This is a genomic window from Bacillus safensis FO-36b (assembly GCF_000691165.1).
In the GTDB taxonomy this organism is placed as follows: domain Bacteria; phylum Bacillota; class Bacilli; order Bacillales; family Bacillaceae; genus Bacillus; species Bacillus safensis.
Genome location: NZ_ASJD01000001.1, coordinates 1 through 57,460 on the forward strand (window position 1 = coordinate 1; position 57,460 = coordinate 57,460).

Sequence of the window (57,460 nt, forward strand, 5' to 3'; positions counted from 1 at the left end):
TAACACGGGTTCGAATCCCGTACGGGTCATTTTTAAAAGAGATCTTGTCAAAGATCTCTTTTTTATTTTCTCCAAAACGAAAGACCGCATCATGGCGGTCTTTTTTTACATATTCATGGAATAGATCGTATAAGACAAGTATGTGGCAAAAAAGCCCCATAAGACATAAGGAATCAGTAAAATTGGAACGACATTGCTTAGTTTACGTGAGACGATGACAAGTGCAAGTGCTGTCAGTGCGACGAGCAGGCAGTCGATTGTAGCTGCAAACAAATCCTTTTGTGTAAATTGAAAAAAGCTAAAGGCTTGATTGAAAACATAATTTAAAAGGAAAAGAATCCAAAATGGTAAAGTGATTTTTTGGAACCCATATTTTCCATAAATGATCGCTGCGGACAATGAGATGAGTGCAAATAAGACAGCCCACACAGCAGCAATGACACCGCCACCAGGCGTCCATTCTGGTTTATTCAATGCGTCATACCATTCTCTGTCGATGGGGAACAAGAATCCGGCAATAGAGAATAGTGCGTATGTAATAAAGAAGACGACAATCGCCCAAATGATACTTTTTCTAGCCATCAAGAATCTCCTCCAATCAAATTCACTCTTAAAATGATTTCCCAATAATTACATGATATAAACATAAAGCCCCCAATATGAGGGGACTAATGATTTTCTTCTGTATAAGGTTCTTCCTCGTACGGTTTCAAGTCACCAAATACCGTCATGACACCTTCTTCGTCTAGTGCTTCTTCATAGGCCTCGTGTGCTTTGGTCGGATACACCTTGCTGGCTTTTCCTTCAATATCAGCAGCTGCGAATCCTTCGTAGTCCTCCACATAATCTTCATCTTCTGATTGTGTATACACATCATCGTATGTTAGAGGAGGGAATTCCATATCAGATGGGGTCTCAGAGTTTCCGTAGCGTTCTACGTCTTGGTAGGCATCCTCTCCATCGTACGCAGCACTTTCTTCATTTTCAAATTGTCCCGCGGGAGGACTTAATAAATCCTCTTCAATCGGACGGTTTTGTGAAACGGTCTGTTCTTTTGAATGCTCTGTGCAAGTGACGGCAGTAGGCAGGGCTTCTAAGCGTTCCTTTGGAATAGGGGCTTTACAGACCTTGCACAGACCATAAGAGCCGTCAGCAATGGCTTGGAGTGCTTCATTGATGTCTAACATATGTTCATGTTCCAAGCTGTTTAAAGCAATATCTTTCCCCCGCTCGAACAGCTCTGTCCCTTGATCACCCGGGTGGTTATCATAGGCAGACAATTCACCGATCGAATCGTAAGGAAAGGATACTTTCTGTTCATCGTCATGGCTTTTGGCTTCAAGTTCTTTCTTTTCATCGAGAAGGCGCTGCTTCAAATGATGTAATTCGTCTTTAGACAACAAAGCGATCATCCTTTCATATCAAACATATTGTTAGTATGAGCAATTTTGTATGTAAGACTAGTTCCAATTTGAAGCAATTCCTTATTAAAAAAACGCCTGCGGCTGCAGGCGTTCTTTGTTACGCGATATAGTATTGTAAGATTAAAGCGATCGTCAGCAGAAAACCAAAAAATGTATTGGTTTGAGCTGTAGATTTCATGGCATTCATTAATTCAATCGGCTTTTCTTTTTGTTTAAACTCTTTAATGGCTGTATAGGCTTTTGGCACACTGAGTAAAACAAGAAGACTCCAAAGACCGACGATATCTGTGAAGATATAAACAAAAATGAGTACATATGATACCAAAAACATGGAAAGTAAAATGTTCACTGCAGCTTTGCGTCCAGCAAGAATGGCAAGTGTTCTTCGTCCATTTTCCTTGTCCCCGTCTAAATCACGGATATTGTTCGACAGTAAGATGGCACCAACTAAAATAGAAATTGGTAGTGAGACGAGAACAGCTTTAGACGTCAGTGTGCCTGTTTGGATATAGAAACTAATCAGGATGATTCCTAATCCCATAAAAGCACCTGAAACAAGTTCTCCAAACGGTGTATATGCAATTGGTACAGGGCCGCCAGTATAGAAATAGCCTGCTGCCATACAAATAAGACCTATTAGTGCAATCCACCAGCTAGACATCATGCAAATATATACCCCAAGTAATAAAGAAACCGCAAATAGTGCATAAGCAAGGGTGAGGACTGTCTTTGGCTTCACACCGTTTCTTACAATGGCTCCGCCGATGCCGACAGATTTCTCGTTGTCCAGCCCGCGAACATAATCAAAGTACTCATTAAACATGTTTGTTGCGATTTGGATAAACATAGATGCGAACAGCATGGCTAAAAATAGCCCACCATGTATTTGACCACTTGGAAGTGCTAAAACAGTTCCTAAAGTAACGGGAATAAATGCCGCTGTTAGTGTATGCGGTCGTAGTAAATTCCACCAAATCCGCCAGTTTTTATCAGGCTTTATTGGTGAAAGCTGATCTGATATCGATTGATGCTGCATAAAATATACTCCTTTAAATAAAAAAATACGTACACGTCCAAATTCCAGTTTAGCAAAGTTCAAAAAGGTGTCAATATATTGATGCGATGAATCGGGAAAAAGATGTTTGCTAATCGTTGCCATATCGAAGGAAAGCTTGATTTTAGAACAGGTCCTGCCATTTTACCTTTGATGCTCTCGTTTCAATAAGCAGGAGCGAAAAAATCTTGAAAGCGTGATATAATAAGGATTCGAGGTTTTAAAAGCTGTTTTCTTTACTAAGTTCATCTGTTAAGGTTTATAATAGAAAAGCAGGTCATTCGACATATTCGAATGTTCATGTATTTTTTCATTATGGGTTTTATTTTTTTATGTTATTTCATGGATTTTGGAGGAATGTATCATGGTGACAACAGTGCAAAGTACTTTCCGGCAGGAAGCGCTCGCGACATTAGAAGAAGCGAATAACGTCAACCATGCTGTTTTGATAAGCTACTCCAGAAGAGTTGACGATCTGGATCCTCTTGCCTTTTTCCAAAGCGGCGAAGCGGATTTTTTAGGCGAGCGGTTTTTTTGGTCTGATCCAGAAAGCCAAATGATATTTTCTGGACTTGGCAGAGCGGCCGTCATTAAATCATCTGAGCAAGGCAAGGAACGATTCGATATAGTCCATCAAGAATGGGAACAGCTAAAGCAGCACATGTTCCATTTTCATGATGAGAAGGAGTTAAAGCAAGCGGCTGTTGGTCCGCTTTTATTTGGAGGATTCTCGTTTGATCCGCACGAAGAGAAGGCGCGTCATTGGGAAGCATTTGGCGAGGCTCATTTTTTTGTGCCATCGATCATGCTGACTGTTTCAAAAGAAGGCAGCTTTCTTACGATCAATGAGTGGAAGCAGGTGGACGGGAATGTTCATCAGCTTATTCAAGAATTAGAACAAAAGGCCTCTCGTTTCGAGACATTACCAGTACGGACTGGTGGACAAGCTGAACTTGTTCATATGGAAGAGCTGGATGTGAACGAATGGATGAAGGCGATCCAAGAAGCGACAGACCACATTCGTGCAAACGAATATGAAAAGGTTGTTTTAGCAAGAGAAGTCTTGCTTCACTATAAAAATCAAATTGAACTTGCTCCACTATTAGCAGAATTATTAAAGCATCAAACAACAAGTTATGTATTTGCGGTTGAACAGGGAAGACAAGCATTTGTCGGAGCAACGCCGGAACGCTTAGTGAAAAAAAGCGGCGGAGAGGTCTTTTCATCCTGTTTAGCAGGTTCCATTGTTCGCGGAAAAGATGAAGCGGAGGATCACGCATTAGGCGAGAAACTGCTGCATGATGAGAAGAATTTAATTGAACATCAAATTGTCGTCAATATGATTGAGCAAGCATTTAAAGCGAATTGCCTTCATGTGCATAAACCAAATCAACCAAGTCTTTATAAAACAAAAAACATTCAGCATTTGTTTACACCGATTGTGGGAGAAATTAAAAGCAGCTGTTCCCTTTTTTCATTAATTGAGCAGCTTCATCCGACGCCGGCACTAGGCGGATATCCGAAGGAAAAGGCTATAGAAGTGATTCGTGAAATCGAACCGCTTAAGCGCGGCTGGTATGCAGCGCCGGTAGGCTGGATTGATTCTCAGGATAATGGAGAATTTGCTGTAGCCATTCGGTCAGGTCTTATTGAGGAAGATCATGTTCGTTTATTCGCTGGCTGCGGAATTGTAGAGGATTCCCTTGCAAAGCAGGAGTATGAGGAAACACAAGTGAAGTTAAGACCAATGCTGTCTGCTCTTGGAGGTCATCCTATTGAATAATCACATCATGACAACATATATAGGCAGATTGATGGATGAATTCGTCCAAGGTGGTGTGAAAGAGGCAGTTGTCTGTCCAGGTTCTCGTTCAACTCCGCTTGCGATGCTGGCTCTTGCTCATCAAGACATCCATGTCCATGTTTTAGTGGACGAACGGTCTGCTGCTTTTTATGCGCTTGGTCTTGCAAAAGCAAGTCAATCACCAGTGCTGCTTATTTGTACATCAGGTACAGCAGCTGCTAATTTTTATCCAGCCATTGTAGAGGCGCATTATTCTCGTGTACCTCTTATTGTTTTAACTGCTGATCGGCCGCACGAATTGAGGGAAGTTGGAGCACCTCAAGCGATTGATCAGCAATTCTTATTCGGTAAGTTTGTTAAATGGTTCACAGACTTAGCTCTGCCAGAGGAAAGTCAAACAATGCTGCGATATGTTCAGACAGCAGCTGCGAGAGCAAATCACATGTCGATGCAGGAGCCAAAGGGGCCTGTTCAGATTAATGTACCTCTGAGAGAACCATTGCTTCCTGATCTGTCTATTGATCCTTTCGCGAGAGAAGAATCAGACACGAAAAAGGTATTAGCATCAGGTCAGACATTCCCAAATGATCGAGTGATGTCTGAAATCGTAACCGTCATGAACCATTGCAAAAAGGGACTGATTGTGGCTGGTGAACTTCATACACAGGAAGAAAAAGAGGCAGTTTTACGCCTTTCGAAAGCTCTTCATTTACCTATTTTAGCTGACCCGCTGTCTCTTTTGCGCAACGGACATGTAAATGAAGATCTGATTATCGATGCGTATGATTCTTTATTAAAAGATGAAGCATTACAGCAGCACCTATTGCCGGATATGGTCATTCGTTTTGGACCGATGCCTGTATCTAAGCCCTTATTCAAGTGGCTGGAAAAACATGCGGAAGTGAAGCAGATTGTTGTAGATGCAGCCGGAGGTTTTCGTGATCCTGGGTTAAGTGCTTCATACGTCATTGAAAGTACTGTGTCTGCTTTTGTAGAAGCAGCATTAAATCAAGCAGTACAACGTAAAGAGACAAGCTTCTTAAACTGCTGGCAGAATGCTAATTCTTCATTCAGAACGCATGCAGCCCGCTATTCAGATGAGGATTTGTCCTTTGAAGGGAATGTGTACCGTCAGCTTCAGCACCTCTTGCCAAAGGAGAGTGTCCTTTTTATCGGAAATAGTATGCCGATTCGTGATGTAGATACATTTTTCGAAACTCAGTCCAAGCCTTTTCGAATGATGGCCAATCGCGGAGCAAATGGCATTGACGGCGTTGTGTCCACAGCACTTGGCACGTATGCAGCATTGAAGCAGCCAGTCACTTTAGTCATTGGAGATTTATCATTTTACCATGATATGAACGGTCTGCTTGCAGCTAAGCTGATGGACATTCCGCTGACAGTTGTTTTGATAAACAATGATGGGGGAGGTATCTTTTCTTTCCTTCCGCAGGCGTCTGATGAACCGTATTATGAAAAGCTCTTCGGTACGCCGACAGGACTGAATTTTGAGTATGCATCGAAGTTATATGGGGGAACCTATTCGAAACCGGCAACGAAACAAGAGTTACATGATGTGTACATGGCGCATATCGATGAACCTGGTCTTCATTTAATTGAAATTGAAACAAATCGTCATTCCCGTGTAGACAAGCATCGTCAAATGATGGATGACATATTGGAAGAAGTGAAAAAAGAATGCCTTCTCTCATCATAAGAATGCGTGATGGGGTAGCGTACGAAGTGGTGGACCAGAACCCTTCGGCAGCAAATGCTACACTATGCTTACACGGATTCACTGGAAGTGCAGCGTCTTGGACGTTCTTGAATGCTTATTTGGAGAATACAAGACTGATTCAGGTCAGCTTGCTCGGACATGGGCGTACGGACTCGCCAGAAAGTGTGAGAAGATATGCAATGTCTCAGCAGCTGGCAGATCTTGTAGAGATTTTAAACCAATTAAAGCTTCACAAAGTGAATATTCTCGGATATTCTATGGGAGGACGTATTGCTTTATCATTTGCCGCTCGTTATCCAGATCGTGTCAATAAATTGATCCTTGAGAGTACGTCTCCTGGGCTTCGCACTTTTAAAGAGCGGATGGCAAGACTAAAGCATGATCATCAACTTGCTCAAAAGATTAGACATGAAGGCTTAGTGAAGTTTGTGGATTTTTGGGAAAGCATTCCTTTGTTTGCGTCTCAGAAAACTTTATCAGCTGAAAGGCAGACTGAGCTGAGAGAGGGAAGACTCAAAGCCAATCCTCTTGGACTGGCTCGCAGCTTAGAAGGAATTGGAACAGGTTCACAGCCGTCTGTTTGGAAGGCGTTAAAGCATATTCATTTGCCTGCTTTGTTCATTTGCGGAACGCTTGATGAAAAGTTCTGCCATATCGGCAAACGTATGCAGCAGGAGCTGAAAGGAAGTCAATTCATTTTGGCTGAGCATGCCGGGCATACAGTTCATGTGGAACAACCACATTTTTTTGGTAAAATAGTAAGTGAGTTTATTTTAGAGCAAGATTAGAGGAGGAAATATTGATGGCTATTGAATGGCAAACAGAGCGTCAGTATGACGAAATTTTATATGAAACGTACAATGGGATCGCAAAGATTACGATTAATCGTCCACACGTACATAACGCGTTTACCCCAAAGACTGTTAGTGAATTAATTGATGCATTTTCACGGGCTCGTGATAATTCAGAAGTTGGTGTAATTGTTCTTGCAGGTGCTGGCGGAAAAGCATTCTGTTCTGGTGGAGACCAAAAAGTTCGCGGCCATGGCGGTTATGTAGGAGACGATCAAATTCCACGTCTAAATGTATTAGACTTGCAGCGTTTGATTCGTGTCATTCCAAAACCAGTTATCGCAATGGTAGCAGGTTACGCGATTGGCGGAGGACACGTTCTTCACGTTGTGTGTGACCTGACGATTGCAGCAGATAATGCGATTTTTGGACAAACAGGTCCAAAAGTAGGCAGCTTTGATGCTGGTTATGGTTCAGGCTACCTTGCACGTATTGTTGGTCATAAGAAAGCAAGAGAAATCTGGTACTTATGCCGTCAATACAATGCACAAGAAGCGCTTGATATGGGACTTGTTAACACAGTTGTCCCATTAGATCAGCTTGAAGAGGAAACGGTGAAGTGGTGTGAGGAGATGCTAGAAAAGAGCCCGACTGCTTTACGATTCTTGAAGGCTGCATTTAACGCAGATACGGATGGATTAGCTGGAATTCAACAATTTGCAGGAGATGCGACACTTCTTTATTACACAACAGATGAAGCAAAAGAAGGACGCGATTCCTTTAAGGAAAAACGCAAGCCGGACTTCGGCCAGTTCCCGCGTTTCCCTTGATTCAATGATATCAATGAACAACAGCTTAGTGCATCAGACTAAGCTGTTTTCTTTTACAAAAAGGAGGTGTCATGATGAAGCAACCTAATTGGCTGCTGCACCGTGCCTATTTAACGCCAGATCGAGTCGCACTCATTTATCAAGAGAAGGAGTGGACATTTCACGAATTAGCTCAAGAAGCGGAAGTGCTTTCAAATAGACTTGCTCAGGCATCATTGAAAAAAGGGGAAACGGTTGCGCTTTTGATGAACAATCATCCTCATATGGTGATGCTTGTACATGCCTGTTTTTTATTAGGGTTAAAAATTGTGCTATTGAATAATAAGCTGACAAAAGCTGAAAGGCGCTATCAGCTAGAAGATGCAAAAGCCGCGGCGTTATTAACAGAATCTAGTTATGCAAGCGATCATGAGGGTGATTTACCCGTTTATACAATGGAAACTTTACCTGAACCAGGGCAAGGCCATATCAACAAGATCGAGAGTGAATTTGATTTGAATGAAACAGCGACCATCATGTATACATCTGGGACAACAGGACGTCCAAAAGGGGTAGAGCAAACGTATGGCAATCATTTTCATAGTGCTGTTTCCTCTGCACTGAATCTGGGTCTCAGAGAGGATGACCGCTGGCTCATTGCCCTGCCTCTTTTTCATATTAGCGGCTTATCTGCTTTATTTAAGTCTGTGATATATGGAATGACAGTCGTGCTTCATCAGAAGTTTGACGTCGATGAAGTAAAGGATTCTATTGAACGGCATCGTGTGACGATGATTTCCGTTGTGCAGACGATGTTATCTCGTTTATTAAGCAGATTGGCAGAATGTCCATCTTCTTTGCGCTGTCTTTTATTAGGAGGAGGCCCTGCGCCTTATGCGATGCTCCAAGAAAGCAAAGAAAAGGGCTTTCCTGTCTTTCAATCGTACGGGATGACGGAAACCTGTTCACAAATTGTGACCCTTGCGCCCGAATTTAGTGTAGAGAAGCTTGGTTCAGCGGGAAAACCTCTTTTTGGGTGTGAGCTGAAAATTCAAGACGGTGATCGCATTTGCCGTCCTTTTGAGCATGGCGAAATTATGGTGAAAGGTGCAAATGTGATGAAAGGATACCTTTACCGTGAAGAAGCGACCGCGGCTGCCTTTGATGAGGGCTGGCTGAAAACGGGTGATATTGGCTATGTGGATGAGGAAGGGTTCTTATTTGTGCTTGACCGCCGTTCAGATTTAATTATTTCTGGCGGAGAAAATATTTATCCTGCGGAAATTGAAGCGGTTCTGCTAACACATCCGCATGTAAAGGAAGCCGGAGTAACGGGTATGTATGATGATAGATGGGGAGAGGTACCTGCTGCTTTCCTTGTAACAGATGTTAAGATACCGGAGAATGAGCTCTATGCTTTATGTGGGTCGCATTTAGCCAAATATAAATGGCCCGCCGCTTTTCACTTTGTGGACGAGCTGCCAAGAAATGCGTCGAATAAATTGCAAAGGCACAGACTCAGATCAAAGGGGTTTTCAAATGATTCAAATTGAACGAGTAATTTTATATCATGTCACGATGAAGCTTAAAAAGCCATTTACAACAAGTCTTGGAACCATTTCAGAGCGTGAGTTTATTATTGTTGAAGTCAAAGATCAGACAGGATTGACTGGATGGGGAGAAGTATCTGCTTTTTCTTCTCCGTGGTATACAGAAGAAACAATTGAGACTTGCTATCATATGCTGAGGGCTTTCTTTATCCCGAACGTGCTGACGCGCACCTTTACACATCCTTCAGAAATCCCTGACAGTCTGTATCATTTTAAAGGCAATAGGATGGCGAAAGCAGGCATTGAAGCGGCTGTTTGGGATATTTATGCGAAGCGTGAGAATAAGTCTTTACGCGATGTATTAGGCGGTACAAAAGATAGAATACCATCTGGTGTTGTGGCGGGGTTAGGCCCTATTGACGATATGCTTGAGCAAATTCAGCAATTTGTTGACCAAGGCTATCAGCGGGTGAAGGTGAAAATTAAACCGGGACAAGATATTGGACTTCTTCAAAAGATCAGAGAGTCTTTTCCTGATCTGCCATTAATGGCAGATGCAAACTCTGCTTATGAATTAAAAGATATTAGCAAGCTTAAGCAGCTCGATGATATTCGTTTATTAATGATTGAACAGCCTCTAGCTGCAGATGATATTGTGGACCACCGCCATTTGCAAAAGCATTTAAAAACGCCGATTTGTTTAGATGAAAGTATTTGTTCTTTAGATGATGCTAGAAAAGCTGTAGAGCTTGGCAGCTGTCAAATTATTAATGTGAAGCCTTCACGAGTTGGCGGACTGACAGAGGCTCTTAAAATTCATACGTTCAGTAAGGAGAATCAAATTCCGTTATGGTGCGGAGGGATGATTGAAACAGGTATTTCCCGAGCGCAGAACGTGGCACTTGCTTCGCTTCCTCAATTTACGATTCCCGGTGATATTTCAGCTTCGTCAAAATTTTGGGAACAGGATATCATTTTTCCTGAAATTAAGGTTGAAAATGGGTTTATTGAGGTGCCTCGCTCCCCAGGAATGGGCGTGGAAGTTGATTACCAAGCGCTCCGTTCGTTTTCAGATAAAATCGACGTGTTTACAAAACATGATTTTGTGAGATAAAAACGAAGGAATCACCTTTTGCATCCACAATAGAATCTAGGTATAGTGAGAGAAAGTTTTTCCTTCCTGTCTGAACAAAAAAGAAAGAGCGGTGATCCGCTCTTTCTTACTCTTCAACCAGCTCGCTGTCATAAGCAAGCTGTCCGATATACTGATGAATTTCATTTGGCATGTTTGATGCATGTCCATATTCATAATCCCAAAGATTTAAAAAGGAGTGAGCGGCTTGGTGGAATGCGTCTTCATCCGCGTCATGAATTTCGTCAAAAAACGTTTGAAGCAGCCGATCATGTTTCAAAATGAAGCGCCTCCTTTAATGAGACTTAAAGGTCTTGTGGTTTAAACGTTTTACAATCCGTTTCTTCGCTTTTCTCAGCCGTATTTCCTGTGTGGCTGACGACATAGATTGCATCTGCACCACAGCGGTTTCCAGCATTCCAATAGGAACAGTTATTGACTTCACAAAGGATTTTTTGACTCATACAGATGACCTCCTTTTGAGTATGTCTTTCATCTATAATGTAACCGAAATGAAGCTCGTCCATTCATGTTAATCTTCCTGACGAATATAGCGCTTATCCTTCATAAATAATTTCCAGAAGAAATAAAATCCGGGAAACAAGATGATAAAACCTACAATATAGGTGATAAATAATGCCCTAAATGTGACAGGATCTGTAAATCCAGACATGATTGTAATATCTGGATAAGCCATGTAAGGCAAATGGGCACGTCCATACACATAGCTTGCTAAGAAATATTGAATGGTAATCGCAATGACGGCAAGGCGTGGTCTTCCTTTCCGGTGCTTAAACCGGCTGTTTGGTAAAAATAGAGCCAGTCCTGCGAGCAGAAACATTAGGAGAGATACAAGAAGAATAGGGATGTTCTGCATCATTTTTGTGAACAGCCAATTGGCCTCGCTTCGTAATGTCAGCATGATAAAAAAGGCCATCATGAGTGAAAGTGGACCCGTAATGAGCGCTCCTCTTCTATAAATGCTGTAAGCTTCATCTTCATCAGCTACATTAGAGAAATCAGCTAAAAGCAAGGACGAAAGAAAAAGGGTGCTGAAAATGGCAAAGCCGACAAAAGAATAGACATTTGCACTTGTAAAGACCAGTCCAAGATCTAATGAGTAGACGTTGTTCTCCTGAAAGATAAAGCCACCATGGGTGATTGGGAGAACCATGATCAGGATGGACGGAATGATAAAGCCGCTGATCCCTGAAATATACGTCACCGCTTTTCGATATTTCTTAGGCAGTGAATGAGAAAACACGAGAAACCCGCTTCGCAGTGCAAGAAGTAATAATATGATGCTGCCGGGTATTAATAAAACGGTGCCAAGTACAAAGGTCGCACCTGGAAACAGGCTGAACAATGCGACAACGATGGCGACAATAAAGACGTTTGTCACTTCCCATGTTGGAGAAAGGTACTTATTTGCGATATTAGCGGCTTTTGTTTGTTCTTTATTCATATAAATCATCGACCAAAATCCTGCGCCGAAATCCATTGATGCCATCACTGCATAGATAAAAACGAATCCCCATAAGATGGTGATTGCAATGAGCGCATCAGTTGTAACATCCATTTGCATCAAGATCGCTCCTTTTTTAAGATTCTGTTAACCGTAGGTCTTCTTCAATCGTATTTTTTCTAAAGTAGTACGTCAGCACAATAACGGTTGCTATGCCTAAGATGAGATAGACAATGGCAAAAAGGATAAAAAGTGTTCCGATCGAGCCAGATGATGTGACAACCTCGGAGGTTTTGAGCATTCGATAAATGACCCATGGCTGGCGGCCTGTACAAGCAAAGATCCAGCCAAATTCAATAGCCAAAAGACTAAGAGGCCCGCCGAATAAGTAAAGAAAAAGAAGCCACTTCGGAAATTTGTCCCGTTTTAAAATTTTACGGTAAAGCAGGGCTAATACCGCAAATAGAATGAGCACCGATCCAATAATGACCATGCCGTTAAATAATGTGTGTATAAATAAAGGCGGCCACTCGTCACGAGGAAAATCATTTAAGCCTTTGACCACTGTATCAAAGCTATTTCCTGCCAGAAAACTGAGCGCCCAAGGAATTTCGATCGCACCTTTAATTTCCTGCGAATCAGCATCCGTAAAACCACCTATTGCAAGAGGCGCATGTGATTGCGTTTCAAATAAACCTTCAGCTCCAGCCAGCTTTTCAGGCTGATATTCATACAGAAGCTGAGCGGATTCGTGGCCATTTAAGGCTGTTAGAAAGGAGAAAAGTCCTCCTACAATGAGTCCAAGAAAAAGGGCTTTTCGATGAAATGTATAGAGCTTCTCATTTTTTCTCGTTTTGAGCATTTTAAAAGCTGCAATTGAAGCAATCACAAAAGCACCTGTTGTAAAAGCAGACAGCACAACATGTGTAGCAGTTACAGCAAAGCTTGGATTGAAAAAGGCCTTCCAAGGCTCGATATTTGTGATTTCTCCATTCACCATCTGAAAGCCAGCAGGTGTCCCTTCAAAAGCATGTACGTTTGTAATTAGAATCGCTGATGCAGCTGCACCAATAACGATAAAAATAACGGTAATGATGCGCATTGCATTTGATAGGCGATCCGCTGCGTACACATAAATAGACATAAATAATGCTTCTATAAAGAACGCATAAATTTCAATCTGGAATGGCAGTGACATGACCTTTCCGATGACCTCCATAAAACCTGGCCATAAAAGGGCAAGCTGCGTACCAGCAATTGTACCTGTTGGAATGGCGACCCCTAACAGAACAGCCTGTGCTTTTGTCCACCGCTTGGCCATGATGGCATAATGAGGGTCCTTCGTTTTTTGAAAGATGAGTTCAGCTAACAAAATCATTAGCGGGATGCCAACGCCAAGCGAGGCATAAATAATATGAAAGCCCATGGTTGTGCCGAACAGGCTTCTAGCTAAAACGAGATCAGTCAATTTTTTCTCCGCCTTTCTTATCGCTTCTCTTTTTCATGATGCTTATTATTCTCCACCATTTTTAGATTATTCTTCCTGACTAAGAAAGCTTGTTTTTTGACAAGTTGTAAAAGAGGGAGTAGAATATAAATATAAAACGTAACCATTACGTTTTATTAACGAAAGGAGTTTTGACATTGAAAAGAGATATTCATCCAACCTCACATGAAGTTGTATTTATGGACGTAAACAGCGGTTACCGTTTCTTGAGTAGATCAACAAAGACATCAAACGAGACAGTAGAGTGGGAAGATGGGAAAACGTATCCTGTCATTAAAGTAGAAACAAGCTCTGATACGCATCCTTTTTATACAGGGCGCCAAAAATTCGGAGAAAAAGGCGGAAGAGCCGAGCAGTTTAAGAAAAAATATCAAATGTAATCAAAAAAGCACGCCTGATAACGGTGTGCTTTTTTTGACAGTAAAAAACCCCGGGTGATCAGCCGGGGTTCAAAGCATTAATCATTTAAAGCGGTGTTTAAGGTCTTTAAGTTTTGTTTCATTAAGCTGACGTAGCTTTCGCCGTTTTTGGCATCATCTTCAGTAATGGATTCTAGATTTTTAAGGGTCAAGCTTTTTGCCCCAATTTCACTGCGGATTGTATCTGATACTTTGCTGCTGACGTTGTTTTCAAAAATAACGTATTGAATGTGATGCTTTTCCGCTTTTTGTACAATGTTTTCGAGCTGTTTTTGTGATGGCTCTTCAGAAGCGGATAACCCTAAAACACTGATTTGCTCAATGCCATAGCGCTTTTCCCAATAACCATAAGCTGCGTGAGAAACTAGGATTTCTTTATGTTTCGCTTTAATTAACGTTGTTTTGAATTCTTGATCTAATGATTGTAAATCTTTTTTTAGATGTTCATAGTTTTTTGTGTATTCATCTTTATGATCTGGATCTAATGAGACGAGTGTGTCTTTAATGTTTTTCGCCATTTGCTGCGCATAAACCGGGTCTAACCATGCATGAGGGTCCTTATCTCCGTGATCGTGCCCGTCATGATCATGGTCTTCACCTTCATGGTCATGATCTTCGCCTTCTTCATGTGCATGTTCTTCATTTGTCGATAACAATTTGATGCCTTCGGCTGCTTTGACTGTTTTCACACCTTGGTCTTTTAAAGTGGCAGCTGTTTTGGCTGCGAATGCTTCAGCCCCTGTGCCGCTGTAGATAAAGGCATCACCTTCAGCCATTTCAACCATTGTTTTTGAACTTGGTTCAAAGCTGTGTGCATCTGCATTTGCAGGATACACGCTTTGAGCATGAACGTGAGAGCCGCCAATTTTTTCAGTGAAATCTTGGATTGGGAAGATCGTGGTGTAAATGATTAGTTTACCGTCTGCCTTACCTTTTGAAGCATTCGTGCTCGCACTGCTTGAGCAAGCGGCAAGACCGATCGCGAATAAAGCAGCTGTTAAAATAAAAAAGATTTTTTTCATGTAGAAAATGTCTCCTCTCAATCTAATAGATAGAAATGATTACGATTTAATGTCCTGAGTTATTGTATCGTAATAATTACGATTTGAAAAGAGGAAAATAAAAAATTTTCGTCAGCAGATGTTTCCTCTAAAAAAATAAGCTGCAAAACGTGACGAAATTTCTTACATTGTGCTATATTTATTTTTAAAAAAAGATAAAGGAATGGACAAACGTATGAAACTTTTAGATGAAATCATCGAATATAATCAACAATTTATTGAAGAAAAGAAATACGAAGAATTTACAACAACAAAGTTTCCACAGAAAAAAGCTGTCATTCTATCGTGTATGGATACAAGACTTGTTGAACTGCTTCCGCGTGCCATGAACATGAAAAATGGTGATATTAAGATTGTCAAAAGTGCTGGGGCGCTTGTTTCTCATCCATTTGGAAGTATTATGCGAAGCATTTTAGTTGCTGTTTACGAATTAAATGCTGACGAGGTATATGTCATTGGGCATCATGATTGCGGGATGAGTAAAATAGACAGCCAGACACTTTTAAATAAAGCCGTTGAGCGCGGTATTCCAGAAAAACGTATTGAAGTACTGGAATACTCAGGAATTGATTTTAAACAGTGGCTCAAAAGCTTTAGTTCAGTCGAAGAGAGCGTGAAGGACAGTGTGTCCGTAGTGAAAAATCACCCGCTTCTTCCATCAGATGTACCTGTACACGGGCTTGTCATTGATCCTGGAACAGGGAAGCTTGACTTAGTTGTCAACGGATATGAAGAAAAGTAAGTTATTTTTCCTTTTTAGGCGGAACAGGATCGATGCCGCCAGGATGAAGCGGATGACATTTCAAAATCCGTTTTATGGTGAGCCAGCCGCCCTTGACCGCGCCATGCGTTTTGATCGCCTCTAGTCCATAGTTTGAGCATGTTGGATAAAACCGGCAGCTTGGCGGTGTAAGAGGGGAAATACATTTTTGATAAAAGCGTATCATGCCGATAAAAATTTGTTTCATAGAGGTTCCTCCTTGTCTGTCTTCCACAGTATAAGAAAAAAGGACAAGGAAGGAAAGTTTTATAAACTAAACTGGTCGGAGAAATATGTTATAATATAGGAAATTGCAATTATAGGAGTGGTGATTATGCCTTCAGTCGAAAGCTTTGAACTTGATCATAATGCTGTAAAAGCGCCATATGTTCGTCATTGCGGCGTTCATAAAGTGGGATCAGATGGGGAAGTAAATAAATTCGATATTCGTTTTTGTCAGCCCAACAAGCAGGCGATGAAACCTGATACGATTCATACATTAGAGCATTTGCTTGCGTTTAATATTAGAACACACTCAGAGAAATATGATCATTTTGATATCATTGATATTTCTCCAATGGGCTGCCAGACAGGCTACTATTTAGTTGTCAGTGGTGCACCAACTCCAAAAGAGATCGTTGAACTTCTTGATGCAACATTCAAGGATGCGGTTGAAGTAACAGAAATTCCTGCTGCAAACGAAGAGCAATGCGGACAAGCGAAGCTTCATGATCTTGAAGGGGCAAAACGTTTAATGCGTTTCTGGCTTTCTCAGGATCAAGAAGAGCTTTTAAAAGTATTTGGTTAATAGAAGGATGAACCGGACATTTAGATGTCCGGTTTTTTATTTGAATTTAAACAGAGATGTCAAAATAGGGGATATTTGTTAAAATGGACATGTCAGTAAAAGAAGGGGGAAACGCAGGATGCGAAAAATGTTGGGAATGATTCTGATGCTCACGTTATTGAGTGCATGTGGAAACTCTGCAGCAAATAGCGGCAAAGGGGAAGTGCCTGAGCTATTAGAAGTAAAGCTCACAGGACCTGAGCAAGTGGAGAAAAATGAAAGCGTTATAGTAAAAGCAGCTGTCACATATGGTGATACGCCTGTTGATGATGCAGATGATGTTCAATTTGAAGTGTGGAAAGATGGCGACAAGGATAACAGCAAGATGATTCAGCCAAAGAAAGAAAACAAGGGTGTATACGAATTGCACACAGCCTTCAAAAAAGATGGCCTTTATATCATACAAGTCCATGTGACAGCTAAACAGCAGCATAATATGCCGAAAACGAACATCCACGTAGGTGAGGTGAAAAAAGAGAGTTCATCTACTGAAGAAGAAGAAACCTCACATCATTAAAAGCGGATTTATTTTGGATTAGGACGTTGATTTGGTTCTGCATCCTGTGGTGAATCGACTTTATGCTTATATTCATAAGCCTTCGATGTCGTCCACAATGATAAAAAGACAACGATTGAGATAATGATAAAGCTGATAATCCCAAGTAACAGCATCTAACTCCCTCCTTATTTCCATATTAACATATATTTCATGCAGTCAAAATAGAAGAAATTGACGGCAGGTTTCAGTATAATAAGAAAAGGGTATTCTCATACTAAACGCAATTACATAAGGAGGAATAAATATGTCTGAACAATTATTAAACGTCGTCAATAAACAAGTAGCTGATTGGACTGTGCTTTACGTGAAATTACATAACTATCATTGGTATGTAAAGGGGAAAGATTTCTTTACACTCCATGAGAAATTTGAGGAACTATATACAGAAACAGCTACATATATTGATGATTTGGCTGAGCGTATGCTTGCTTTAAATGGACAGCCTGTTGCGACAATGAAAGAGTGCTTAGAAATTTCCAGCATTCAAGAAGCAGAGGGCAAAGAATCAGCGGAGCAAATGGTGAAAAATCTATATGATGATTTCTCCAATATCGCTGAGGAATTAAAGCAAGGAATGGAGCTGGCTGCAGAGGTTGGCGATGAAACTACAGGTGATATGCTGCTTGCGATTCATCAATCCATTGAAAAACACAACTGGATGCTTAAAGCATATTTAGGATAATACACGTATGTGAAAAGAATGTCGGTCATAAATAGACCGACATTCTTTTTTATTGGAATCGGGACAGACAGCCCATTGAAATCATAGGGCTTTCAGCCGAAGAGAAAAGAGAAGGGAGGGAAGAAGATGTCTTCTATTGCAGGAATGATGAGTCAGCAAGTAGCGAGCATTCAAAAGACACTCAATATTAGTTTGTTGAATTCACAGCTTGCTACGAATACAGCACAAGCTATGGTGATGCTGGATCAAGTGCAGCAGCAGCCTCAAGCTGTTCAGCCAAAGGATTCAGATGCTTCATTTATTGATGTCAGAGTCTAAAAAGAGAAGCCGCCTCATGGGGCGGCTTTTTTGGTTTCATTCGTCTCCCTGAGGACATAACAGCGCCTTTATTTTTTGTCGTCCAAGCTATTGCGAGAATTCGGCATATACTATTGAGGTAAGGAGTTCCACTTTGAAAGGATGTTGATGCCAAGTGAGCAAGGATTTAGGCATCTTTTCGTTGGTTACAGTGAGTTTGTCGGCGATGGGCTTTCTGTTTGGTGGAGCAGGATATTTACTGATGATTTTAGTGACGTTGATGGCTATTGAATTAATTTGTTCAAGCCTAAGAGAATCTTTGACTGGGCAGCTTACAATGAAGCGGTTTTTTACGCGGCTTGTTCGAAAGATCGTGACAGTTTCCTTAATATCGATGGCGCATTTCTTCGATGTCATGCTGAAGACAAATGGGACGATTAAGGATTTAGCGATCATCTTTTATATTATTTATGAATCTTACCAAATCGTCTCGACAGCCAGAGCCCTTGGAGTTCCCATTCCACAGTTGTTTATTGATGTATTGGACATGTTGAAAAATAAATTGCGCAAAAAGCCGTAATTTCCTCATATCTGGTCATACTAAAGGAAAAAGGATGATTCAGATGGCGAGACACACGTACTATGTATCCGTACAAGATGGATCGATATCGCAGCATAGAGATGCAGCGGCTTGGCAATTTCAAATAGAAGCAGATGATGATCAAATTTTGCAGCTGAGAGACTATTTCGATGAACAGTATATGACAGATTGGAAAGGCTTCTTTCGGGCGCATGTTCCGTTTCTTGAATATCATTATGATAGTCCAAATGATGAAATGGATAGAAAAAGTAAAGAGATTTACACAATGATTTATGAGCTCGGCAATGAAGAGACAAGGAGCTTTATTGAGACAAATGGTTTGATGAATTGAAAAAGCATGTAGAGAATCTCTACATGCTTTATTTTCGCGGTTGTAAAATGCCTCCGATCAAATCGCTGATCCCGCCGCCTCTATTTTCCTGCTGTGAATTGGTGAACTCATGAGAGGAGCTCTGGCTCTGAGGTTTGTAGCGATTATCATCTAAACCCACCCGTAACCCAGATGTGCGCTCAGATGGCTGGATAATGACGATTTGATCTTGTTCCTGGAACTCAAATAAGTAGGATTCACCAGATGTTTGTCCAATGAAAGTCTTCCAGTTCACATCTAGTTTGACCTTCGGTGCTTTGCCTGTCCAAGCAACAATTGCGTCAGGGTCTACACGGCAGGGGGCTTTTAAAATGAGCGGATTTCCATTCGTTTTGATGGCGACCTGCGCTCCGTGCCCTTGATAAGAGAGTTTTGATGTAAACAGTCCTTTCTGTGATAAAATACCAACGCCTACTGGTGTGACGCCGTAATGGCATTCCTCAGTAAAGGCAAGTAAATCTTCACTTTCTACACTTACATGCTGCCAAGGTCCGCTTGGCTCAAGGTTAATCACTGTTACATGCTCGCTTGCATCCGCCAAGTAGCAAGTACCTTGTCCACTCACTTCCATCATCTCAAGGTTTTCACCTGTGAATTTCCTGCTGATATGGTTAAATACTTGGCTGACCATATTTCCTTTATTCGTTCCAAGTAATCGCTTGCGGTATTGGAAACTTCCTTGATCCGCAATCATGGCGCCTTTTTTGGCAAAAAAGATTCCGCTGCCTTCTGCTTGTAAGGTAAGTTCTTCTATTGTGTTGAAATGAAATCCCATAGGTGCCGGCTCCTTTCCTGCGTCAAGATGTAAATCCGTAGATGCGGCATAAATCATTTAAATCTAGAGTAGTCCCTTGTCCGGTCGCGGTGATTTTCCATTCCTCCTGATCTCTCGTGAGTTCAGCGCATATAATGGATGTACAATACGAATAATCCTCTGTTAACTGAAAGGTACAAATCTCTTGCTGCGAGATTTGATCCGTAAGTCGCACGTAGGCATTGGTGATTTGTCCAAAATGATGCTGGCGTTCGTGTGCATCATGTATCGTGGCTGTGACGACAATTTTATGAATATCAGGTGAGACTCTGCTTAATTGCATAATAATCATTTCATTGTCTCGATACCCTCCGCCAAATTGATGATCACCAAGATGACGCACAGCTCCATCTAAGCTTTGCTGCTGGTGATAATAGATCAGATGCTTAGGAGACAACAGCTTGTCCTCTTCATTTAAAAGAAACACTTGCGTATCTAAATCAATTGGCTGACCAGCAAGGTCCCAGCCAAGCCCGATATGAATTTGGTCGACCGCTGGATTGTCTTTTGTTAAATCTAACTTTTGCCCTTTCACGAGGTGTTTCTTGATCACCTCATGGGGTGCGTTTTGTTTTGACCCCTTTTTTATACTCATGCTGATTTCCTCCTCGTTGTCATAGGACAAACACTGATTCATTTACGTCATATAGGGATAAAAGGTTTCATGATTAAAATTGGGTGAAGTTGGAGATGATAAAAAGGTTTTAGAAACAATACCTCATTTTAAATACAGACGAGTTGGAACCACTCGTTTGTTTCACTTTTGATAAAAATTCTTCAGATAAATGTGATCTGTGGTATGATGTTTTACAAGAAGCAAGGACAGGATATGAGGGATTTCACATGCATGTATTTAAAGACTATTATCATAATACGGTCAAGCTCTCTTTTGAGGAGAAGCCTTTTTCAAGTCATCCTAAGCATGTTTGGGCCATCTGCCGCTACCAAGGGAAATGGCTGCTCACTGAACATGAGGATCGGGGCTATGAGTTTCCAGGAGGGAAAGTTGAGCCGGATGAAGAAGCAGACCAAGCCGCTATACGGGAGATTCAAGAAGAGACGGGTGCTGTTGTTCGTGAATTAACGTATATTGGTCAATATCAGGTGCTGGGCAGAGAAAAGGTCATTGTCAAGAATATTTATTTCGCTGATATTGAAAAGCTAGTGAAGCAAGACACGTATTTTGAAACGAAAGGACCCGTTCTTTTCGCAGACTTGCCAAGATCCATCGCAAAAAATAAGAATTTCAGTTTTATTATGAAAGATGATGTGTTAAGACGAAGTCTTGCTTATTTAGAAAAGAACGGTTTGATTCGTTAAAAAAAGCGCAGGGTGACAATCCCTGTGCTTTTTATTTTTGAAGAAAACGGTGTTCGAGCCATTCCACAAGCTGGTACATGATGGTCGCAAATACGGCAATAATGAAAAGACTTAAGAACACGAGTGTAAAGTTGAAGACTTGAAAACCGTAAATGATCATGTAGCCGAGCCCTTTTGAGGAAACAAGAAATTCCCCTACGATAACCCCAACCCAAGAAAGGCCGACATTGACTTTGATCGCAGAAATCATCGTTGGAATACTAGCTGGCAAAATGACCTCGCGAAAGACGACGCTTTTTTTCGCACCAAAGGTTTTCATCACCTTTAAATAATTCTCATCGACCTCTTGAAAGGCTGTATAAATGACGATTGTCGTAATGATCACACTAATGATTGCGCCCATGGCAACGATGCTGATCATGCCAGGCCCAAGGGCAACAATTAAAATCGGGGCGAGGGCAACTTTTGGCATGGCATTTAAAATGACTAAATAAGGATCAAGAACGTTTGCCAGGCGGGTGGACCACCATAAGGCGGCAGCAAGCAAAATGCCGCAAAAGGTACCAAGTAGAAATCCGAGCACCGTTTCAAATAATGTAATACTCATATGATTCACTAAAGACCCATCGGATATTTTTTGTACAAACAATTGGCAGACTGCTGATGGTGAACTAAATATCAGTGGATCGATAAGGCGATAATGACTGGCAAGCTCCCAAAGCGAAAAGAAGCTGGCGAAAATAATGAACTGATAGATTCGGGTCATGCGTTTTTCCATTCGGTATTTTTTGCGATAGGCTTCATGTAAAAGGTCACTGTGTTTCAACTGTTTTCAGCTCCTTCCAAATCGTTTGAAAGAGCTCTTGGAAACTCTGGGTCTGTCTCGCTTTGAAAGGAGAAAGAGTCCTCAGATCATCTGGAACGGTAAAGATTCGCTGGATCGAGCCAGGATGCTTTGAGAATAAGAAAATGCGGTCACTCATTGCAATGGCTTCGCCGATGTCATGTGTCACAAGGACCGCTGTTTTTTGATAGTTTTTGAGTGTATGAAAGACGAGATCCTCTAAAGTGAGTTTGGTTTGGTAGTCTAGAGCTGAAAAGGGTTCATCTAGTAAAAGCAGACCGGGATTCACTGCAAGCGTTCGGGCGAGAGCCGCACGCTGCCTCATGCCGCCTGACAGCTCCTTCGGGTATTTTTCCTCTACATCATGAAGGCCAAGCTTAGGCAGTAAGCCAAGAGCGGCGGAGGTGGCTTCATGTGAATCTTGCTTGGTAATTTTTAACCCGAGAATGATATTTTCCTTGATGGTTTTCCAAGGGAACAAATAATCTTGCTGGAGCATGTAGCCGATTTGATGCTCCTTTTGATTCGGTTCTTTTCCTTCGATTAAAATTCGGCCTTCAGATGGCGGCGTTATTCCTGCAATGATAGACAGCAGGGTGGTTTTCCCGCAGCCGCTGGGACCAATAAATGAGATAAATTCTCCTTGGTCTATCTCCATATTGATATGCTGTATGGCCGTTGTTTTTTCTTTTAAAGAGAAGTACGTGTGGGTCACATGGTCAATTTGAAGGAAAGACATGTGCTACCTCCTATTCTATTTGTGTTCTGTGACCTTCTTTGCAATGGATGAATCGACAAGTTGTTTGTACGGGATAAATCTCGGCAATTCATCGCTCTCCTTCATGATTTCCTGCAATTTGTTCCATTCCTCTTCATTCAGAAGGGGATCTGCTGCATAGGAGTCCTGCTGTTTGTAGCGTTTAATGGCAGTTGATAAAACATCAAGTTCTGTGTCAGGAAAATGAGATTGAATGGTTTTGGCAATCTCCTCCGGCTGCTTGGCTTCTACCCATTTCTGCGCTTTGTAAATGGCGCGAGTGAAGGCTTCAGCTGTTTCTTTGTTTTCCTCTAAGTAACTCTTCTTTGCCATGAAGGTGGTATACGGCACCTTTCCGGAAGCCTCTCCAAAGGAGGCGGTAATGTACCCTTTGCCTTCTTTTTCAATTAAGGATGCTGTCGGTTCGAATAACTGCACAAAATCGCCAGTTCCAGAGGAGAAAGCACCTGAAATGTTGGCAAAATCAATATTTTGAATCATGCGGAGATCCTTTTTTACATCAATGCCTTCCTTTTTCAGGACATATTCACCGACCATTTGCGGCATGCCGCCTTTCCGCTGTCCAAGAAAGTCTTTTCCTTTTAATTGATCCCAAGAGAATTCACTCACTTTCTCCCTTGAAACAAGAAATGTACCGTCTGTTTGTGTCAGTTGTGCAAAGTTGATGACAGAGTCTTTTGTGTCTTGAGCCTCTACATAGATAGAGGATTCAGATCCGGTCAGGGCGATATCTGCACCGCCGGATAAGAGAGCTGTCATCGTTTTATCGCCGCCCCAGGTCGTTTTTAATTCAACCTCTAGCCCTTCTTCTTTGAAGAAATCCTCAGATAAGGCAACATAGAGCGGAGCATAAAAAACCGAATGGGTCACCTCGGCTACTTGTACGGTCTGCTCTTGTTCTTTTTTACAGGCGACAAATGGAATAAAGAGCAGGACAACGACGATGAATGCCAGTCTGACTTTGATGGAACGATTCAAGAGTAATTCGCCTCCTTTGTTCTAGATCACTAATTAAAGTATGTCAAAAGGGATTTTTGGTGAGTGCCTAGATGAAAATAAGAAGCGCATTGTTTATTTATAGAACGTGTCTTTTTTTCTATACTAGATGCATGAATACTTTCTTGAATTTGGAAGAAATAAAGGGGCGGTTTCGTGTATAGAGTGAGTTGGGTATTTCTTGGATGGTATTTAGTGGGGCTCATATTAATGGTCTCTTTTGAAGTGCCAGCATGGCTTCAGTTTGCAAATGGCATTTTCCTTGTGCTGTATGCCTGCTGTGTGATAGAGATTGGGCGAAATATTTATGGGGCATGGGTTGGTGTGATCAAAAGGGCAGCCATTGTCGGTGTGCTGACATTTACGGTTGAATGGATAGGGATCACAACTGGTTTTCCTTTCGGGGCCTATGACTATTATCCGACGTTAGGTTTTCTAGTGGCAGGAGTGCCTTTAACCATTGCTTTTGCATGGGTTGGTGTGTTTTTAAACAGCCTTTTTTTATCCACTCAGCAGTCGAAATGGAAACGAGCTGTCGAAACGGGGATATGGATTGTCTTGCTTGACCTCATATTAGATCCAGTAGCGGCTGAACGGAAATTTTGGGTGTGGTATGACGGCGGTGGTTTTTATGGTATTCCTTTTGAGAATTTTGTGAGCTGGGGTATGATTGGAGCAGGACTTTCCTTTCTCTTCCCGCTTGTTCAGGTTGATCAAAAGGCCCTCAGCTGGACGAGCCGTATTTATCAGGCAATGGTGTTCTTTTTTGGTGTGCTGGCATTAAAGGGCGGGCTCGATGTCATTTTTTATTTAGCGCTAATCATTGTTATTTTGTGTGAAGGAAGGGTTCAATTTGAAAGAAAACGACAAAAGCCGATCGTTTAGACGTATATTTTCTCTTTATCTTGAGCGGTATTTACTTCATAAACATTTCCGCTGCGTGATGATGAAAGGCGCTGTGGACCCAAACGAGAAGCTGCCTGTTCTTTATCTCGCTAATCATAGCTCCTGGTGGGATGGACTGATCATCTTTCTTTTAACAGAAAAAGCGTCCGAACTCGATCACTATATGATGATGGAGGAGAAACAGCTGAAGCAATATGCCTTTTTCCGAAAGCTTGGTGCCTTTCCGGTTCAGAAAGAGAATCTGAAAAGTGTGAAGCAAGCATTAATGATGGCAAAAGAGAACATGCAGGCTGGCAGGGCTGTATGGCTTTTTCCACAGGGGAAAATCATGCATCAGGATGTGCGGCCGCTTGAATTGGAGGGCGGGGCTTCTTTTTTAGTGAGACAATTTGAGCAAGTCGTGGTGAAGCCTGTGACCTTGCATTATACATTTAATCAATTTCAAAAGCCGACAGTATCTGCTGTGTTTGGTGAAGATACCTTTGTATCTGGCGGAGAACTTCGAAGCAAGGACGTGACGCATCTGCTTAGGGATCTCCTTGAAACGCAGTTAAACGCACATCAAGCACAGGTCATCGCTGACCCTGATTTTTCAACCAATCAAGAATTTAGACAGATGACAAGGACAAGTCAATCAACAAGTGATGCGTTTGATTTCTTTAAAAAGTGGGTGAAAACATGGCGGTCTTCTTAACCGTGATCAGCGTACTCTTGCTCTGTCAGTTTATTTTCACCATATGGAATATGAGGCAGCTTCCTGTTTTAAAGCCAGCATCCTTTTCGCCGGGTGAACCTATTTCGTTATCGATTCTGATTCCAGCGAGAAATGAGGAAAAAAGGATAGAAGCCTGTCTTCAGTCGATCGTTGATCAACGTCTTTACCCGAAAGAGCTTATCGTACTTGATGACCATTCGACAGATCAGACAAGAGCGATGGTGGAGCGCTTCGCAGAAACATATCCGTGGATCCGTCTCCTTTCAGGTCAGCCATTAAAGCGGGGCTGGCTTGGTAAATCATATGCCTGCTCTCAGCTCGCTGAGGCAGCAGCTTCTGACTGGCTGCTATTTTTAGATGCGGATGTCCGGTTAAAAAAAGGGGCAGTTGAATCAGTATACAAGCAGTTATGCATGCAAAAAACGGGCATGCTGTCAGGTTTTCCAGAACAAAAAACAGGCACATTGTTTGAACATCTTGTCGTTCCCATGATGATGTTTACCATTGGCTGTCACCTGCCAGTGAAATGGGTAAGAAAATCTAAGAATCCCGCTTTTGCCGCAGCACATGGCGGTTTTATTGCCATTGAAAAGAATTGTTATCACAACATTGGCGGGCATAAAGCGATCAAGGATTCACTCGTTGATGATATGGCTTTGGCTAAACGGGTGAAGGAAAAAGGCTTTCCGTTCACACTTGTAAGCATTCATCCATTTGTGTATATGAGAATGTATGAAAGTGGACAAGAGGTTTGGGAAGGTTACCGGAAAAATTTGTTCCCGGGTGTGAATCGAAGCATTCCTCTGTTAAGCAGTGTCTTTTGTTTATACACCCTCCTTTATTTGGTTCCTGTCATTTGTTTCATGATCGCATTGTTTCAGCTGGATGTTTTGAGCATATGCTTAGCCATTCTTTGCTATGGGCTGGGTGTGTCGATTAAAGCGGCAATTGATATTGAAAACGGGCGGACATCTGCGATGGCTTTTTTATTGCCGGTCAGTATTTTAAGTCTGATCGCCATTGGCTTTGCTTCTATGAAAATCGGGCTGAAAAAAGAAGGGTATGAATGGAAAGGGAGAAGGTACGAATGAAAAAAGTGATCATCATCGGCGGCGGATTTGGCGGATTATCAGCCGCGATCCGTCTACAGTCACGCGGGGTTCAGGTCACCATTTTAGAAAAAGAAGCGGCTTTAGGCGGGAAATTGCAGCGCCATCACGGAGCAGGCTACTCTTTTGATTTAGGACCGAGTACCATTACAATGAAGGCATATTTTGAAGAAGTGTTTACATCCTGTCATAGACGGATGGAGGATTATGTGACCTTTTATCCGATTTCTCCGCTTACCAAAAATATTTTTCCAGATGGACATACGGTCGAGTTTACGCCGAATATGGAGCAAATGGAATTACAAATTGCTGCATTCAGTCCTGAAGATGCGAAGCAATACCGTGCATTTTTGCAGGAATCAAAGGCGCTTTTTCAAAAGGCAGAGGAGCAGTTTTTAAATCGTCTGTTATTGAGCTGGAAGGATAAGGCGGATTTAAAGCTGATGAAAGCACTTCTCGCTGTCAAACCGTTCACATCCGTTCAGCGCCTGCTGCGTCAATATTTCCGTCACCCCCATACATTGGCGATGTTTGGACGGTATGCTACTTATATTGGCTCCTCTCCCTACGAGGCGCCGGCTATTTTTAATATGATGGCGTATTTAGAAGGGGAGAAAGGGATTTATGGAATACAGGGCGGTACATATCGTTTAGTTGAGGCATTTGAGACACTGGCAAAAGAATTAGGTGTTCAGATTCACCTCAATGAACAAGTGAACAAGATTCATGTGAAGGATCGGCAGGTCAAAGGAGTGGAAACGGATCAGCAGATGTATGAGGCAGATCAAGTCATTGCAGGAGCAGATGCGCTGACTGTATACCGTCATCTCATAGATGAAAAAAACCGTCCTCGTTATTTAAATCAAAAACTGTCTGGCATTGAACCGTCGTTGTCGGGCTTTGTTCTCTTATTAGGTGTACCTAAAGTCTATGAACAGCTGGCCCATCACAATGTGTTTTTCCCTGAGGATTATGAGCAAGAATTCAAGGATATTTTTCAGAAAAAACAGTTGCCTCAAGACCCGGCGCTATACATATGCTATTCAGGTCATTCAGAACCAGCTTTAAGCGGAGGACCGGGAAGAAGCAACCTGTTTGTACTGGCCAATGCACCTTATGTGACAAAAGAGCAAGATTGGGACATGCTAAAGGAGACATATCGTCAGCATGTAAAAAACAAATTAATGGAAAAAGGTCTTTTTGATTTGGATGAGCTTATCGAATATGAAGCGGTTCAAACCCCGCTTGATCTGCAGCAGAAAACGGGGGCATATCGTGGAGCCATTTATGGCATGTCTTCAAACTCGTTCAAACAGGCGTTCTTTCGCATCAATAATCAGTCAAAGGACATTGAAGGACTTTGGTTTGTTGGAGGAACAAGTCATCCAGGCGGCGGCACGCCGATGGTGACAAAATCAGGCCAGCTTGTCGCAGAAGCGATACTGAAGCAATGGACGTAATCAAAGATGAAAAGGAGAGAAATCGAGTGATTGTGGAAAAAAGAAGGTTTCCGTCGCCCCATCCGCATATTCACTTATATACAGTGACCTATGAGGCAGTTGGACTTCGGATGAAAGGGCTGCTCGCTGAACCGGCCGGAGAAGGTTTCTACGACGGCTTTTTGTATTTACGAGGCGGCATTAAAAATGTGGGGATGGTCAGAACAGGCCGGATTGTGCAATTTGCCGCGCAGGGCTTTGTCGTCTTTGCTCCCTTTTACCGGGGAAACCAAGGAGGCGAAGGGAACGAAGATTTTGCCGGAGAAGATCGAAAAGATGCGTTCGCTGCCTTTCAGCTGTTAAAACAGCACAAAAAAGTGAAGAAGGACCGCATTCATATCTTTGGTTTTTCGCGAGGCGGTATTATGGGCATCTGGACCGCTGTTGAAATGAAACAGGAGGCAGCTTCCTTTGTCACATGGGGAGGCGTCAGTGATATGAAACTGACTTATGAAGAGCGTGTGGATATGAGACGGATGATGAAGCGTGTGATTGGCGGCCCGCCGCATAAGGTGCCAGAGGCATATGAGAACAGAACCCCTTTAAATGATGTGGACAAAATTGAAGCACCTGTCCTTATCATCCACGGAGAAGAGGACCAAAATGTATCGATTGAGCATGCGTATTTGTTAGAAGATGCGCTGCGCCAGCACGGGAAATCCGTGGAGACATGGTATTTCCACGGATACAACCACTATTTCCCGCCGCAGCATAATCGAGAAATTGTGAGAAGGCTGACCACATGGATGCACAGCCGAAAAAGCGGAAATGTGGTAAAATAAGCAGTATAACGAAATATAGAAAGTAGGGGGATTTTCATTATGGGAATGCCTGTTGAATTTAATACAATGATTGTCACAAAGGGAAAAGAGACAAGAATTGAAGAAAATGTATTTGAACTCATGAAGGATGGATACCGCATTTATCCATTAAATATTCCACTTGAGGTGCGCAAAACGAAAGACGGAGAAAAAACAGGGACTGCACATGTTGAAAAGCTGGAGCTGACAGACAATGTCACGAAGGTGACGTACCGTCTTGTGTCCTTGCATTCAACAAACTAAAAAAGCTGAGGGATTTTATTCTCCTCAGCTTTTTTCATTTGGTTATACGAGTGGACCGCCTTTGGCTTCAATGTCACTTGCCGCGTGGCTGAATTTTTGGAAGTTCTTTTTAAATTCATTGGCAAGGAAGTGTGCTTTTTCTTGATAAGCCTCTTGGTCATCCCATGTTTTAGCAGGTTGAAGCACTTCATCTGGTACACCAGGTATATGAAGCGGGATGTGTAAGCCAAAGATGTCATCAGTAATCATCTCGGCATTGTCAAGGTCACCTTCGATTGCTGCCTGCACCATTGCTCTTGTATGAGCGAGATTCATTCGTTTGCCTGTACCGTAGCCTCCGCCAGTCCAGCCTGTATTCACAAGGAATACTTTTGCACCGTGCTCATCAATCTTTTTGCCAAGCATTTCAGCATAGACGTGAGCTGGAAGCGGAAGGAATGGTGAACCGAAGCAAGTAGAGAATGTCGTTTCTGGTGATGTGACACCGCGCTCAGTTCCAGCTAATTTACTTGTGTACCCGCTCAAGAAATGGTACATTGCCTGCTCTTTTGTTAAACGGCTGATTGGAGGTAAGACGCCAAACGCATCAGCTGTTAAGAAGACAATGGCAGATGGATGTCCTGCGATACTTGGTTTCACGATGTTATCAATCATTTCGATTGGGTAAGCAGCGCGTGTATTTTCAGTAAAGAAAGTATCATCGTAATCCGCTTCACGTGTTTCTTCATCAAGCACAACGTTCTCAAGAACTGATCCGAAGCTGATCGCTTTGTAGATCTGAGGTTCTTTTTCTTCACTTAAGTTCACACATTTCGCATAGCATCCGCCCTCGATATTGAAGACCCCTGTGCCAGACCAGCCGTGTTCATCGTCTCCGATCAGCTTGCGGCTTGCGCTTGCAGAAAGCGTCGTTTTCCCAGTACCTGAAAGCCCGAAGAATAAGGCTACATCGCCTTCTTGACCTACGTTTGCTGAGCAGTGCATGGATAAAATATCTTGCTCAGGAAGCAGGTAGTTCATCACAGAGAAAATGGACTTTTTCATTTCTCCTGCATATTCTGTTCCACCGATAAGAATCGTGCGTTTTTCAAAAGAAACGATGATAAACGTTTCAGAGTTTGTGCCATCTGTTGCAGGATCTGCTTTAAAGTGCGGTGCAGATAAGATGGTGAAAGGTTTTTCGTTTGAAGAAGGTGTTGACCCGTCAGGTCTGATAAATAGCTGCTTGGCAAAAAGATTGTGCCATGCGAATTCGTTTACAACTGTAATCGGCATACGATATCTTTCGTCAGCGCCTGCAAACCCTTCAAAGACGAATAGTTCATCACGTTCTTTTAAGTATGACACAACCTTTGTATATAAACGGTCAAATGCTTCTTTGGAGATCGGCTGGTTTACTTGACCCCAATCGATTTTATGTTCAGAGCTTTCTTCTTTGACGATAAATTTATCTTTAGGCGAACGTCCTGTGTAGGCTCCAGTTGTAGCGCGGACAGCTCCAGTTGATGTTAAAACGCCTTCATTACGTGCCAAAATCTTTTCAACAAGTTTCGGAACAGATAAATTTTGGTGCGTATTTTCTAATGAGAGCAATGACTGCAAATCTTCTTTTAAATCCACTGAGTTCATAAAAAAACCCTTCCTTTACCGTTGAATTTGTTTGTTTCGATTAGTATAACACATTAATAATAATAGTCTATACTATTTAAAAATTTTTGTGTGTGTTTTTTCATTTCTGCTATGAAAATATGCTTTTTGGTGATGCTAATGGTGAGGAGAAAAAAGAGGGAGATAATTCTTATGAAGCATTGACATGACGCAAGGGTTTAAGATAAGATATCTTATTGAACGGATACTCTTATCCCGAGTTGGTGGAGGGACAGGCCCGATGAAGCCCAGCAACCGGTTTCTTATTTAAAAGGCATGAAAATGCTGAGAAACCAAGGTGCTAACCTGATGCAAGGTACAAGAACACCTTGAGCGATAAGAGTGAAAGGCATGCGATCTCAGACCCTTTCCTCGCAATGAAGGAAATGGTTTTTTTATTTTTGGGATATCATATGAACAAATTGCCAATAACATCTCTAATATAAACGTTTTCAAATATAAGAGGGAACGAGTTCCGTATCATATTGGAGGCCTCATCTTGGGATGATGTGGTCTTGTACAGGAGGAAATAGCCATTATGAGTCAAAATCGTCGTTTATTTACTTCAGAATCAGTGACAGAAGGACATCCGGATAAAATCTGTGATCAAATTTCAGACAGCATTTTGGATGAAATTTTAAAGAAAGATCCAAATGCACGTGTTGCCTGTGAAACTTCTGTTACAACCGGTCTCGTATTAGTAAGCGGTGAAATTACAACGTCTACTTATGTCGATATTCCAAAGACGGTGCGTGACACAATTAAGGAAATTGGCTACACACGTGCGAAATATGGTTTTGATGCGGAAACATGTGCTGTACTTACATCAATTGATGAACAGTCTGCTGATATTGCGCAAGGTGTAGACAAAGCGCTTGAAGCACGTGAAGGAACAATGACGGAAGAAGAAATTGATGCGATTGGTGCAGGTGACCAAGGATTGATGTTTGGTTTTGCCAATAACGAAACCGAAGAGCTCATGCCGCTGCCGATTTCACTAGCGCATAAATTATCTCGCCGTTTAACAGAAGTACGTAAGGATGAAACACTTGCATACCTTCGTCCAGACGGAAAAACACAAGTCACAGTTGAATATGATGAGCAAAACAAACCAGTTCGTATTGACACAGTGGTTATTTCTACGCAGCATGCACCAGAAGTGACGCTTGAACAAATTCAAAGTGACTTAAAAGAGCATGTCATCAGTCCTGTCGTTCCAAGTGAACTGATTGATGAACAGACAAAATACTTTATTAACCCAACTGGCCGTTTCGTGATCGGAGGACCTCAAGGGGATGCTGGTTTAACTGGACGTAAAATCATCGTTGATACGTATGGCGGATACGCTCGTCATGGCGGCGGTGCTTTCTCAGGTAAGGATGCAACGAAGGTTGACCGTTCTGCGGCTTATGCTGCTCGTTACGTAGCGAAAAACATCGTAGCTGCCGGCCTTGCAGATTCTTGTGAAGTACAGCTTGCTTATGCAATTGGTGTAGCACAGCCTGTATCGATTTCAATTGATACATTTGGGACAGGAAAAGCTTCAGAAGAAAAATTAATTGAAGTGGTTCGTGCAAACTTTGATCTTCGTCCAGCTGGCATTATTAAAATGCTTGACCTGCGCCGTCCGATCTACAAACAAACAGCTGCATACGGACATTTCGGCCGTCACGACTTAGATCTTCCGTGGGAAAAAACGGATAAAGCCGATACACTTCGCAAAGAAGCATTGGGACAATAACAACATAAAAAACCGCTTATTTTAAGCGGTTTTCCTTTTGATTAAAAAAAAATCTTCAAAAAGCGAAAAAATGTGAAACAAAATCGGACAAAATACTGTCTAATTATAGGTCTACTTTTAAGAAATAACATAACGTGGAGGCAATAATATGTGTGGGTTTGTTGGTGTATTTAATCACCGTCCATTGTCCGAAACTACTGAACAGGAAGAGCTAATTAAACAAATGAATCGTCTCATCGTTCATCGTGGTCCGGATGATGAGGGTTACTTTCATGATGAGCATGTAGGATTTGGATTTAGACGTTTAAGTATTATAGATGTTGAGCACGGAAAGCAGCCGCTTTCTTATGAAGATGAAAAGTATTGGATTATTTTCAACGGAGAAATTTATAACTATGTGGAGCTGAAGGAAGAGCTTGTGAAAAAAGGCTATACGTTCAGCACAGATTCTGATACGGAAGTACTTCTTGCTACATACCGTCATTATAAAGAAGAAGCGGCTTCTAAGCTTCGCGGCATGTTTGCATTTTTAATTTGGGATAAAGAAGCGCAATTGTTATATGGCGCAAGAGATCCTTTCGGCATCAAACCGCTTTATTTTACACAAATGGATGAGCAAGTGTACTTTGCGTCTGAACGCAAAAGCTTGATGGCAGTGAACGAGAACATTTTATTTGATGAGACTGCTTTGCAGCAATACATGTCATTCCAGTTCGTACCTGAGCCAAATACACTTGATCAAAAGGTGCACAAAGTAGAGCCAGGTCATCAGTTTACTTTACGCCCAGGACAGGAGATTGAATTTAAGACTTACTGGAAGGTTCAATTCAAGCCTGTGCAAACACAAGAACAGAAGCTGATTGAAGAAGTACGCGATGCAATCTATGATTCTGTGAAAGTTCATATGAGAAGTGATGTTCCTGTTGGTTCATTCCTATCAGGTGGTATCGATTCTTCTTTCATCGTATCTGTTGCAAAGGAATTTCATCCTGAGCTGAAGACGTTTTCTGTTGGTTTCCAGCAGGATGGCTTTAGTGAAGTTGATGTAGCGAAGGAAACGGCTGATAAGCTGGGCTTACAAAACTTCAGTGCGGTAATTTCTCCTGAGGAATATATGAACGAGCTTCCGAAAATTGTTTGGCATTTAGATGATCCTTTAGCTGATCCGGCGGCGATTCCATTGTATTTCGTGGCAAAGGAAGCGAAGAAACAAGTGACGGTCGTTCTTTCTGGTGAGGGAGCAGACGAGCTGTTCGGTGGATATAATATTTACCGTGAGCCGCTTTCTCTTAAACCATTTGAATCTGTTCCATCTATGCTGAAAAAGCTTCTTCTTCGTCTGGCGCGCTTAATGCCAGAAGGAATGAAAGGAAAAAGCTTTATCGTCCGCGGCTGTACACCATTAGAGGAACGTTATATCGGTAATGCGAAAATCTTTGAAGAGCCAGTAAAGAAAAACCTCTTAAAGCAGTATGATCCGAACATTACGTATCGTGATGTGACGAAGACATACTTCGAGGAAAGTGCAGGCTACAGTGATATTAACAAAATGCAATATGTTGATATTCATACGTGGATGCGCGGGGACATCTTACTGAAAGCAGATAAGATGACAATGGCGAATTCTCTTGAGCTTCGCGTTCCTTTCCTTGATAAGGTCGTATTTGAAGCGGCTTCTAAAATTCCAGAAGAGCTGAAAACAAAAGATGGCACAACGAAATATTTATTGCGTAAAGCAGCAGAAGGCATTGTGCCTGACCATGTGTTAAACCGCAAGAAGCTTGGCTTCCCTGTTCCAATTCGTCATTGGCTGAAAAATGAGATGAACGCTTGGGCGAAAGACATCATTAAAAACAGTCAAACTGACGAATATATTAACAAAGCGTATGTGCTTGATTTATTAAATGAACATTGTGCTGGTAAAGCAGATCATAGCCGTAAGATTTGGACCGTCCTGATTTTTATGATTTGGCACAGCATTTATGTCGAGCGCAGTATTGATCCAGAGCAATTGAATCATCAACCGAAAGAAGTCATCTTCAGTTAATGAAAAAAGGTTTTCAGCTTTGTGCTGAAAACCTTTTTTGTCATGATAGAAAGTGGCGGAAAAGGGTAAAATAACAAGCGGTTCATAGTTATTGCTTAATATCCTGAAAAAAACATGATAAAGTGAAGATACACGTATGATGTTAACGAGGTAAAAGGGAACGATAGTATTGTCCTTTTTCTACATATTCTCTGCGGATTCGGTCCATGTCTTGGATATCTTCATCTGTTAACAGCCGAACGACTTTGGCTGGACGGCCAAAAGCGAGTGATCCTTTTGGGATGACCTTTCCTTGAGGGACAAGACTTCCTGCACCGATAAAGGCGCCTTCGCCAATCTCCGCACCATCGAGAATGATAGACCCCATGCCAATGAGGGCATTTTTTCGAATGATTGAGCTATGTAATGTGACTTGGTGTCCAATGGTAGCACCATCTTCAATAAGAAGTGTTTTTCCAGGACTTTGATGCAGGCACGATAAATCTTGAATGTTGACGTTCTTTCCAATTCTCACAGGTGCAACATCGCCTCTGATGACGGTTTGGAACCACACGCTCGAATATTCTCCAATTGTGACATCACCGGTAATGGTGGCGTTATCTGCGACAAAGACCGATTCATGAATCTCAGGTGTAAACTGATGATATGGATAAATCACTTTTTCGACTTCCTTTCTTAATACAACATTTGTGAGGTGTTTACTTTGTGGACTTGGCATGCTGAAAGACCAGTTGGTACAATTGTCATTGTACATGGTGCGAGTGAATATCACGGCCGATATAAATGGCTGATTGAAATGTGGCGGAATGCAGGCTATCACGTCGTCATGGGTGATTTGCCTGGGCAAGGCACATCGACACGTGCGCGAGGCCACATTCGTTCTTTTCAAGAATACATTGATACAGTCGATGAATGGATCGAGCATGCGAAATCATTCAGGCTTCCTACTTTTTTACTTGGACACAGTATGGGTGGACTCATTTCAATTGAGTGGATGAAGCAGTATACCCATACGAAGTTGAATGGCCTTATTTTATCATCACCTTGTTTAGGTCTGCAATTTAAACCGAAGAAGCTGATGGATTTTGCGTCAAAAGGTCTAAATGTGCTGGCACCGTCTTTTAAAGTGGAGTCAGGGCTGTCGATTGAACTAGCCACACGAAATCAGGCGGTCATTGAGGCAGACTCAAATGATTCTCTTTACGTGACAAAGGTGTCGGTTCGCTGGTATCGAGAGCTGATCAAAAATATCGATGCGGCGATGCAGCCGACGAATGTCTTTAAATCGATCCCGCTCCTTTTAATGCAGGCGGGCGATGATAAGATCGTGGATAAAACGAGGGTGATAAAATGGTTCAATGGCATAGAATCAACTAATAAATCATACCGTGAATGGGAAGAACTGTATCACGAAATTTTTAATGAACCAGAAAGAGAAGATGTGTTTAAGGCGGCAAGAGCCTTTACAGATCAATATATTTGATTGTGAGCTTTAAGTTTTGGGGGTGGAGTGATTTGTCAGTACCAGAGCGTCCTTTTGCACTGATGACAAAGGTGTATAAAGATATTTTTCCGCTTGTTCATCAGGAGCTGAAAAAGTGGCGGGCTCATGCCGAAATGATTGAAAATGAAGAACTGAGAACGCAGGCACTAGCGAGCATATCGAGTAAAACGTTTCACTGTGAAGGCGGAGGCATTTTATCTCTTCTGGCAGGTGAAAAGAAAGAAACGTGTATTGAATTCATTGTGGCGTATCAAACCATTAGTGATTACTTAGATAACCTTTGTGACCGCAGCACGTCGCTTGATCCAAAGGATTTCCATATGCTGCATCAAGCGATGAGAGATGCGCTTGATATTCATGCTGAGCTCAAGCCATACTATCAATTCCGTGATGATCAAGAGGATCATGGATATTTACATGCGCTTGTCCGCACATGTCAAGATGTGCTTACGCGTGTTCGGCATTATCCGATCATTCAGCCATATTTACACACGCTGTGTGATTACTATAGTGACCTGCAAGTACATAAGCACGTTGTTCCCCATGAGCGTGTACCACGGCTAGAGTCATGGTTCCGCCAATACGAAAAAGATTTGCCGAAGATGGAATGGTATGAGTTTTCAGCTTGTGCGGGATCAACGTTAGGGATTTTCTGTCTTGTGGCGTATGCGCTGCAGCCTGATTTTACAGAAAAGCAGGCGAAGCAAATTTACGAAAGCTATTTCCCTTATATTCAAGGTCTGCACATTTTACTCGATTATTTAATAGACCAAGAAGAGGACAGGCTTGGGGGAGATCTGAACTTTTGCTCATACTATGATTCTCATCATGAGATGATGGATAGACTTCAGCATTTTATCGAAAAAGCGGATGAGCAGCTGAAAGGCATTCCGCATGAAAACTTTCACAAATTGATTAACAGAGGATTACTGGCGGTCTATTTGTCCGATGAAAAAGTGACAGCCCAAAAAGAGATGAACAAGCTGGCAAAAAGGCTGATCAAATCAAGCGGGAAAACATCGTTCTTTTTCTATATTAACGGAAGAGCCTATCGGACCTATCAGAAAATGCCTTGGATGAAATCATCATAAAAAAGCTCAAATCCATTAGGATTTGAGCTTCAGCGTGTAGACAAACCCTCGCATTCGGTGTCAGGTCTGCGCGCCGGTACTCACGAATGTCGAATTCGCTCCGTTCCGGTGCTCACCCGTTCCTAGACTGCAAAGGTTTTCTATCACGCTGAAAAGAAGAAAAAAGCTAAAATGCACATCATTTTAGCTTTTTTTCAATGGCGACCACAAAAGGCGGGTCGTTTTGAATATTCATGTATTGATATGATAAAACTTGTACCTCTTCATGAGGGAGTGATCTGCAATATTCGAGAAGCACTTCTTTTTCTCTTTTACCTTCGGGATGTCCATGGTAGATCACAAGGACGATCAGTCCTCCGGGTTTGAGCCATTCGAGGAGCTGCTTGATGGCTTCAATGGTTGTATGAGCCTGAGTGGTGACGGCTTTATCGCCTCCTGGCAGATACCCAAGGTTAAACACTGCACCAGATATATGTCCATAAACATCCTTCGGAAGATGATCCGCCAGTTTTTCATGTCCATCATGGATGAGGTGAACGTAAGGATATTGACCGCCAAGCCTTTTGCTTGTCTGCTGCAAGGCTTCCTCTTGCACGTCGAATGCAAACACTTGTCCTTCAGTTCCTACAAGGTCCGCTAAATAGAGTGTATCATGGCCGTTTCCCATTGTTGCATCTATGACGATGTCGCCTTTTTGACAAGCGCGTTCTAACAGCTCTTTACTAAAAGGAAGCATGCGTTTCAAAATCATTTAGCTGCTTCTTCCAATCTGACGAAACGTTTTCCTTGGTAGCTGTTACGCCTTTCGAGCTCAGCATTAATGGCATTGAGCACTTCCCACTTGTTAACACTCCACATTGGACCAACCATTAATTCAATTGGGCCGTCCCCTGTAATACGGTGAATAATCATTTCTGGCGGCAGAATCTCCAGCTGATCACAAACAAGCTGAACATATTCCTCCTGGCTTAAAAACTCAAGCTTTCCTTTTTCATATTGCTTGACCATTGGAGTCCCTTTTAAAAGGTGAAGCAAATGAATTTTAATTCCCTGCACATCTAAATCCGCAACAGCTTTTGCTGTTTCCATCATCATGTCTCGGTTTTCAAGAGGCAATCCATTGATGATATGTGAGCAGACACGAATTCCGTGTTTTCTCAGTTTTTCTACACCTTCAACGTAGCATTCATAATCATGAGCACGGTTAATGAGCATAGCTGTCCGTTCGTGTACCGTTTGAAGACCAAGCTCTACCCATAGGTAAGTGCGTTCGTTTAATTCGGCTAAATACTCCACTACGTCATCCGGCAGACAGTCAGGTCTTGTTGCAATGGATAGACCTACGACACCATCCAGATTCATGACGGTTTCATATTTTTCTTTTAGGACAGGAAGCGGCGCGTGTGTGTTTGTATACGCCTGGAAATACGCCATGTATTTTCCGTCTTTCCATTTTGTATGCATCCGGTCTTTGATTTCGTTAAATTGAGTGATGAGATCATCAGCCCGGTTTCCTGCAAAATCACCAGATCCAGCGGCACTGCAAAATGTACAGCCGCCGTGGGCTACAGTACCATCACGGTTTGGGCAGTCAAAGCCGCCGTCTAAGGCTACTTTAAATACTTTATGACCAAAGTGTTCACGCAAATGGTAGTTCCATGTGTGATAACGTTTTTCGCTGTTTGAATATAAAAAAGGGTTATGCTGATCCAAGTCAGTAACCTCCTTGCATAATAATAGGCATCCTTAAAGTTTAACAAAAATCACGAAGGAGGACAATTGAATCTGTCCAACATTTTCTTTAGTGAAAAAGCTTTACATGGGCAAAATAGGCGGGAGCGATGATGAAATGGAGGGAAGGTAAGATGGCAACAAGGCAGTCGATTGATGAATTTATTCAAAAAAGTACGGAAACCCTTGAGTTTGCAAGTGAACAATTTGATTTGAGCTCACGTCAGGAACATTATAATGAGGAAGAGTTTTCAAAAGCACAGCTCATGCTTGAGAATACGGTCAACGAATTAGAAAAATTAAAAGATGTCGCCAATGACCAGCAAAGAGAACGATTAGACAGGGCACGTGTTCAAATTCAGAGCTTACAAAATCAAATGATTTTAGGGATTTCTTACGATAATGAATGATGAACAGATCCTTCTTTTAAGGGTCTGTTTTTTATTTTCTTAATAAGTTATTGACTTTTATGCTGGGTGTCTATATTGTATTAAGTGTACTACATCAACTAATACACTATAGACACTTAAAGTGAAGAAAGGTGTTCAACCATGAAAAAAGAAAAAAACCCAATTAATTTGAAGTGGATGGTGCTGGCTGTTGCGTTAGCATGTACATTTTTTTTCGTTCTTGTTTTCATTGGTTTTGAAGTTCAAAAAGATTTGATACCCAATTCAGTTCCTTTAATGCAAGGACATGAACAAGCGATAGGACTGCAAAAGCATGAATGAGGAAAGAGGGAGTCATCATGATTCAAATAGATCCAAGAAGCGCTGCGCCAATATATGAACAAATCATTGAGCAGCTCAAAATTTTATGTTTAAAAGGCGTGATGAAGCCAGGTGACAAACTGCCCTCTGTCAGAGAGCTCGCCACCATTATCATTGCCAACCCAAACACCGTCAGTAAAGCGTATAAAGAGCTAGAGCGGGAAGGGATTATTGAAACTCTGCGGGGCCGCGGTACGTATGTAACAGAAGGTGCTCAGTTAAAGCTGAATGAAGGGAAGGTGCTCCAGATGAAAGAACAGTTAAGACAACTCATCATAGAAGCTCATCATGCTGGTATTGATATTCATCAGCTCAAGGAATGGCTGGAAGAGATCGGCTCAAGTCTAAAAGGAGGAAAACAAGTTGATTGAGGTTAGAAATGTATCAAAGAAATTAAATGGACGCGAAGTACTCAGCGACGTTTCCTTCAAAATAGGCGAAGGTGAGATCTTCGGTCTGCTTGGCCGGAATGGCTCTGGGAAAACAACACTTCTCAGATTGATTCAGCAAATTCTTCTTCCAGATGAAGGAGAGATTTATTTTAAAGACGTACTGGTGAAAGACCACCCTTTAGTAAAGCAAAATATTGTATTCATGCCGGTCGTGAATCCCTACTTTGACAGATACAATTACGGACAGCTTGTCCAGCTGTTAAAGCATATATATCCAAAGTTTGATGTGACCTATGCAAATGAGCTTGTGAACCGCTATGAAATTCCGGAAAAAGTAAAGTATCGTGAATTGTCGACAGGGTTAAAGAAACAGCTGTCATTAATTTTAAGCTTTGCCATCAAACCAGCTGTCATTTTATTAGATGAGCCGACTGATGGAATTGATGCCGTCACAAGAAATGACGTTCTTCAGCTGATGATTGACGAGGTGGCAGAACGACAAACAACGATTTTAATTACATCTCACCGCTTAGAGGACATTGAACGCATGTGTAATCGAATTGGATTTTTAGAAGGAAATCAGCTCACAAGTGTCATGGATTTAGATGAATTAAAGAATGACTATGTCAAAATCCAAATGGCTTTTGAAGAAGATGTGAATTTAAGTATTCGAAAAAATGGCGTTGCGATTTTGGATCAAGCGGGCGTTTTCTATACAGCGCTTGTTCTAAAAACCGACGAAGAAGCTAAAGAGTACTTGAAGTCACTGAAGCCAAAAGTATGGCATGAACTGCCTGTGAATTTAGAAGAAGTATTCATTGCGAAGTTTGGAGGGAAACGCAGATGGTAAAGCGGCAATTATTATATAAGGAGTGGAAGCAATCAGAGCTGACATTCATTTTAGTGATGATTGTTGCTGCGCTTGCGACGCCCTTTGCATTCTTAATGGAATATTCGTCTTTTCAAACGTGCCTAAACGATACAGAATGTATTACGGATGCACCACGTTTTTCTTATATCTTTAAGACGGATCCTTTCCTCTCCCTTTCATGGCTAATGGGAATTTTCTTTGCTGTCATGCAGCTTGGATTTGAGAGAAATAAAGGGCAGATGGATTTTACCTTATCCTTACCATTTAGCAGAAGTACAATCTATCACACAAAGTTTTTCTTAGGTGCTGGAATCATAGCAGTCGTTCATGCCGTTTCTTATGTTCTTACTTATTTACTTATATTAGGACTTAATCCACTAGAGATACCTAGTTTTCATAGCGGTTATGTCATTTCGCTTGTGTCCTCCTTGATGTTTTATAGTTTATTTTTTGCAGCGGGTACTTTAACCGGAAGTTCCATTTCGCAAGCAATCGTTGGATTCAGCACAGCTATTTTACCCTTTTTAGTGATCGGATTACCGATTGTTCATTTAGATTTTATTATAAAGACAAGTGGGAGCTGGGTAGATAAGAGCTTGGCTCATTTGATATCGCCTATATCTCCAATCACTTATATTATAAATGATTCTTTCCAATCTGATTATCCTCTTTGGTTCTCAGGCGAAAAAATCATTATACCTATTGTCATGGTGGTTCTGTTTTATCTAATTGGCTTAATTAGCTTTATAAAACATCCAATTGAACGAAATGGCCGCTTCTTTCTTTATTCAAATCTGAATAGACCTATTCAGATTATGGTCATTGTCTTCGGTGTTCTAGGGTTTGGATGGTTTGGTTTTTCTTCAGATAATTCCATATTTGGTTATATCGTTGGCATGCTCATCGGTGGAGCTGTGGGCGCACTAACGAGTTATTTCTTAATCTATCGAAAAAGATAAACAGAGAGCAGGGGAGTAGAGATGATTCAGATTCAAGCATTAGATCATGTATTTAAAATTGGTAAAAAGGGCAGGGAAAATGAAATTCCTGTGCTGAAAGGGATTGACCTGTCCATCAAAAGAGGCGATATTGCTTGTATTGTTGGACGAAGTGGTTCGGGGAAATCGACTTTATTGAACTTAATATCAGGCTATATTACGCCAACGAGCGGAAAAATTGTCATTGATGGTACCGATGTGACTGGCTTTAATGAAAAAGAATGGGCAGACTTTCGCTTAGATCACTTTGGCTTTATCTTTCAAAGCTTTCAGTTGATCGGGAGCTTAACAACGTATGAGAATGTTGAACTTCCGCTCACTTTAAAAGGGGTGAAGCCGTCTGAACGAAAGGCGAAAGTAAAAGAAATGCTGAAACGAGTAGGACTTGAACATCACGCAGGACATTACCCAAATGAGCTGTCAGGCGGACAGCAGCAGCGTGTGAGTATTGCAAGAGCCTTGATTTTAAATCCATCAATTATTTTAGCAGATGAACCAACAGGCAGTCTGGATTCAGAAACTGAAGGAGAAATTTTAGCCTTTATCCAGCAGCTCAATCGCGAAAAAGGAATTACATTTGTCATCATTACACATGACGATGAAGTCGCTTCAATCGCAGACACAACGTTCCAGCTTCACGACGGTGTATTAAAGAAAGGGGAACAATCCATTGAAATTTAGAGATCAGGTCAAATTCATTAGAAGAAATATGAAGAAAAATAGATTGCGTGTGTTTATGACCATTCTTGCGACGACAATGGCATGCTCTTTCTTAATCGTTCTAGCGTCTGTCGGTTTTGGTTTGCAAAAATCAGCTCAAGATGAAATTATGAAGCAGCAAATCATCACAGAAATTAAAGTGTTAGGAAAAGAAAAAGGAGACGTTAAGATTGATGATTTAAAGAAATATGATCATGTGAAATCTGTCGTCTCAAGAACGGCAATCAATCCTTCGGTTAACGTCGAGCTCGATAACCGTTCAAGTGAAACGCAGGCTGCTTTGACTGATATGAAAGAAGAAAAAGAAGCAGGTCTTGAACTAGACCGAGGAAAAGTCCCAACATCAGCGAACGAAATTGTGGTTGGGTATCATATGGCGCAGCAACTGTGGACAAAAAAAGAACGCGAAGCCTATGAAAAAGAATTAAACCAGACGTCAAATGGGGAAGAAACACCGAAGGAGCCAAAAGGCTACACGAAGGATATTTTAAATAAAGTGATTCAAATCAAAGTGCCAAAACTAAATGAAGAAGGTGAAGTCGTTAAAGAAAAAACATTTGATTTCCGTGTAGTAGGCGTTTTGAAAAAGCCGAATTTGGAGTGGCAGGAGGATCATAAAATTCTGATTCCGAATGCTTATGAAAAAGAATTTGGTCAAATACTCGATCTGTCTCCTGAAGCAGGAAATGTCGAGAAAATGACCTCTGTTTATGCAGATAAATTCGACAATGTCGGTACGCTCACGAATAAACTGACAGATGAGGGCTATCAAGTCATCTCTGTGACGAACCAGCTTGAAGGAATGGATATGTTCTTTACGGTCTTCAAAATTGGACTCATTTTTGTCGGATGTATTGCAGTCATTATTTCTGCCATCGGAATTTTCAATACGATGACCATGGCGGTAACAGAGCGAACACAAGAGATTGGGATTATGAAAGCCATTGGCGCGAATCCATCCATTATCAAGCGGATGTTCCTAATGGAAAGTGCTTATATTGGAGTAATCGGATCAATCATCGGTATTATCATCTCATATTTGATTAGTTTCGCCGTTAATTTAATCATCCCAGCCATTTTGTCGTCCATGTCTGAGGGAGGATCAAGCGATCAATTCTCGATTACTTTTTCCTATATTCCACTCAGCCTTGTCATTACAGCGACAGTGATCAGCGCAGGGGTAGCGATCATTTCAGGGCTTAACCCGGCACGTAAGGCAACAAAAACGAATGTATTAGTAGCTTTAAGAAGAGAAATCTAAAAAAGAACCTCCTGTAAACCCGATTGGGCGCTCAGGAGGTTCTTTTTTATCTTAATTAAACATCGCTATTGCTTAGGTGCCCTGTATCCGGCACGCTCTGCCTCTTCAACAGAGCAGAACATTTTGGTTATATTCTTTGTTCTAGAGTAGTATCTGCTGCTTGGTGTGTGGTAAATACCGTTGACACTCCCTTTAATGTTACAGGCAGCCGATTCTTTTTTTGTTTCCTTTTGTGATTCATGACCGCCTGTGCTTTTTCCTTCATCTTTAGGTGCGGAGCGCTGGACGGTGGAAGACTTCGTATCGCTGCTGCTATTCTTGATTTTTTGTTTGAGTGTTTCATTGCTGGAGGTGAGCTTGTCTATTTTCTCTTCAAGCGATTGAATGGTCTTTTCTTGCTGTTTGACCGTTTCTTTTTCTGAGGTGATGGTTTCTAGCTTTTTTTCCAGCTTTTCTTTTTCCTTCTCCGCATCTTCTAAAGAGGAGGTAAGCGACTCTTTATCAGCTGTTAAGCGCGAAATGTCAGAGGAGAGTTCCTTTTGATCCTTTAACAGCTGTTCGGAAGATGGATCGGCTTGTGCCTTTGGCGCATTTCCAGCAGTAAGCGGTAATGACATAATGGAAAAGAAGAGACCAATGATCAAAAAAGGATAAAAAAGTTTCTTTGAAAAAATCAGCTCGTTCTTGCGTTTGAGTAAGAAGAAATTGACAGCATATCCGATGGCAAAACAAATACATAAAAGACCTAATATGAGTAACAGCATATCTAACAGCCCCCCTAAATTGCTATTTACACCTATCATACCTCATTTTTCCATTTTGGGGAGCGGTTCAATTAAAAAAACCCTGTTTACACAGGGTTTTCAGCTAATGGTAATCCTTTTATGGCTTCTTTTACTGTCAAATAAGTGATCGTATTCTGGAAATCTGTATCGAGGTCTTTCATTTTCAGCGCAAGCTGCGGCTTAATCCCAGTGATGATCAGTTCGGTTCCAGTAAGATTGAGAAGATGATGCAGTTTGAAAATACGTGCTGCAACGGAATCATCGACTTCGATTAAACCAGAAAGGTCGACAATTAAATAATCATCCTTTGAATCATCTAATATACAGGTTAACTTAGCGACAATAGCATCAAAGCGTTCTTCAGATAATTTCCCGATAAGCGGAAGAGCAGATACACCATTTTTGATTGGGACGATTGGCGTCGAAAGAGAGGTGACTTCCTGTAAGGAATCTTCTAGGAGCTGTTCATATTCTTTCTGTTTCGTAATATCCTTTTGAAAACCAATGAAAAATGTTTTGTCATCTTGTTCAATGTATAGAGGATCTATATTGAGTTCATTCCAAAAAAAAGTGCCGTCTTTTTTATAATTTTTTAGCTGTGTGGTAATAGGTGTTTTGTTTTGAATTCCATGACGAATTAAAGCAAGCTGCTTTTGATCCGTGTCTTTTCCTTGAAGGAATCGACAATTACGACCAAGAATTTCATCTGGTTTGTATCCAGTCATTTGTGTAAAGCCGTGATTCACATAAACGATAGGGTTATCCTCTAAGGAAGGGTCTGTAATGACAACACCGATCCGCGCATGATCCAGCGCTTTTTTGATGAGTTCAAGCTGTTTTTGCAAGCCGAAAATGTTCGAGCTGACCATATTACCCTCCTTTGCTGCTATAAGACATATCAAATGGTTGTCTTTTCAACCAAATGAATCCTTTTAAACGTAACATAACATATGTTCTGTTTCAACGATTGCAAACGCTTTGTTAAATTTGTCATCATAGTTTGTCCTCCATTAGAATAGAGTAAGTAAGGAGACTTTTCATTAGAAAAAGAAGGAATCAATTACTCATCATTCATAAAATGACAAAAATAGTTAATATGGATTAGGTAAAAATGATTCCAATGCATCAAGATTGTTTTTAGGTCATTCACATATAATGGAAGAAACAAGCTTTTTTTCTTCGTTAGAGAGAATAGACCTTTTACATGGATTATGACGGAACAGCAGAATGGCATTACAGGGGGCTGGACAGCCTGAAGTCGCTTTACTATTCTAAGGGCTTTAGGAAGGTGATGAAAATGCTGCAACAAGTCATTATTGCTTGCGCCATTGGAGGGGTCATGGGCATTCTCGGTCACGTAAAGAAAAAAGGCAGGCTAGAGAAGCCCAGAATGACAAAAAAGTTTATTTACTTAGGGTTTATTGAAGATTGGCTCGTTGGGATGATTGCCGCTACACTGCTTGTCTTATCCTCAAATCCCGAATCTAGTCTGCACTTGATCATCTTATCCATTATTTCAGGTTACGGAGGAGAAGCAGTTCTGCGAAGCTTCGATTTTGTGAGAGAAGAACGTTCACAGGATGCAGGCTCCAACCGTCATAACCGATCTCCACACGAATAATATCCTCTCATTACCCTAGTCTAGGGTACATTCCCATTGTATACAAACCTGCTTGCACTTATGATCATAATTCTATAAAATACTACTTAGATGACGGTTACGATAAGAACAGTGAAGAGGAGTAGTAGGAAAGCAGTATTTGTCTTTAGAGAATTGACGGCTGGTGAAAGTCAATCAAATCTGCTTCTGAACTCGCCTCAGAGTTGCAGTTGCGTTAAAGCTTCTGTCGCATGTCTGCGTTAAAGATATTAAGTGAGCGTACGAACAGCATGTTACGCTAACAAGGGTGGTACCGCGGGAACCAAAAAATCTCTCGTCCCTTTCCAGGGATGAGGGTTTTTTGTTGATTTTAGAAAAATCTGAATTCTTGCAGTGGTCATCTAAGCAGATAAAGCCGTACATATTAAAGGAGGTTTTCACATTGAGTTTTCAGCATCGGGAAATTGAAAAGAAGTGGCAGGATTATTGGCTGACACATAAAACATTCGCCACATCTGACTCGGAAGATAAACCGAAGTTTTATGCACTTGATATGTTTCCATATCCATCAGGAGCAGGGCTTCATGTCGGGCACCCTGAGGGCTATACAGCAACGGATATTTTATCACGCATGAAACGCATGCAGGGATATGATGTTCTTCATCCAATGGGATGGGACGCATTTGGTCTCCCAGCAGAACAGTATGCACTTGATACAGGAAATGATCCGGCGGCTTTTACAGAAGAGAACATCAATAACTTCCGCCGCCAAATTCAATCACTAGGGTTCTCGTATGATTGGGATCGAGAAATCAACACGACAGACCCGAATTACTACAAATGGACACAATGGATTTTCTTAAAATTGTACGAAAAAGGATTGGCCTATATCGATGAAGTACCAGTGAACTGGTGCCCAGCGCTTGGCACAGTGCTTGCAAATGAAGAAGTCATTGATGGAAAAAGTGAACGCGGAGGGCATCCTGTTGAAAGACGTCCTATGAAGCAGTGGATGCTAAAGATTACAGCATATGCGGACAGGCTGTTAGAAGATTTAGAGGACATTGATTGGCCTGAAAGCATCAAAGATATGCAGCGTAACTGGATCGGACGCTCTGAAGGTGCGCACGTTCATTTTGAAGTAGAAGGACATGACGAACAGTTTACGGTTTTCACAACGCGTCCTGATACACTATTTGGCGCAACATATGCAGTGCTTGCACCAGAGCATGCACTTGTTGAAAAAATTACATCAGATGCTCAAAAAGAAGCTGTCAAAGCGTATATCAAAGAGATTCAATCAAAGAGTGACTTAGAGCGGACAGATCTTGCTAAAACGAAGACAGGTATTTTCACAGGAGCGTATGCCATCAATCCTTTAAATGGTGAAAAGATGCCGATCTGGATTGCCGATTACGTGCTGGCGACTTATGGAACTGGAGCCATTATGGCGGTTCCTGCCCATGATGAACGTGACTATGAATTCGCCAAAACCTTTGATCTTCCAATTAAAGAAGTTGTAGAAGGCGGAGACATTGAAAAAGAAGCCTACACAGGTGATGGAAAGCACATTAACTCTGATTTCCTAAATGGCTTAGGAAAAGAAGAAGCGATTGAAAAAGCGATTGCATGGCTTGAAGAACATCAAAAAGGTGAAAAGAAAGTCACATATCGTTTAAGAGACTGGCTGTTCAGCCGTCAGCGCTACTGGGGTGAGCCGATTCCAATCATTCATTGGGAGGACGGAACATCTTCAGCTGTTTCAGAAGAAGAGCTTCCACTGATCTTGCCTAAGACGACAGAGATTAAGCCAAGTGGTACAGGTGAATCACCATTAGCCAATATTAAAGACTGGGTTGAGGTTGTAGATCCTGTTACAGGTAAAAAAGGCCGCCGCGAAACGAATACAATGCCGCAATGGGCAGGCAGCTGCTGGTATTTCTTACGTTATATTGATCCTCATAACACAGAAGAGCTTGCCTCTCCTGAGAAGCTGAAGAAATGGCTTCCAGTTGATGTGTATATCGGCGGAGCAGAACACGCTGTACTGCATCTTCTATATGCACGCTTCTGGCATAAGTTCTTGTATGATATCGGTGTTGTTCCAACAAAAGAACCTTTCATGAAATTGTTCAACCAAGGTATGATTCTTGGGGAAAACAATGAAAAAATGAGTAAATCAAAAGGAAATGTGGTCAACCCGGATGATATCGTAGAATCTCATGGTGCGGATACATTACGACTTTATGAAATGTTCATGGGACCTTTAGATGCGTCAATTGCTTGGTCTGAAACAGGACTTGATGGCGCTCGTCGTTTCCTTGATCGTGTATGGCGTCTCTTTACAAATGAAGATGGCTCACTCAGTGATAAAGTGACAGAGCAATCTGGCGGCGCATTAGAACGCAGCTATCATGAAACAGTCATGAAGGTAACGGATCATTATGAAGGCTTGCGTTTCAATACAGGCATTTCACAATTAATGGTGTTTATCAACGATGCCTATAAAGCTGATACACTGCCGAAAGAATATGCAGAAGGCTTTGTAAAGCTTCTTTCTCCAATTGCACCGCATTTAGCAGAAGAGCTTTGGAATAAACTTGGTCATGAAGGATCTATTTCTTATGAAGCATGGCCTCAATATGATGAGTCAAAACTTGTCGACGATGAAGTAGAAATTGTCGTACAGCTTAACGGTAAAGTAAAAGCAAAATTAACCGTTCCTGCTGATGCAACAAGGGAGCAGTTAGAAGAGCTCGCGAAAAATGATGCACGTGTAAAAGAACAGCTTGAAGGGAAAACCATTCGTAAAGTGATTGCGGTTCCTGGGAAGCTTGTCAATATTGTTGCGAACTAATGATGACACCCATCGGTATGAACCGGTGGGTGTTCTTTATTTCCCGGGACATAATTTTGTCGAAAACAAGGTGATTCCCGCATCGGTCTCGTATTTTAACAGGTGATCAAGAAAATGAGGAGTGACGTCAATGGAAAAGGAAAACAAACGTGAACAACTGCTCAGTCTGTTAGGAGAAATGCCAGAACGTCATCGCGTGGAGGCTTATACGTTAAAAATGGAAGAACGTGAATCATATGTAGTGGAAACTCTCATTCTCTCCATGAATGGTGAAGAGGAAGTCCCTGCTTATTTCGTGAAACCGAAGGATACGGTGAAAAAAAGACCCGTTGTACTGTTCCAGCATTCACATGGCGGGAATTACGTGAATGGGAAGGACGAGCTGTTAAAAGGTGCTCATTATTTGCAAACGCCTTCATATGCAAAAGAGTTTACGTCTAAAGGATATAGTGTACTGGCCATTGATCATGCAGGGTTTGGTGAGAGAAGAGGAAGAACAGAAAGTGAAATTTTTAAGGAAATGCTTTTAACAGGAAAAGTGATGTGGGGCATGATGCTGTATGAAAGTATGTGTGCGATTGATTATTTGCTGTCTCGATCTGATGTGCTGGCGGACAGGTTAGCTGTCTTTGGGATGTCAATGGGCGGTCTTCTTTCCTGGTGGACGGCTGCACTTGATGAGAGGGTCAGTGTGTGTATTGATCTTTGTGCACAGGTGGACCATCATACATTAATTGAAACGAACAATTTGGACAGACATGGCTTTTATTACTATGTACCGAGTTTGGCGAAGCATTTTACAGCAGCGGACATTCAAGAAATGATTTTTCCAAGACCGCATTTAAGCTTAGTTGGAAAACTTGATCAGCTCACGCCTGCTGAAGGCGTTGGAAGGATTCAAAAGGTATTGAGTCAAACCTATGAAGCTGCTTCATTGAAAGAACGATATCAGCTTACCCGTCTTCATGTAGGTCATTTTGAAACAGTCGCTATGCGTCACGAGGCGACACGATTTTTGAAAAAGTGGCTGTAATCAAGAAATGCTTGGACATACTACGTCAAAAGAAAGGAGGAGACAGATGAAAAAAATCACCATCATTGGCGGATGCGGTGTGATTGGACGTCTTTTAACAAAAGCGCTCTCTGATGAGTACAGCGTCACGATTATTGATCTAACAAGCTGTGTAGAAGGAGTCATTTTAGCCGATGCAGCGAATGAACAGAATGTATATGAGGCAATTCCGCGGGATACAGATGTCATCTTGCATCTTCTAAACATGGACATGACGCATGATGTGATGGATCATGAAGAATTTGCAAAAATGACTGATATTTTTTGGAGGAGTACCTATTATATGTTTCGTTCAGCCGCGCGGCTAGGAATTCGAAAAGTCATTTTTGCAAGCAGCAACCATGTGACAGATCGTTATGAAGAGGATGGACGCTCCTTACTTGGGCGGCAGATTACAACTGACGATGTGCCTGCGACTAAAAATGTCTATGGCATTTTAAAATTTGCTTCCGAACAGCTAGGGCGTTTGTTCCACGATCAAACGGGAATGTCTGTCATCAATTTAAGAATTGGAACAGTGGTGACAGATGAGATGACGGCATTACACAAAAAACAAAGAACAAAAAGAACACTGCTGTCACATGAAGATCTTGCAGGTATGATAAAGGCAGCGATTGAAACGAATATCTCCTTTGGGACCTATTATGCTGTATCAGAGAATGAAGAAAAGCCCTGGTCTACTGAGAAAACGAAGCAGGAGTTAGGCTATGAACCAGATGTCAATACGACGGAGATCCTCGGAGACAATGATCAAGCATAGGGCATAATCATGTCATGAGCTAATGATCTTATTCTTTTGTTTCATGAGCATAAAAGCACGGCTGATATGATCTATCCAGTTGGTCTGTCAAAATGATTATAGACGCTTTCTTCCCCCGTTTGTTACATTTTAATCACGATATCGTCACAGGCTGCAGCTTACTTTCAGATGAAATGATAACGCTTTCAAAGAAAGGGCGTGATGAACATAGATCGTTCTATTAAAGGCCGATTGTTCAATTTATTTAATTACTCTTTTCTACTCATGTTCGCATTAATATGTGTGCTTCCGTTCATCCATGTCATTGCCGCCTCTTTTGCAACAGTAGAAGAGGTCATCACGAAGAAGTTTATCTTGTTCCCGACGACGTTTTCTTTAGAGGCATATCGATATATTTTTTCTACAGATATTGTGTATCGCAGCCTCATTGTATCCATTCTTGTGACGCTCGTTGGAACAGCTGTCAGCATGTTTTTGTCCTCGCTTATGGCATACGGGCTGTCTCGCCAGGAGCTAAAAGGCCGAAGAACACTGATGTTTCTCGTTGTTTTCACGATGCTGTTTAGCGGAGGGATGATTCCGACGTTTATTGTGGTGAAAACACTTGGTCTGCTTGATACGTATTGGTCACTTATTCTACCGGTTGCAATCAATGCGTTCAATTTAATCATTTTGAAAAACTTTTTTCAAAACATACCGGCAAGTCTTGAGGAATCAGCGAAGATGGACGGCTGTAACGATTTAGGGATTTTCTTTAAAATTGTGCTGCCACTTTCTTTGCCAGCCATTGCAACCATTTCACTTTTTTATGCCGTGACGTATTGGAATACGTATATGACTGCCATTCTGTATTTAAATGATTCAGTGAAGTGGCCGATTCAGGTGCTGCTGAGACAGATTGTCATTGTCTCAAGCGGAATGCAGGGAGATATGTCGGATATGGGCTCATCCACACCACCGCCAGACCAGACGATTAAAATGGCTGTGATCGTTGTGGCAACCATTCCGGTTCTGCTTGTCTATCCATTTATTCAAAAGCATTTCAACAAAGGGGCATTACTAGGTTCTGTAAAGGGTTAAAAAGATGGAACAACGGAGGGATCTTATGGGGAGAAAGAAATTATGGCTGATTGCGTTTGTCCTGTTATTTGCAGCAAGCGGTATTCTGTCAGCATGTTCAAGTAAAGGGGCAAACTCATCAGATGAGAAGGTTGATCTAGACAAAAAGGTAAAGCTGACATGGATGGCGATTTTATATCATCAGCAGCCGCCGAAGGATTCCGTTTTAAAAGAGATTGAAAAACTCACAAATACAGAGCTTGATATTACATGGGTGCCTGATGCTGTGAAGGAAGATCGGTTAAATTCCGCACTTGCAGCAGGGAATTTGCCGCAAATTGTGACGATTCAAGACATTAAAAATTCGTCTGCGATTAATGCGTTCAGATCAGGCATGTTTTGGGAAGTCGGTCCGTATTTAAAGGATTATCCAAATTTAAGTAAGATGAACGAATTGATTAATAAAAACGCCTCTATAGACGGGAAGCTTTATGGCATCTATAGAGAGAGACCACTTTCAAGACAAGGGATTGTCATTCGAAAGGATTGGCTTGAAAATTTAAATTTGGATACACCAAAAACATTGGATGATCTATATGAAGTAGCCAAAGCCTTTACTGAAAAAGACCCGAATCAAAATGGAAAAGCGGATACAATTGGCTTTACGGATCGGAACGATTTAATTTATGGCGCATTTAAAACACTTGGTTCATATGAAGGAATGCCCACAGACTGGAAAGAAGAAAACGGGAAATTCACGCCAGACTTTATGACAGATGAGTACATGAATACAATGAAATACATGAAAAAGCTGCGCGACAATGGCTATATTAACAAAGACTTCCCAGTGACAAGCAAAACACAGCAGCAGGAATTATTCTCACAAGGAAAAGCAGGCATCTATGTTGGAAATATGGTAGATGCCGTGAACCTGAGAGATGATGCGACAGATAAAAACATGAAAGTAGATATTATCAACCGAATCAAGGGCCCAGGTGGCAAAGAACGTGTGTGGGCATCAGGTGGTCATAATGGCATCTTCGCATTCCCTAAAACAAGCGTGAAATCAGAGGCAGAATTAAAGCGGATTTTGGCCTTCTTTGACCGCATTGCCGAAGAAGATGTATATGGTCTCATGACGTACGGTATAGATGGCCAGCATTATAAGAAAGAAGAAGGAAATACATTTGTCAGGGAAGAAAGCCAAGTGAAAAGCTGGCAGACAGATGTACAGCCGCTTGTCAGTCTTGTAGGAATTGATAAACGTTACTTGAAAAATAAAGGGGATGCAGTTCGTTCTAAATATGAAGAGCTAGAAGAAGACAATCAAAACATCATCGTTGCCAATCCTGCTGAAAGCCTGTATTCAGAAACAGCATCAGAGCGTGGAAACGAATTGAAGAAAATCATCGATGATGCGACGTATAAGTTCATTCTTGGAGACATCAGTGAAGATCAATTTCAGAAGGATGTAGAGAAGTGGAAATCCAATGGTGGGAATAAGATCATAGAAGAATATGAAGCTTCCTTTAAAAAATCAAAATGACCAATAGGAACACCCCCGCAAAGCAAAAAGCGGGGGTGTTTTCATTAAAAGTCGAAGTTATCTGGATCTGGACCGATACGTTTGTTTTCATTTAAGTCAGAAAGACGTTTCATATCTTCATCAGATAAGACAAAATCAAATATATCAGCGTTTTCCTTTAAACGATGTGCTTTCGTTGATTTTGGGATGGTGATGACACCTTTTTGTACATCCCAGCGCAAAATAATTTGAGCAGGTGTTTTACCGTATGTGTCTGCAAGCTCTGTAATCAGCGGGTGATGCAGCAGTTCACCCTGCATCAGCGGTGACCAAGCTTCCATTTGAATGCCATGAGAGTTCAAATACGTAGAGAGTGTTTCCTGCGTTAGTTTTGGATGAAATTCTACTTGGTTGATCGCTGGTTTGATGTCTGCATCTTTTAATAGTTCGTCTAGGTGATGCGGCTGGAAGTTGCTCACTCCGATGGCTCTGACCTTTCCTTCACGATACAAGGTTTCCAGTGCACGCCAAGCTTCTTTGTATTTTCCTTCAACCGGCCAATGGATTAAATACAGATCAAGGTAGTCAAGCTGAAGCTTTTTTAAGCTTTCTTCGTATGCATTTAGGGTAGATTCATATCCTAAATCGGCATTCCACACTTTTGATGTGACAAAGATATCCTCACGGCGCAGTCCTGTTTCTGCTAAACCAAGCTGTATGCCTCGTCCAACACCTTCTTCATTTCCATAAATAGCCGCTGTATCAATACTGCGATAGCCTAATTGAATGGCTGTTTTGACAGCATCAACTAATTCTGCTCCATCTTCCACCTTGAATACACCAAGGCCAAAGCCTGGCATGAGGACCCCATTGTTTAATGTTTTTGTACTTTGTAAATGTTCCATCATAAAAACTCCTTTAAATGGTTTGTGTTTGTTCTTTTTGTTCCATTTGATAACTGATCATCGTAAGAAAGGCTGCGATGAGGACCATGATGCCGCCGACCCAGCCTGTATGCACAAGACCAAGTGTATCTGTGACGATGCCTCCTAAAAATGAGCCAATGGCAATACCGGCATTAAAGGCAGCGATATTCATAGCAGATGCGACGTCGACCGCTCCGGGTGTGTATCTTTCTGCAAAATCAACGACGGCTACTTGCAGCCCAGGTACATTCATGAAAGCAAACAGTCCCATCAGCATGACGGTTCCAATGCCTAACACTGTGAATCCAGCAGTGAAGCTAAGGATAAACAAGATAATGCTTTGGATGATAAACATATAGATCAGTGCTTTCATTGGCTGTTCATTAGCAGCTTTTCCGCCAATGACATTTCCGGCTGCGATCGTGATTCCGTATAAAAGCAGGATCAAGGCCACAGCCCCAGGCGCAAGACCTGTCACATGCTGCAAGAGAGGAGATAAATACGTGAAGACGACAAAGGTTCCTCCATACCCTGTGGCTGTAATGACGAATAAAAGCAAAATTCTTTTTGTTTTTAATAGGACAGCTTGATCTTTAAAAGATGTTTTCACCCCCTGCTTTAATTGAGACGGCACAAGAAAATAGTTGGATATCAGTGCGATCAGACCAATGATCACAATCACACCAAATGATGTCCGCCAGCCGAGCTCATGACCAAGAAATGTCCCGAATGGCACACCTGTCACAGTCGCTACTGTTAAACCAGTGAACATAAAGGCAATCGCGCTTGCCCGTTTTTCTTTCACGACAAGGCTTGCAGCAATCGTAGAACCGATGGACATGAAGATTCCATGGGACAAGGCTGAAATCACCCGGCCGATTAACAGCACTGAAAAAGTCGGGGCAATGGTGGCAAGTGTATTACCAATCAAAAAGACGAGCATAATGAGCAAAAGCAATGTCTTTCTTTTCATCGTTGAAGTAAGAGAAGTCAATATAGGCGCGCCAAATGTCACACCAAGTGCATATAAAGAGACAGTCCAGCCTGCCTGACTGACGCTCACTCCAAAGTCCTCTGAGATCATTGGCAAAAGACCGACACTAATGAACTCAGTTGTTCCTATAGCAAAAGCACTAATCGCTAGTGCGAGAAGAGCAAAATGGTTTTGCTTTTTCTTCATAAGTAAGTTCACATCCTTCTGTGATGACATTTTGATAGACGAAGCCGATCGGCAAGAGTTATTATCTAACATAGATGACGAAAAAAAAAGTACGTACTTTTTTGTAATATAGGTACTAAAAAGTGCCTGTTCGTACAAAGAGGAGTGAACATTCGATGGAAAAGAAAAAATATAATATCTCTGTGGAAGCAACGCTTGAGGTCATAGGCGGGAAGTGGAAGTGTGTGATTTTATGTCATTTGACACACGGGAAAAAACGGACGAGCGAATTGAAGCGGCTCATGCCAAACATCACACAAAAAATGCTCACGCAGCAGCTGAGAGAGCTTGAAAGTGATGGGGTCATTAACCGGATTGTCTATGAACAGGTGCCGCCTAAAGTGGAATATGAATTAAGTGAATACGGACAGTCGCTCGAAAGAATTCTCAATGCGCTATGCGATTGGGGAGCAGCTCATATTGAACGTGTGTATGGAGAGCCGCTTTCCGTGCTGGAAGACAGCATCTTAAATGAACAGTTTAAATAAAAGAGTCCCGCTTTCTTGTGAGAGCGGGACTCTTTGTCTTACATGCCTTTTTTCTGGTCGCGGTATTTCCCAGGAGTTGTACCTTCCAGCTTTTTAAAGGATCGGATGAAATTTTGCGGGTTTTTATATTTCAGTTTTTCCGAAATTTCTTTGACGGACATATCGGTTTCTACAAGCCAGTTTTTAGCGACATGGTGTCTGTAGGAAGAGAGATATTCACTAAAGGAGATATCCATTTCCTTTCTGAAAATGCTGCTTAAATAATTGGGATTGTAATGCAGGCGGGTGGCGATTTCATCCAATGTGAGATCTGAGTCGAATTCTTGATGAATGATATGAATGATTTTTTCTGAGATGTTTTTGTATTGTGAGTCTTCACGTGCAGCAAGCTGGTCAATAATTGGCCGAATGATTTCATGTTTCAGCCATGCTTCCGTATCTTCAAAGGTTTTAAATTCAAAAATCGTATCATAGAGCATTTTGTTATCTTCAACCTCAAATAATTCAATGCCCAGCAAATGCATCAGCTCAATTAAATTGTTTAAGAAACGAGCGAGGGCGATATGGTATTCGTGCGGTCCTGCATTTTTAGAAAAAATGGATTGCAGGAGCACATGTAAATAGTGATCCGCTTTGCCTTGATCGCCAGCTTTCATCGCATCAAATAAATCATGCTGCAGCTGCTTTGGAAAATGGGTTTTGAACGTCTTTCCTTGCTGGATATGCTCATATAAGATAATGGACTTTTTCTCTGCTTTGAGTCTGTATTTTAAGGCTTCTTTTCCTTCAATGTAAGCATGTTTTGCCATCGTGAGTTCCTTAAACTGGCGGCTGATCCCAATGCTGATCGATAAACCGAGCTCTTCTTCAATACGCTGCTGAATGCTTTCTGCTAATTGATTTAAATATTCAGTAAACTCTTCATCTGACTTTGAGTGGTTGAGGATAATCGTTGTTTGATGCTGATTGACAACGGTTGGCTGAAGGTGCTCCTCTTGCGGAATAATCTGCTCGATCAGTCCATTGATCGCAAATAAAAGCAAGTCAGCATCTTTTTTTTCATAAGGTGTTCCTTTTAACGTATCGATTTGGGTCACAAGCATAGACAAATGAGACCAGCCCTGAGGAAAGCCTAAGCTTTGGAACCGGTTGTTAACTTCTTCATCTGTCAGCTTTCCAAGCAGCAGCCGTACCATAAAGTATTGCTGTAAGTGTGTCACTTGCTGCTCAATCCGTTCCTCTAAATCATTGTTTTGATCTTTCATTTGTTTAATACTCGATTCAATCAACTCAAATTCATTTTGAAAAGGCTGTTTTTGCAAAAATGATTCATTACGTGCAAATGACTCGTATAATAAGCGGATTGGTTTATAAAAGTGTCTGGAACCAAACCATGAAAATAGTAATGAAAGCGCTAACAAAATGGTGCAGATAATAAAGGTAATCCACCCAATTGATTTCGTTTGCTGCTTAAGTTCTGG

At 41.6% G+C, this 57,460-nt stretch carries 63 protein-coding genes, 1 riboswitch and 1 other annotated feature (1 of these 65 cut by a window edge); of the genes, 39 read left to right on the forward strand and 24 right to left on the reverse strand.

Going from position 1 to position 57,460, the window contains the following annotated elements:
• Positions 1–105: 105 nt before the first annotated feature.
• The 3 genes from BA81_RS00005 to BA81_RS00015 form a co-directional block, all read right to left on the reverse strand.
• Positions 106–582, reverse strand: coding sequence for a TspO/MBR family protein (locus BA81_RS00005; RefSeq protein ID WP_034279363.1), 477 nt, complete (start codon positions 580–582; stop codon positions 106–108).
• An 86-nt stretch (positions 583–668) separates the two neighbouring features.
• On the reverse strand, positions 669–1,403 hold the full coding sequence (locus BA81_RS00010) for a TraR/DksA C4-type zinc finger protein (protein ID WP_024425775.1): 735 nt from the start codon (positions 1,401–1,403) through the stop codon (positions 669–671).
• A 118-nt stretch (positions 1,404–1,521) separates the two neighbouring features.
• Positions 1,522–2,460, reverse strand: a complete 939-nt coding sequence (locus BA81_RS00015; RefSeq protein WP_034279366.1) for a 1,4-dihydroxy-2-naphthoate polyprenyltransferase — start codon at positions 2,458–2,460, stop codon at positions 1,522–1,524.
• 382 nt (positions 2,461–2,842) lie between these two features.
• On the opposite strand from BA81_RS00015, the gene BA81_RS00020 reads away from it, so the two are divergent.
• From BA81_RS00020 to menC, 6 genes are all read left to right on the forward strand, one after another.
• A complete protein-coding gene (locus BA81_RS00020; protein WP_034279368.1) occupies positions 2,843–4,261 on the forward strand; it encodes an isochorismate synthase in 1,419 nt (472 codons plus the stop codon).
• Entirely contained in the window at positions 4,254–5,999 is a 1,746-nt protein-coding gene (menD, locus tag BA81_RS00025; protein WP_034279371.1) for a 2-succinyl-5-enolpyruvyl-6-hydroxy-3-cyclohexene-1-carboxylic-acid synthase, read from the forward strand. The genes BA81_RS00020 and menD overlap by 8 nt, the downstream gene beginning before the upstream one ends.
• Positions 5,981–6,808 (forward strand): 2-succinyl-6-hydroxy-2,4-cyclohexadiene-1-carboxylate synthase, encoded by an 828-nt coding sequence (menH, locus tag BA81_RS00030; RefSeq protein WP_034279373.1) that lies wholly within the window; start codon positions 5,981–5,983, stop codon positions 6,806–6,808. Before menD ends, menH begins: the two co-directional genes overlap by 19 nt.
• Positions 6,809–6,822: 14 nt before the next feature.
• On the forward strand, positions 6,823–7,641 hold the full coding sequence (menB, locus tag BA81_RS00035; RefSeq protein WP_024424937.1) for a 1,4-dihydroxy-2-naphthoyl-CoA synthase: 819 nt from the start codon (positions 6,823–6,825) through the stop codon (positions 7,639–7,641).
• A 71-nt stretch (positions 7,642–7,712) separates the two neighbouring features.
• Complete coding sequence (locus BA81_RS00040; protein WP_034279376.1) at positions 7,713–9,173, forward strand: o-succinylbenzoate--CoA ligase; 1,461 nt, start codon at positions 7,713–7,715, stop codon at positions 9,171–9,173.
• Complete coding sequence (gene menC / locus BA81_RS00045; RefSeq protein WP_034279379.1) at positions 9,160–10,284, forward strand: o-succinylbenzoate synthase; 1,125 nt, start codon at positions 9,160–9,162, stop codon at positions 10,282–10,284. Before BA81_RS00040 ends, menC begins: the two co-directional genes overlap by 14 nt.
• 106 nt (positions 10,285–10,390) lie before the next feature.
• On the opposite strand, the gene BA81_RS00050 is transcribed toward menC, so the two are convergent.
• The 4 genes from BA81_RS00050 to BA81_RS00065 form a co-directional block, all read right to left on the reverse strand.
• A complete protein-coding gene (locus BA81_RS00050; RefSeq protein WP_034279382.1) occupies positions 10,391–10,582 on the reverse strand; it encodes a hypothetical protein in 192 nt (63 codons plus the stop codon).
• Positions 10,583–10,607: 25 nt separating this feature from the next.
• Complete coding sequence (locus BA81_RS00055) at positions 10,608–10,766, reverse strand: DUF1540 domain-containing protein (protein WP_008360682.1); 159 nt, start codon at positions 10,764–10,766, stop codon at positions 10,608–10,610.
• 68 nt (positions 10,767–10,834) lie between these two features.
• Positions 10,835–11,881: a cytochrome d ubiquinol oxidase subunit II gene (locus BA81_RS00060; protein WP_176967069.1), complete on the reverse strand. Its 1,047-nt coding sequence runs from the start codon at positions 11,879–11,881 to the stop codon at positions 10,835–10,837.
• Positions 11,882–11,903: 22 nt separating this feature from the next.
• Complete coding sequence (locus BA81_RS00065; protein ID WP_034279389.1) at positions 11,904–13,235, reverse strand: cytochrome ubiquinol oxidase subunit I; 1,332 nt, start codon at positions 13,233–13,235, stop codon at positions 11,904–11,906.
• 176 nt (positions 13,236–13,411) lie between these two features.
• Between BA81_RS00065 and BA81_RS00070 the strand changes: the two genes are divergently transcribed.
• The gene (locus BA81_RS00070) at positions 13,412–13,654 is read left to right on the forward strand and encodes a type B 50S ribosomal protein L31 (RefSeq protein ID WP_024424931.1); all 243 of its coding nucleotides are present in this window, start codon (positions 13,412–13,414) and stop codon (positions 13,652–13,654) included.
• Positions 13,655–13,731: 77 nt separating this feature from the next.
• Here BA81_RS00070 and BA81_RS00075 read toward each other — a convergent pair whose 3' ends face one another.
• Positions 13,732–14,715, reverse strand: a complete 984-nt coding sequence (locus BA81_RS00075; protein ID WP_034279391.1) for a metal ABC transporter solute-binding protein, Zn/Mn family — start codon at positions 14,713–14,715, stop codon at positions 13,732–13,734.
• Between the two features lie 214 nt (positions 14,716–14,929).
• Between BA81_RS00075 and BA81_RS00080 the strand changes: the two genes are divergently transcribed.
• Positions 14,930–15,496 carry a beta-class carbonic anhydrase gene (locus BA81_RS00080; protein ID WP_024424929.1) on the forward strand — a complete coding sequence of 189 codons (567 nt, stop codon included), beginning with the start codon at positions 14,930–14,932 and terminating at the stop codon, positions 15,494–15,496.
• Between the two features lies 1 nt (position 15,497).
• Here BA81_RS00080 and yidD read toward each other — a convergent pair whose 3' ends face one another.
• The gene (gene yidD / locus BA81_RS00085; protein ID WP_024424928.1) at positions 15,498–15,722 is read right to left on the reverse strand and encodes a membrane protein insertion efficiency factor YidD; all 225 of its coding nucleotides are present in this window, start codon (positions 15,720–15,722) and stop codon (positions 15,498–15,500) included.
• Between the two features lie 126 nt (positions 15,723–15,848).
• Here yidD and BA81_RS00090 point away from each other — a divergent pair, with 126 nt between their 5' ends.
• Both BA81_RS00090 and BA81_RS00095 read left to right on the forward strand, forming a co-directional pair.
• On the forward strand, positions 15,849–16,322 hold the full coding sequence (locus BA81_RS00090; protein ID WP_003217624.1) for an S-ribosylhomocysteine lyase: 474 nt from the start codon (positions 15,849–15,851) through the stop codon (positions 16,320–16,322).
• Between the two features lie 118 nt (positions 16,323–16,440).
• Positions 16,441–16,878: a FixH family protein gene (locus tag BA81_RS00095; protein ID WP_034279393.1), complete on the forward strand. Its 438-nt coding sequence runs from the start codon at positions 16,441–16,443 to the stop codon at positions 16,876–16,878.
• Positions 16,879–16,886: 8 nt separating this feature from the next.
• Here the strand turns inward: BA81_RS00095 and ytzI are convergent, their stop codons facing one another.
• A complete protein-coding gene (ytzI, locus tag BA81_RS00100) occupies positions 16,887–17,033 on the reverse strand; it encodes a YtzI protein (RefSeq protein ID WP_003217544.1) in 147 nt (48 codons plus the stop codon).
• 131 nt (positions 17,034–17,164) lie between these two features.
• On the opposite strand from ytzI, the gene BA81_RS00105 reads away from it, so the two are divergent.
• The 4 genes from BA81_RS00105 (at position 17,165) to BA81_RS00120 (ending at position 18,831) form a co-directional block, all read left to right on the forward strand.
• Positions 17,165–17,602 (forward strand): Dps family protein, encoded by a 438-nt coding sequence (locus BA81_RS00105; protein WP_024424926.1) that lies wholly within the window; start codon positions 17,165–17,167, stop codon positions 17,600–17,602.
• A gap of 126 nt (positions 17,603–17,728) precedes the next feature.
• On the forward strand, positions 17,729–17,920 hold the full coding sequence (locus BA81_RS00110) for a hypothetical protein (RefSeq protein WP_024424925.1): 192 nt from the start codon (positions 17,729–17,731) through the stop codon (positions 17,918–17,920).
• A 154-nt stretch (positions 17,921–18,074) separates the two neighbouring features.
• Positions 18,075–18,479: a phage holin family protein gene (locus BA81_RS00115; protein WP_034279395.1), complete on the forward strand. Its 405-nt coding sequence runs from the start codon at positions 18,075–18,077 to the stop codon at positions 18,477–18,479.
• Between the two features lie 43 nt (positions 18,480–18,522).
• Positions 18,523–18,831 carry a hypothetical protein gene (locus tag BA81_RS00120; RefSeq protein ID WP_034279400.1) on the forward strand — a complete coding sequence of 103 codons (309 nt, stop codon included), beginning with the start codon at positions 18,523–18,525 and terminating at the stop codon, positions 18,829–18,831.
• Between the two features lie 28 nt (positions 18,832–18,859).
• On the opposite strand, the gene BA81_RS00125 is transcribed toward BA81_RS00120, so the two are convergent.
• Both BA81_RS00125 and BA81_RS00130 read right to left on the reverse strand, forming a co-directional pair.
• Positions 18,860–19,645, reverse strand: coding sequence for an AIM24 family protein (locus tag BA81_RS00125; protein WP_024424922.1), 786 nt, complete (start codon positions 19,643–19,645; stop codon positions 18,860–18,862).
• A 22-nt stretch (positions 19,646–19,667) separates the two neighbouring features.
• Positions 19,668–20,279 carry a TerD family protein gene (locus BA81_RS00130; RefSeq protein ID WP_051627313.1) on the reverse strand — a complete coding sequence of 204 codons (612 nt, stop codon included), beginning with the start codon at positions 20,277–20,279 and terminating at the stop codon, positions 19,668–19,670.
• A 248-nt stretch (positions 20,280–20,527) separates the two neighbouring features.
• On the opposite strand from BA81_RS00130, the gene ytkD reads away from it, so the two are divergent.
• Positions 20,528–21,004: an RNA deprotection pyrophosphohydrolase gene (gene ytkD, locus BA81_RS00135; protein WP_034279403.1), complete on the forward strand. Its 477-nt coding sequence runs from the start codon at positions 20,528–20,530 to the stop codon at positions 21,002–21,004.
• Positions 21,005–21,035: 31 nt separating this feature from the next.
• On the opposite strand, the gene BA81_RS00140 is transcribed toward ytkD, so the two are convergent.
• The 3 genes from BA81_RS00140 to BA81_RS00150 are packed head-to-tail and all read right to left on the reverse strand — an operon-like array spanning position 21,036 to position 23,604.
• On the reverse strand, positions 21,036–21,782 hold the full coding sequence (locus BA81_RS00140; protein WP_411859203.1) for an ABC transporter permease: 747 nt from the start codon (positions 21,780–21,782) through the stop codon (positions 21,036–21,038).
• A 34-nt stretch (positions 21,783–21,816) separates the two neighbouring features.
• Positions 21,817–22,587 carry an ABC transporter ATP-binding protein gene (locus tag BA81_RS00145; RefSeq protein ID WP_034279407.1) on the reverse strand — a complete coding sequence of 257 codons (771 nt, stop codon included), beginning with the start codon at positions 22,585–22,587 and terminating at the stop codon, positions 21,817–21,819.
• Between the two features lie 15 nt (positions 22,588–22,602).
• Positions 22,603–23,604 (reverse strand): ABC transporter substrate-binding protein, encoded by a 1,002-nt coding sequence (locus tag BA81_RS00150; protein ID WP_034279408.1) that lies wholly within the window; start codon positions 23,602–23,604, stop codon positions 22,603–22,605.
• 174 nt (positions 23,605–23,778) lie between these two features.
• Here BA81_RS00150 and BA81_RS00155 point away from each other — a divergent pair, with 174 nt between their 5' ends.
• Genes BA81_RS00155 through BA81_RS00180 form a run of 6 tightly spaced genes read left to right on the forward strand, consistent with a single transcriptional unit; the run spans position 23,779 to position 28,915 of the window.
• Positions 23,779–24,507, forward strand: coding sequence for a carotenoid biosynthesis protein (locus BA81_RS00155; protein ID WP_034279410.1), 729 nt, complete (start codon positions 23,779–23,781; stop codon positions 24,505–24,507).
• The gene (locus BA81_RS00160; RefSeq protein WP_034279413.1) at positions 24,476–25,222 is read left to right on the forward strand and encodes a lysophospholipid acyltransferase family protein; all 747 of its coding nucleotides are present in this window, start codon (positions 24,476–24,478) and stop codon (positions 25,220–25,222) included. Before BA81_RS00155 ends, BA81_RS00160 begins: the two co-directional genes overlap by 32 nt.
• Positions 25,207–26,334, forward strand: a complete 1,128-nt coding sequence (locus BA81_RS00165) for a glycosyltransferase family 2 protein (protein WP_034279415.1) — start codon at positions 25,207–25,209, stop codon at positions 26,332–26,334. Before BA81_RS00160 ends, BA81_RS00165 begins: the two co-directional genes overlap by 16 nt.
• Entirely contained in the window at positions 26,331–27,812 is a 1,482-nt protein-coding gene (locus BA81_RS00170; RefSeq protein ID WP_034279418.1) for a phytoene desaturase family protein, read from the forward strand. Before BA81_RS00165 ends, BA81_RS00170 begins: the two co-directional genes overlap by 4 nt.
• Positions 27,813–27,838: 26 nt before the next feature.
• A complete protein-coding gene (locus BA81_RS00175) occupies positions 27,839–28,633 on the forward strand; it encodes an alpha/beta hydrolase family protein (protein WP_034279420.1) in 795 nt (264 codons plus the stop codon).
• 39 nt (positions 28,634–28,672) lie between these two features.
• A complete protein-coding gene (locus tag BA81_RS00180) occupies positions 28,673–28,915 on the forward strand; it encodes a DUF2584 domain-containing protein (RefSeq protein ID WP_025092385.1) in 243 nt (80 codons plus the stop codon).
• Between the two features lie 42 nt (positions 28,916–28,957).
• Here BA81_RS00180 and pckA read toward each other — a convergent pair whose 3' ends face one another.
• Positions 28,958–30,544, reverse strand: a complete 1,587-nt coding sequence (gene pckA / locus BA81_RS00185; protein WP_024424910.1) for a phosphoenolpyruvate carboxykinase (ATP) — start codon at positions 30,542–30,544, stop codon at positions 28,958–28,960.
• A 226-nt stretch (positions 30,545–30,770) separates the two neighbouring features.
• A riboswitch (SAM riboswitch) is annotated at positions 30,771–30,905 on the forward strand.
• Positions 30,906–31,100: 195 nt separating this feature from the next.
• Between pckA and metK the strand changes: the two genes are divergently transcribed.
• Complete coding sequence (metK, locus tag BA81_RS00190; RefSeq protein WP_034279424.1) at positions 31,101–32,303, forward strand: methionine adenosyltransferase; 1,203 nt, start codon at positions 31,101–31,103, stop codon at positions 32,301–32,303.
• 148 nt (positions 32,304–32,451) lie between these two features.
• Positions 32,452–34,350 carry an asparagine synthase (glutamine-hydrolyzing) gene (gene asnB, locus BA81_RS00195; RefSeq protein ID WP_034279427.1) on the forward strand — a complete coding sequence of 633 codons (1,899 nt, stop codon included), beginning with the start codon at positions 32,452–32,454 and terminating at the stop codon, positions 34,348–34,350.
• Positions 34,351–34,492: 142 nt separating this feature from the next.
• Here asnB and BA81_RS00200 read toward each other — a convergent pair whose 3' ends face one another.
• Positions 34,493–35,008 (reverse strand): gamma carbonic anhydrase, encoded by a 516-nt coding sequence (locus BA81_RS00200; RefSeq protein ID WP_034279429.1) that lies wholly within the window; start codon positions 35,006–35,008, stop codon positions 34,493–34,495.
• A gap of 45 nt (positions 35,009–35,053) precedes the next feature.
• Here BA81_RS00200 and BA81_RS00205 point away from each other — a divergent pair, with 45 nt between their 5' ends.
• Both BA81_RS00205 and BA81_RS00210 read left to right on the forward strand, forming a co-directional pair.
• Complete coding sequence (locus BA81_RS00205) at positions 35,054–35,833, forward strand: alpha/beta hydrolase (protein ID WP_024424906.1); 780 nt, start codon at positions 35,054–35,056, stop codon at positions 35,831–35,833.
• Between the two features lie 32 nt (positions 35,834–35,865).
• Positions 35,866–36,945, forward strand: a complete 1,080-nt coding sequence (locus tag BA81_RS00210; protein WP_034279432.1) for a tetraprenyl-beta-curcumene synthase family protein — start codon at positions 35,866–35,868, stop codon at positions 36,943–36,945.
• A gap of 178 nt (positions 36,946–37,123) precedes the next feature.
• Here the strand turns inward: BA81_RS00210 and mnmM are convergent, their stop codons facing one another.
• Positions 37,124–37,696, reverse strand: a complete 573-nt coding sequence (gene mnmM, locus BA81_RS00215) for a tRNA 5-(aminomethyl)-2-thiouridylate-methyltransferase MnmM (protein WP_034279434.1) — start codon at positions 37,694–37,696, stop codon at positions 37,124–37,126.
• On the reverse strand, positions 37,693–38,658 hold the full coding sequence (gene mnmL, locus BA81_RS00220) for a tRNA modification radical SAM protein MnmL/YtqA (RefSeq protein WP_017358356.1): 966 nt from the start codon (positions 38,656–38,658) through the stop codon (positions 37,693–37,695). The genes mnmM and mnmL overlap by 4 nt, the downstream gene beginning before the upstream one ends.
• Positions 38,659–38,810: 152 nt before the next feature.
• Between mnmL and BA81_RS00225 the strand changes: the two genes are divergently transcribed.
• The 7 genes from BA81_RS00225 (at position 38,811) to BA81_RS00255 (ending at position 43,688) form a co-directional block, all read left to right on the forward strand.
• Positions 38,811–39,086, forward strand: a complete 276-nt coding sequence (locus BA81_RS00225) for a YtzC family protein (RefSeq protein ID WP_024426214.1) — start codon at positions 38,811–38,813, stop codon at positions 39,084–39,086.
• Positions 39,087–39,227: 141 nt separating this feature from the next.
• The gene (locus BA81_RS00230) at positions 39,228–39,407 is read left to right on the forward strand and encodes a hypothetical protein (RefSeq protein WP_024426213.1); all 180 of its coding nucleotides are present in this window, start codon (positions 39,228–39,230) and stop codon (positions 39,405–39,407) included.
• Between the two features lie 17 nt (positions 39,408–39,424).
• A complete protein-coding gene (locus BA81_RS00235) occupies positions 39,425–39,817 on the forward strand; it encodes a GntR family transcriptional regulator (RefSeq protein ID WP_024426212.1) in 393 nt (130 codons plus the stop codon).
• Positions 39,810–40,688 carry an ATP-binding cassette domain-containing protein gene (locus BA81_RS00240; RefSeq protein ID WP_034279440.1) on the forward strand — a complete coding sequence of 293 codons (879 nt, stop codon included), beginning with the start codon at positions 39,810–39,812 and terminating at the stop codon, positions 40,686–40,688. Before BA81_RS00235 ends, BA81_RS00240 begins: the two co-directional genes overlap by 8 nt.
• The gene (locus BA81_RS00245; RefSeq protein WP_034279443.1) at positions 40,682–41,668 is read left to right on the forward strand and encodes an ABC transporter permease subunit; all 987 of its coding nucleotides are present in this window, start codon (positions 40,682–40,684) and stop codon (positions 41,666–41,668) included. Before BA81_RS00240 ends, BA81_RS00245 begins: the two co-directional genes overlap by 7 nt.
• 21 nt (positions 41,669–41,689) lie before the next feature.
• Positions 41,690–42,388, forward strand: coding sequence for an ABC transporter ATP-binding protein (locus BA81_RS00250; protein WP_024424897.1), 699 nt, complete (start codon positions 41,690–41,692; stop codon positions 42,386–42,388).
• On the forward strand, positions 42,378–43,688 hold the full coding sequence (locus BA81_RS00255; RefSeq protein ID WP_034279445.1) for an ABC transporter permease: 1,311 nt from the start codon (positions 42,378–42,380) through the stop codon (positions 43,686–43,688). Before BA81_RS00250 ends, BA81_RS00255 begins: the two co-directional genes overlap by 11 nt.
• Positions 43,689–43,753: 65 nt before the next feature.
• On the opposite strand, the gene BA81_RS00260 is transcribed toward BA81_RS00255, so the two are convergent.
• Complete coding sequence (locus tag BA81_RS00260; protein ID WP_034279448.1) at positions 43,754–44,452, reverse strand: sunset domain-containing protein; 699 nt, start codon at positions 44,450–44,452, stop codon at positions 43,754–43,756.
• 86 nt (positions 44,453–44,538) lie between these two features.
• Positions 44,539–45,342: a YtvA family blue-light photoreceptor gene (gene ytvA / locus BA81_RS00265; protein ID WP_024426208.1), complete on the reverse strand. Its 804-nt coding sequence runs from the start codon at positions 45,340–45,342 to the stop codon at positions 44,539–44,541.
• Positions 45,343–45,764: 422 nt separating this feature from the next.
• Between ytvA and BA81_RS00270 the strand changes: the two genes are divergently transcribed.
• The 6 genes from BA81_RS00270 (at position 45,765) to BA81_RS00295 (ending at position 53,367) form a co-directional block, all read left to right on the forward strand.
• Positions 45,765–46,094, forward strand: a complete 330-nt coding sequence (locus BA81_RS00270) for a DUF4257 domain-containing protein (RefSeq protein WP_008343006.1) — start codon at positions 45,765–45,767, stop codon at positions 46,092–46,094.
• A 102-nt stretch (positions 46,095–46,196) separates the two neighbouring features.
• Positions 46,197–46,418: a binding site (T-box leader), on the forward strand.
• 97 nt (positions 46,419–46,515) lie between these two features.
• Positions 46,516–48,930, forward strand: a complete 2,415-nt coding sequence (gene leuS / locus BA81_RS00275) for a leucine--tRNA ligase (protein WP_024424893.1) — start codon at positions 46,516–46,518, stop codon at positions 48,928–48,930.
• A gap of 130 nt (positions 48,931–49,060) precedes the next feature.
• Positions 49,061–49,963 carry a dienelactone hydrolase family protein gene (locus BA81_RS00280; RefSeq protein WP_034279450.1) on the forward strand — a complete coding sequence of 301 codons (903 nt, stop codon included), beginning with the start codon at positions 49,061–49,063 and terminating at the stop codon, positions 49,961–49,963.
• 46 nt (positions 49,964–50,009) lie between these two features.
• Positions 50,010–50,762 (forward strand): NAD-dependent epimerase/dehydratase family protein, encoded by a 753-nt coding sequence (locus tag BA81_RS00285; protein WP_034279453.1) that lies wholly within the window; start codon positions 50,010–50,012, stop codon positions 50,760–50,762.
• Positions 50,763–50,981: 219 nt separating this feature from the next.
• On the forward strand, positions 50,982–51,842 hold the full coding sequence (locus BA81_RS00290) for a carbohydrate ABC transporter permease (protein ID WP_087976618.1): 861 nt from the start codon (positions 50,982–50,984) through the stop codon (positions 51,840–51,842).
• A 25-nt stretch (positions 51,843–51,867) separates the two neighbouring features.
• Positions 51,868–53,367, forward strand: a complete 1,500-nt coding sequence (locus tag BA81_RS00295) for an extracellular solute-binding protein (RefSeq protein WP_034279457.1) — start codon at positions 51,868–51,870, stop codon at positions 53,365–53,367.
• A gap of 44 nt (positions 53,368–53,411) precedes the next feature.
• Here BA81_RS00295 and BA81_RS00300 read toward each other — a convergent pair whose 3' ends face one another.
• Both BA81_RS00300 and BA81_RS00305 read right to left on the reverse strand, forming a co-directional pair.
• Positions 53,412–54,254, reverse strand: coding sequence for an aldo/keto reductase (locus BA81_RS00300; protein WP_034279459.1), 843 nt, complete (start codon positions 54,252–54,254; stop codon positions 53,412–53,414).
• A gap of 10 nt (positions 54,255–54,264) precedes the next feature.
• Positions 54,265–55,452, reverse strand: coding sequence for an MFS transporter (locus tag BA81_RS00305; RefSeq protein WP_034279461.1), 1,188 nt, complete (start codon positions 55,450–55,452; stop codon positions 54,265–54,267).
• A gap of 155 nt (positions 55,453–55,607) precedes the next feature.
• Between BA81_RS00305 and BA81_RS00310 the strand changes: the two genes are divergently transcribed.
• The gene (locus BA81_RS00310; protein WP_003217763.1) at positions 55,608–55,979 is read left to right on the forward strand and encodes a winged helix-turn-helix transcriptional regulator; all 372 of its coding nucleotides are present in this window, start codon (positions 55,608–55,610) and stop codon (positions 55,977–55,979) included.
• 38 nt (positions 55,980–56,017) lie between these two features.
• Here the strand turns inward: BA81_RS00310 and BA81_RS00315 are convergent, their stop codons facing one another.
• Positions 56,018–57,460: the 3' portion of a helix-turn-helix domain-containing protein gene (locus BA81_RS00315; protein WP_034280716.1), read on the reverse strand. 858 nt of this gene lie beyond the right edge of the window; 1,443 of the gene's 2,301 nt are visible here — the last part of the coding sequence; the start codon falls outside the window, past its right edge; it ends in the stop codon at positions 56,018–56,020.

Coding starts and splice junctions, on each gene's coding strand:
- BA81_RS00005 (WP_034279363.1), bottom strand. CDS start 582: ATGGCTAGAAAAAGTATCATTTGGGCGATTGTCGTCTTCTTTATTACA.
- BA81_RS00015 (WP_034279366.1), bottom strand. CDS start 2,460: ATGCAGCATCAATCGATATCAGATCAGCTTTCACCAATAAAGCCTGAT.
- BA81_RS00020 (WP_034279368.1), top strand. CDS start 2,843: ATGGTGACAACAGTGCAAAGTACTTTCCGGCAGGAAGCGCTCGCGACA.
- menH (WP_034279373.1), top strand. CDS start 5,981: ATGCCTTCTCTCATCATAAGAATGCGTGATGGGGTAGCGTACGAAGTG.
- menB (WP_024424937.1), top strand. CDS start 6,823: ATGGCTATTGAATGGCAAACAGAGCGTCAGTATGACGAAATTTTATAT.
- BA81_RS00040 (WP_034279376.1), top strand. CDS start 7,713: ATGATGAAGCAACCTAATTGGCTGCTGCACCGTGCCTATTTAACGCCA.
- menC (WP_034279379.1), top strand. CDS start 9,160: ATGATTCAAATTGAACGAGTAATTTTATATCATGTCACGATGAAGCTT.
- BA81_RS00055 (WP_008360682.1), bottom strand. CDS start 10,766: ATGAGTCAAAAAATCCTTTGTGAAGTCAATAACTGTTCCTATTGGAAT.
- BA81_RS00060 (WP_176967069.1), bottom strand. CDS start 11,881: ATGGATGTTACAACTGATGCGCTCATTGCAATCACCATCTTATGGGGA.
- BA81_RS00075 (WP_034279391.1), bottom strand. CDS start 14,715: ATGAAAAAAATCTTTTTTATTTTAACAGCTGCTTTATTCGCGATCGGT.
- BA81_RS00080 (WP_024424929.1), top strand. CDS start 14,930: ATGAAACTTTTAGATGAAATCATCGAATATAATCAACAATTTATTGAA.
- yidD (WP_024424928.1), bottom strand. CDS start 15,722: ATGAAACAAATTTTTATCGGCATGATACGCTTTTATCAAAAATGTATT.
- BA81_RS00090 (WP_003217624.1), top strand. CDS start 15,849: ATGCCTTCAGTCGAAAGCTTTGAACTTGATCATAATGCTGTAAAAGCG.
- BA81_RS00095 (WP_034279393.1), top strand. CDS start 16,441: ATGCGAAAAATGTTGGGAATGATTCTGATGCTCACGTTATTGAGTGCA.
- ytzI (WP_003217544.1), bottom strand. CDS start 17,033: ATGCTGTTACTTGGGATTATCAGCTTTATCATTATCTCAATCGTTGTC.
- BA81_RS00105 (WP_024424926.1), top strand. CDS start 17,165: ATGTCTGAACAATTATTAAACGTCGTCAATAAACAAGTAGCTGATTGG.
- BA81_RS00110 (WP_024424925.1), top strand. CDS start 17,729: ATGTCTTCTATTGCAGGAATGATGAGTCAGCAAGTAGCGAGCATTCAA.
- BA81_RS00120 (WP_034279400.1), top strand. CDS start 18,523: ATGGCGAGACACACGTACTATGTATCCGTACAAGATGGATCGATATCG.
- BA81_RS00125 (WP_024424922.1), bottom strand. CDS start 19,645: ATGGGATTTCATTTCAACACAATAGAAGAACTTACCTTACAAGCAGAA.
- BA81_RS00130 (WP_051627313.1), bottom strand. CDS start 20,279: ATGAGTATAAAAAAGGGGTCAAAACAAAACGCACCCCATGAGGTGATC.
- ytkD (WP_034279403.1), top strand. CDS start 20,528: ATGCATGTATTTAAAGACTATTATCATAATACGGTCAAGCTCTCTTTT.
- BA81_RS00140 (WP_411859203.1), bottom strand. CDS start 21,782: ATGGAAAAACGCATGACCCGAATCTATCAGTTCATTATTTTCGCCAGC.
- BA81_RS00145 (WP_034279407.1), bottom strand. CDS start 22,587: ATGTCTTTCCTTCAAATTGACCATGTGACCCACACGTACTTCTCTTTA.
- BA81_RS00165 (WP_034279415.1), top strand. CDS start 25,207: ATGGCGGTCTTCTTAACCGTGATCAGCGTACTCTTGCTCTGTCAGTTT.
- BA81_RS00170 (WP_034279418.1), top strand. CDS start 26,331: ATGAAAAAAGTGATCATCATCGGCGGCGGATTTGGCGGATTATCAGCC.
- BA81_RS00180 (WP_025092385.1), top strand. CDS start 28,673: ATGGGAATGCCTGTTGAATTTAATACAATGATTGTCACAAAGGGAAAA.
- pckA (WP_024424910.1), bottom strand. CDS start 30,544: ATGAACTCAGTGGATTTAAAAGAAGATTTGCAGTCATTGCTCTCATTA.
- metK (WP_034279424.1), top strand. CDS start 31,101: ATGAGTCAAAATCGTCGTTTATTTACTTCAGAATCAGTGACAGAAGGA.
- asnB (WP_034279427.1), top strand. CDS start 32,452: ATGTGTGGGTTTGTTGGTGTATTTAATCACCGTCCATTGTCCGAAACT.
- mnmM (WP_034279434.1), bottom strand. CDS start 37,696: ATGATTTTGAAACGCATGCTTCCTTTTAGTAAAGAGCTGTTAGAACGC.
- BA81_RS00225 (WP_024426214.1), top strand. CDS start 38,811: ATGGCAACAAGGCAGTCGATTGATGAATTTATTCAAAAAAGTACGGAA.
- BA81_RS00230 (WP_024426213.1), top strand. CDS start 39,228: ATGAAAAAAGAAAAAAACCCAATTAATTTGAAGTGGATGGTGCTGGCT.
- BA81_RS00235 (WP_024426212.1), top strand. CDS start 39,425: ATGATTCAAATAGATCCAAGAAGCGCTGCGCCAATATATGAACAAATC.
- BA81_RS00245 (WP_034279443.1), top strand. CDS start 40,682: ATGGTAAAGCGGCAATTATTATATAAGGAGTGGAAGCAATCAGAGCTG.
- BA81_RS00250 (WP_024424897.1), top strand. CDS start 41,690: ATGATTCAGATTCAAGCATTAGATCATGTATTTAAAATTGGTAAAAAG.
- BA81_RS00260 (WP_034279448.1), bottom strand. CDS start 44,452: ATGCTGTTACTCATATTAGGTCTTTTATGTATTTGTTTTGCCATCGGA.
- ytvA (WP_024426208.1), bottom strand. CDS start 45,342: ATGGTCAGCTCGAACATTTTCGGCTTGCAAAAACAGCTTGAACTCATC.
- BA81_RS00270 (WP_008343006.1), top strand. CDS start 45,765: ATGAAAATGCTGCAACAAGTCATTATTGCTTGCGCCATTGGAGGGGTC.
- BA81_RS00280 (WP_034279450.1), top strand. CDS start 49,061: ATGGAAAAGGAAAACAAACGTGAACAACTGCTCAGTCTGTTAGGAGAA.
- BA81_RS00285 (WP_034279453.1), top strand. CDS start 50,010: ATGAAAAAAATCACCATCATTGGCGGATGCGGTGTGATTGGACGTCTT.
- BA81_RS00295 (WP_034279457.1), top strand. CDS start 51,868: ATGGGGAGAAAGAAATTATGGCTGATTGCGTTTGTCCTGTTATTTGCA.
- BA81_RS00300 (WP_034279459.1), bottom strand. CDS start 54,254: ATGATGGAACATTTACAAAGTACAAAAACATTAAACAATGGGGTCCTC.
- BA81_RS00305 (WP_034279461.1), bottom strand. CDS start 55,452: ATGAAGAAAAAGCAAAACCATTTTGCTCTTCTCGCACTAGCGATTAGT.
- BA81_RS00310 (WP_003217763.1), top strand. CDS start 55,608: ATGGAAAAGAAAAAATATAATATCTCTGTGGAAGCAACGCTTGAGGTC.